Raw genomic sequence first — 57,671 nt, 5'->3', positions numbered from 1 at the left:
GCTTAAACTGTGCTGGAGTTTTTCCCGACAACAAAGCATCACGATTGATCTTGGTGATATTGTTCAAAGATAATTGAACACCCACATTCAAATCCGTATCTCCGCTATCCACAACGATGACTTTTTTCATCATCTGCTTGATCATAACTTCCAAGTGTTTATCAGAGATCTCGATACCTTGAGACTGGTATACTTTCTTAACTTCTTTCAAAATGTAATCTTGAACTTCGCGTACACCCGCCACACGCAACAATTCTTTCGGATCTAACGGACCTTCTGTCAAAGCTTCCCCAGCCTGGATCTGAGCACCTACCTGTACCCAAGGACGCATAGACTGGTTGGCATTGATCTTATGAGAAATGCTTTCGCTTTCGTTGGTGATAATGACTTCCTGACGCATTGTTCCTTCGATTCGTTCAATTGAAGTGATCTCTCCAGAGATTTGGGCAATCGCCGCAACCCCTTTCGGACAACGCGCTTCGAACAACTCTTCAACACGAGGAAGACCCTGTGTAATATCTCCGGTACCTGCGCCGGCAACCCCACCGGTGTGGAATGTACGCATGGTCAGCTGTGTACCTGGTTCCCCAATACTTTGAGCAGCCATGATACCGATTGCTTCTCCAACTTCTACATCTTTTCCGGTAGCCATGTTGCGGCCATAACATTTACGACACACACCATGAGTAGATTTACAAGTAAAGACAGAACGGATATACATACCAGTAATACCGGCATCTACGATTTGTTTTGCGATTTCTTCCGTAATAAACTCATCGCTGGCAATAATCAATTCACCTGTATTTGGATCTGTTACATCCTGTTTCGAATATCGACCTACCAAACGATCCATTAATGGTTCGATCACAGTGTTATTCTTGCGGTCAATCAAAGATTCTACCCAATACCCTTTGTCGGTACCACAATCGTCTTCTTTAATAATGACATCTTGTGCAACATCAACCAAACGACGAGTCAAATAACCAGATTCGGCAGTTTTCAAGGCTGTATCCGTCAACCCTTTACGAACACCGTGGGTACTGGTAAAGAATTCAGATACATTCAAACCTTCACGGAAACAAGAATAGATCGGCACCTCGATAATGGAAGAAACATAGCCGCCGCCAGCAGCTTTTCCATGCCCTGGTTTGGCCATCAATCCACGCATACCAGCCAGCTGTGTAAAGTTGGAGCGGTTACCACGAGCTCCTGAACGTGCCATCATATTGATCGGGTTTTTACGAGGCAAGTTCGCCAACAATTCATCGGCGATCTCATCTTTTACGTTTTCCCACAATTTATTCAAATGACGTTCCCACTCTTCCATCGTCAACATTCCTTTACGTTGCAGATGTTTGAGCTCTTCGGCCTTCTTACGTCCATATTCAACATGTTCTTCCTTATTTGGAGCAACCTCGATATCACTTAACGATACTGTGATACCGGCAACCGTCGAATATTTAAATCCCATCGATTTGATCTGGTCTAAGATTTCTGCTGTCTGATCCACCGAATAACGATTGAAGACTTCCGCAATGACTTTTCCCAGATCTTTTTTCTTTACCGCTGGTGTCACTTCCAGATCAGCGATATACTGTTTCACATTTTGGCCCGGTGAAACAAAATACTTATCTGGTGTTTTATTAAAGTTTTCTTTAGACACTTCATTCAAATATGGGAAATCACTAGGGAACATCGAGTTAAAGATGATCTTTCCAACAGTTGTAACCAAATAATCATTGACATGGATCGGGTCAAAGCTTGTCTTATTCATACCTTTTACAGGCAAAGCAATACGAGAGTGCAAATGCACCTGCCCCGTTTGATAAGCCATCATGACCTCTTTTTCATCTAAATAAACATGTCCTTCGTTAGCGGCATAAGTTGCCCACTGTTTTGCCTCTTTTGGACAATCTTTATCTAAGTAACGCTGTGCTTCTTCTTCCAATTCCTGTTTTGTCTCTTCCATTGTCAGATAGAAGTTTCCCATGACCATGTCCTGCCCAGGCGTAACGATTGGTTTTCCATCCTTTGGTCCTAAGATATTATGGCTTCCTAACATCATGACCAAAGCTTCTGCACGAGCTTCTTCGCTCAACGGAACATGGATTGCCATCTGGTCCCCGTCAAAGTCCGCATTGAAGGCCGTACATACCAATGGATGCAGACGCATAGCACGCCCTTCTACCAATTTTGGTAAGAAGGCCTGGATTCCTAAGCGGTGCAATGTTGGAGCACGGTTCATCAATACAGGATAGCCGTCAATAACTTTTTCGACAACATCCCAAATACGAGAATCGCGGCGTTCGATCAATTTCTCGGCATTTTTTGGGTTGGCGGCCAATCCTTCATTTACAATTTCATTGATTACGAAAGGCTTGAACAAATTAATAGCCATTTCACGAGGAATACCGCACTGATACATTTTCAGATCCGGTCCAACGGCAATAACGCTACGACCTGAGAAATCGACACGTTTTCCCAATAAGTTCTGACGGAAACGACCTTGTTTTCCCTTCAAAGAATGAGACAGTGATTTTAAAGCACGTCCACCTGCTCCTGTGATCGGCTTAGATCGACGCCCGTTATCTATCAAGGCATCCACAGCTTCTTGAAGCATACGTTTTTCGTTTTGAACAATAATATTTGGTGTGCCCAGATCCAACAATTTACGAAGACGATTGTTTCGTGTGATCACTCGACGATAAAGATCGTTCAGATCACTGGTCGCAAACCGGCCTCCATCCAGCTGTAACATTGGTCTCAGATCCGGCGGTATAACTGGAATATTCGTCAGAATCATCCATTCCGGTTTGTTTTCGCTATGACGGAAAGCATTGATCGTATCCAAACGTTTGATCAGCTTTTTGCGCTTTTCGCCTTGTGCCTTGTCTAAAGCATCTTGCACATCCTGGTATTCCTGTTCCAGATCCACATCTTGCAGAAGGCGAAGTACGGCTTCTGCACCAGTCTGGGCCGTAAACGAATTCGAACCATAAATGGCCATATTTTCACGGTATTCTCTTTCGGAAAGAATTTGTTTATAAGCCAGATCCGTTTCTTTTGGATCCGTTACGATATAGCTGACAAAATACACAACTTCTTCCAGCTGTTTTGGTGTGACATCCAATAACAGAGCCATTCTGGACGGGATCCCGCGCAAATACCAAATATGAGCGACAGGAGCAGCCAGATGAATGTGTCCCATACGTTCGCGGCGAACACTCGATTTTGTGATTTCGACACCGCAACGGTCACAAACTACACCTTTAAAACGTACTTTCTTATACTTTCCACAAGCACATTCCCAGTCTTTTGTAGGGCCGAATATACGCTCACAATACAATCCGTCACGTTCGGCTTTTTGAGAACGGTAATTGATCGTTTCTGGTTTCGTGACTTCTCCATGCGACCATTTTAAGATCGTTTCCGGAGAAGCCAGACGAACCTGGATCGAGGCAAATTTATTGATTGACATTCTTATTCAGCCTCCTCTTCTGTTTCTTTCTGTGCTTCTTCTAAATCGTTGACCAACTCTTGTTGAGGCATTGGAGCCACTTGAACGACACCTTCATCCTCATCATCAGGGTTTAAGTCAACTTCTTGATTGTTTTCATCTAACAAACGAACATCGATCGCCAGACCTTGTAATTCGTGAACCAAGACACGGAAAGATTCTGGTACACCTGGTTCTGGGATGTCCTTTCCTTTGATGATTGCTTCATAAGTCTTGATACGTCCCTGAATATCATCGGACTTGATTGTCAAGATCTCCTGCAGCGTATGAGCGGCTCCATAAGCTTCCAAAGCCCAAACTTCCATTTCTCCAAAACGCTGACCACCATTCTGAGCCTTACCACCCAACGGTTGCTGCGTAACTAAAGAATATGGACCAGTTGCACGGGCATGCAGTTTATCGTCAACCATGTGAGCCAACTTGATCATATACATGACACCCACGCTGATGCGTTCATCAAACGGCTGTCCAGTCTGTCCATCAAACAACACTTGTTTTCCGTCGCTTGTCATCTGGGCTTCTCTCATAATATCTGCCAATTCTTCATTGGAAACCCCGTCAAATACTGGTGTTGCGAATTTAACACCTAATTTCTTGGCCGCATATCCCAAATGGATCTCAAGAATCTGTCCGATATTCATACGAGAAGGTACACCAAACGGATTTAAGATGATATCGATTGGTGTTCCATCTGCTGTAAACGGCATATCTTCGATCGGCAGAATCTTGGAGATAACACCTTTGTTTCCATGACGGCCAGACATTTTATCTCCTTCTGAGATCTTACGCTTTTGGACAATATACACTTTGACACGCATATTGACTCCCGGAGGAAGCTCCGAACCGTCTCCGCGTTTAAAGACACGAATCGAATGTACGATACCGGCCCCTCCATGAGGCACTTTTAGCGAATTGTCGCGAACTTCACGTGATTTCTCACCAAAGATTGCCAACAACAGTTTTTCTTCCGGAGAAACTTCGCTCTGTCCTTTTGGTGTTACCTTACCAACCAGGATATCGCCCTCTTTTACTTCAGCACCCACCATGATGATTCCGTTCTCATCCAGTTTACGCACTGCACTTTCACCGACATTCGGAATATCACGTGTGATTTCTTCCGGACCTAATTTCGTATCGCGGCAGTCGATATCATATTCTTCAATATGGATTGAAGTATAAACGTCATCGCTGACCATACGTTCCGACATGATGATCGCATCCTCATAGTTGTAACCATACCATGTCATATAAGCGATCGTAACATTTTGTCCCAATGCCAGTTCTCCATTTTCCATGGAAGGTCCATCGGCCAAAATATCGCCTTTTTCTACTTTTTCTCCAGCTTCTACAATTGGACGCTGGTTAATGCATGTTGAAGCATTGCTTCGCGCGAATTTACGCAGCTGATATGTACGTTCCTGGCCCTCTTCGTTTTCCACAACAATACGAAGGCTGTCGACATATTTGACGGTTCCCGATTCTTTGGCAACGATTCCTACGCCAGAATCCTTCGCAATCTTGTATTCGATTCCGGTACCGACAAATGGTGAATGTGGTCTCAACAATGGCACGGCCTGACGCTGCATGTTGGCACCCATCAGGGCACGAGAAGCATCGTCATTTTCCAAGAACGGGATACAGGCAGTTGCGACCGAAACGATCTGTTTTGGACTAACGTCAGCCAATTCTACGTCTTCACGATTGGCAATGATCGTTTCTCCGCCTTTACGGACAACGACATGTTCATTGATCAATCGTCCGTCACGAACCTCGTTGGCCTGTGCGATCAAATAATCATTTTCTTCATCGGCACTCAGATAAATCGCCTCTTCCTGTACCGTACCATCTTTGTTGACGATACGATATGGCGTCTGAATAAATCCATATTCATTGATTTTGGCGTATGTAGTCAAGTTAGAAATCAAACCGATGTTTGGTCCTTCAGGCGTTTCAATCGGACAAATTCGACCATAGTGAGAAGTATGAACGTCACGCACTTCAAACCCGGCACGATCACGCGTCAAACCACCTGGCCCTAAAGCAGAGATACGACGTTTATTTGTCAATTCGGCTAATGGGTTTTGCTGGTCCATAAACTGAGACAGCTGAGAACTAGAGAAGAACTCTTTGATAGCGGCTGTCAAAGGACGAATATTTGTCAGTTTACGCGGCGTCAAATTTTCCAGTTCCTGAATCGACATACGCTCTTTTACTACACGTTCCATACGAGATAAACCAATACGGAACTGATTCTGGATCAATTCTCCGACAGAACGAATACGGCGATTGCCCAACATATCGATATCGTCTGTGGTTCCTACCCCTTCCATGACATTCAAATTGTATGAGAAGAAGGCATACATATCCGACATCGTGATTGTATGTTTTTGAGCGAACGGATCATTTCCGCAGATTTTGATCGTATCGCCTTCTTGATCGCTCACGTATACTTCCTGTACACACGCACCGATCAGCCATGCGGTGATTTCTTCATTTAAAGCACGCTGACGGACTGCCATCACCGTTTCTTCTTCCAAGCGATCCGGTTCTACACCGACCATATAACGTTCCTGAACCGGTTCCATATCTTCATCTACGACATCCAGCCCTTTCGCATTCGTTAAACGGCCTAATGCGAATAAACGTTGTCCATAGTTAAAGACAGCTTCACTATTCTCTGCCGTCAAGACAACTGGTTTGGCAATTAAACCGGCATAGACTGAAACTACTTCAACATTTTGGAGCAGATCCACATCCTGTGCTGTCAAAACCATTCCGCGATCTAAAAGAACACCTTGAACTTCCACATCTTCCGCTAAGATACGGCCAATCAATCCGGTATGATAAGATGTTGGGATCTTCACAATATCTTCTTCATGGAATTCGCTGCGGAATGGATAAGGAACACAATACGATCCTTTGGCCAATTCTTCACGTAAAGCATTTCTTTCATCGCGATGGATCAATGTGCCTTTTTCCATAAAGACATTGCCATTGACATCGACAATATCGTGAGCAAGCGTCATTCCATCCATACGTGCAATCGCATTCAATTTTTTGCGCAACTTATAGCGGCCGGCCTTCGTCAGATCATAACGGCGATGATCAAAGAATTTTGCTTGCATCAAAGTAATCGATCCATTCAACGTAGGGATCTCATCACTACGCTGATTTTCATAAAAAGACAACAAAGCTTCCTGCGTCGTCTTTACCTTATCATTGAGCAGAGTATTTTCGATTTCTTCATATTTCCCAAAGAAGGCTGTATATAAGAGCAAGTACAGATCCATATATTCACGGTTTTCCGGATCCGTAGCGACATCTTCCCAATTTCTGCCCAAAGCTTTTAAGAAGATCTCCATCTGTGTCGTGTCGGTTGTATTTTCATTGACTTCCAAATTCAATGACATTCCGATTGCCTTGAATAAGATCGTAAATAAAACCTTACGACGACGGTCGATTGACACATTGATCGTGCGCCCGTTTGAAGTCTTTTTCTGCTCTGTCATGAACTCCAGCCAGGTTCCACGGCTAGGAATCAATTCACAGGCATAGTTTTCCTTCCCTGTTTTTTCATCATAGTTCTCCGAGAAATAAGCACCCGGACTACGAACGATCTGACTGACGATCACTCGCTCAGCCCCGTTGATAATAAAAGTTCCTGTTTCCGTCATTAAAGGGAAGTCTCCTAAATAGACTTCTTCGCTTTTCAATACAACTTCACCAGTATCTGGATCGGTGATTTCCAGTTCCATCTTTGCGTAAAGGGGAGCTGCGTAGTTGCATTCTCTGTACATGGATTCTTCAGCATTATATTTTGGTTGCCCAAAATGATAGCTGACATAGTTTAATTTGATATTCTTCCCGTAGTTTTCAATCGGGTAGATCTCTTCGAATACTTCCTGGATTCCCTGCTTGATAAACCATTTAAATGAATTGGTCTGGATCTCAACAAGGTTTGGTAATTCCAATTTCCCACTAACTTTGGAATAATCTCGACGTGTGGATTTCTTTCCGCAATCGAGGATGTGATACGCTTTGTTTGTGCCCATGCATGCCATCCTTTCGTTGATTTTGTTCTGCGTTTCCAGCCCAAGGCGCACTTCCCCCTTAGACTATTATGCAATTTATAATACTAGCTTACAAAACGCAAGAAGTCAATTCTATTTTATCAAATTTTTACATAAAAATTCGGCTTTTCTTCTCTCTTTTTTCCTTTTGTGCACAGTAGAGAAAGATTCCCAGCAAAGTCGTCAAAAGTTCCGTTACCGGATATGTCAGCCAGATGCCGGTCATGCCTTGCCAAGCCGCCAGTAAAAAAGCCATGGGAAGAATCAGTATAAACCCGCGGCAAAGTGAAAGAATGTAAGAAGGGATAGCCTTTTCAATCGAAGCAAAGTATAAAGAAAGCCCAATATTCACGCCCATAAAAGGCAACGATAAAAAATAAATCCGTAATCCTGTTTCAGAAATCTGCTGAAGACTCTGATAATTTTCGCTGTTAAAAACAGCCGTGATCCATGGTGCAAATCCGCAGATAAGACCATAAAGCAGCATCGAACAGACTAAAGAGGCCGCTAACATATATCTCAGCATTTTTCGGGACTTTGCCAACTCTCCTGCTCCGTAAAAAGCACTTGTCAAAGGCTGAACACCCTGCGCGATCCCGGTAAAGATAGCCACGACCACAAAAGCGATATTGGCGGTGATTCCATAAGCGGCAACCCCTATATTCCCTGCCAATCCTAAGATCAGATAATTAAACACGATCATAACGATCCCGCCCGATAACTGAGTCACCAGCGATGGAAAGCCAATGACCAGCGTCTGTCTAAGAAATGGCAGCTGAATCGGCCCTTTCTCTAAATGAAAAGTATTCTTCTTTTGAATCCGGTGTCCCAGCAAGATACTGATACTGATCAAAGGAGACAAACCCGTTGCCAAGATAGCACCAAAGATTCCCATATCCAAAGGAAAAATAAAGACATAGTCCAAGACCACATTCGACAAGCTGCCAATGACCATCGCTATCATGGACAACTTAGGAGAGCCGTCATTTCGGACAAAGCATAAAAAGATATCATTCAAAATAAAAGCAGGCGCAAACAACAAAAGCCAATATAAATAAGTATTTGTCATCTCCAGCGTCTGCGCATCAGCACCTAGCCAAGATGCCAGCGGATACGATGCAAAAAGCCCAAGTCCTACAAAGAAGAGCGAAAAAACAAGAGCCAGGATCAGAGCATGTGTATAAATCACATTCCCTTCCTTTTTTTGTTTCTGGCTTTGATAAATGGAAAACTTGGTAGCAGCTCCCATCCCGATCATCAAACCTGTTCCGTGGATAAAGTTATAAAGCGGAACCGCCAGATTTAAAGCCGTTAAGCCATTGGCTCCGCACCCTAAAGAAATAAAGAATGTATCTGCCAATATATAACAAGATACCCCCAAGGATCCCAAAACACTTAAAAATGTATACTCCATAAACGTTTGAAAATTCGCTTTCAGTTTCATCTTATCTCCCCCAAAATAAAAGCGCCTTCTTTTTCTATCTTCTAAGGCCTACCGATAGAAAACAAGGCGCTGCATTTCTTACCCGGCGGCAAGAAAAACATAATTCAGTATTTATATACAGATCGATGATTCAAGCTTCTCTCTACGCTTGCGGTCGATCTCGATCCATTCATCCAAGGTCATCGGCTGATAGTCAGAATACATGCAAAAGCAGTTGATGAACTGGCAAGGCACATGCTCCATTTTTCCGCCAATCGTAGGACGAATCTGTTTTTGGATAAAATCTTGATAGGCGTCCAAATACACTTGATCTTGCGTGCTGTGGATATGCCCGTGCAACATATAGACTTTGGGATTCCCTGCTTCATCCCGGCGATACTGCCCATTGTAACAAGCAATCGGATAATGCGATAAAACAACTTTCCGACGGTTTTCATTTAATTCCGCATAATCTTTGATCCACACAAACCGTCCCGGATCAAAATTTTTGTCTTTAATAAAGCGGTCATGGTTTCCTTTGATCAAATACAATTTTCCTTTTAAGACCGAAAGAACTTCCATCGTTTCCTCTAAAGAACCCCAGCTGAAGTCCCCCAAGATTACGACCTCATCATTCTTTCTGACTTTTTCATTCCAGCGTTCGATCATATAGGCATTCATCTGTTCTACAGAATCAAATCCTCTTTGATCCATCTGCGTATTTAAAGCTTTATGAAAAAAATGACAGTCCGCAATATAATATCGCATAGAATCCCTCCTTTCTCTTTCAAAAAGAGCGGTCTTGCCGCTCTAGATCTGTTTATTCTATTGTGCAAGTATAGCCAGAATCCTCATAGCTTTCTTGCGTTTCTTCCAGAGAAATATATGCACTATCGACTTTCCCTGATTCTAAAAGGCCGGCTTCCATCAGCTGCTCATGATCTGGTGCGGTATAGTCGATCGTCACAGTAATCTCTACGTGATCTCCAACAATCTCTCCTACAGCCTGGACACCTTCCAAATCTTGATACATAGAATCCAAAGACTGATTTATTTTTTCCTTGATCGCATTCTGATCCAGATCTTCATTGATGCCAAGATCCGTAAAAGACATCGAAAAAGACTGCGTCATTTTTTGAATCTGATCCCCTTTAGATTCAAAAGTCAAAGACCCTTGCGTTTCAGAATCACACTTCATGACTACCGGTGTTTCATCTTTTTCGACCTCTGGTTCTTCTGTCTCCTTTAAAAAGCTCTCATCGACATCGCTCAGTCTGGCACATCCCGTCACCAGCAGACAAAGACACACAAAGCCCCATCTTTTTTTCATGATTCAATCAGCCCCTTAATGTCTTCAGTTTATCATAATGGTTTTACGCTTTTCAAGAAAATGGCCAGTTCCTTTAATCCTGCTTGAAACTTTTGTGGATCCTGACCAAGCCCCAAACGCATATACCCTTCCTGGTCAAAGCACGAGCCGGGGACAAAAAAGATTCCCTCTTGTTCCAAAAGCTGCTGAGCCATGGACTTTGAATCAGTCATGCCATGGATCTGTAAAAACGCAACCGTCCCTTCTGCGGGAATTACGCATGAAAAATCTGGATTTGTTTCCAGCCAAGAACGTAAAAACTCTTTATTGATCTGTAAGATCGAACGGGTTCTTTTTAAAATCTCTTCCTTATTCTGTAATGCGATCAACCCTAAAGTATCTCGCAGATCTCCCGTTGAGATCATTACATAATCTCTGCGGGCATTGACCTTTTTGATTACATCCCGCGGTCCTTTGATCCATCCCAAACGAAGGCCTGCGAGCCCATACAGTTTACTAAAAGAAGAGGTGGAGATTCCTTTTTCATAGAGATCGCTTATACTTTTTAAATGTTGCGGATCTCGATAGACCTCATCGCAAAGAATATAGATTCCATTTTTACGACACAAAACAACCAGCTCTTCCAAAAAAGGAAGTGTAAAAACCGTTCCTGTCGGATTGTTAGGGTTGTTCAAAATCACTAATTTTGTATGTTTGCCAATATGCTTAGAAAAGTCATCCACGCAGCAAGACCAGCCCTTTGCGGGATCCAGATGCACCAAAGAAACAGTACAACCCAAAGATTCAGGATAACTGACAAACTGTTGATAACCCGGCACGCAAGTTATGACATGGTCTTTGGGTTCCAGCAACGTATCCATGACTAAAGTGTTGGCCTCCAGACAGCCGTTAGTCGTTGTGATTTGCTCCAGATCTTTGTTTTGATACAGATTCAGAATCTCTTGACGTAAACTTTTTTTCCCTACGATTTCTCCATAATCTAAGAGAATGGATGAGGGGTCCAGATGCCCCATATTCAAGAGTTCCTGCAAAGAAAAAGAAGAAGCACAAGTATCGGTAAGATTATACTTCGCCTGTCCTTCGTTCTCATTCATCCATTGTTCGACTTTAAAATCTTTTAACTTCATTCGTAGAAAACCTTGCTGAGGAAATCCTTGGCACGTTCAGATTGTGGATGTGAGAAAAATTCCTCACTTGGAGAATCTTCCACGATCTCTCCGCGATCTAGAAAAATGACCCGATTCCCCACCTTGCGGGCAAACCCCATCTCATGAGTTACTACGATCATCGTCATTCCCTGATTTCCAAGATCTTTCATAACTTCCAATACTTCTTTGATCATTTCAGGATCCAAGGCACTGGTCGGTTCATCAAAGAGCATCAATTCCGGATTCATACACAAAGCACGGGCGATGGCCACACGCTGTTTTTGGCCGCCAGACAAATTGTTCGGGTAGGAATCGCGCTTATCTGCCAGTCCAACGCGTTTTAGATATTCCATCGAAGTTTTTTCTGCTTCCTCTTTGGTCTTTCCTCCCACCTGGATCTGAGCCAGATTGCAGTTTTCCAGAACGGTCATGTTTGGAAACAGATTGAAATGCTGGAATACAAACCCCATGCGATTTCTTTGTTCGCGATACTTTTTGGAATCTGAAGGGTCCATCACTTCGTCATTGATGTAGATCTTGCCGGAATCCGGCTTTTCCAAACCATGAATACAGCGCAAAAGCGTACTTTTTCCAGAACCCGAAGGCCCGATCAAAGAGACGATCTCCCCTTGATTCACTTCCAAAGAAACATCTTTTACCGCATGTAGGGAACCAAAATTCTTTGTCACATGTTCAACTTTAATCACTGACAGCCAACCTCTTTTCTACATGTTTTCCAATATAGGAAATACTGATCGTCATCACCAGGTAGAAGATTGCCGCCAAAAAATACGGCGACATGACTTCATAATATTCAGCTCCCACGATTTGAGCACTCTTCAATAATTCAATGGCTCCAATACAGCTGGTCAAAGAACTGTCTTTGATCAAGGTCACAAATTCACTGATAATGGGCGGCACGATCAACTTGAATGCCTGTGGTAAAACGACAAAGCGCATCGTCTGCCATTGACTCAGGCCCAGCGTTTCGCAAGCTTCCCATTGTCCTTTATCCACCCCGTTTATCCCGCTGCGAATCAATTCAGTCGAATAAGCACCTGAGTTGATGCTCATGGCAATAATACCAATCAAATAAACGTTGATTCGTAAAACCTCGCCGGTAATAGCGGTATAAATCGAAGGAATCACCGAGAAAATGATCAAGATCTGCAATAACATAGGCGTTCCCCGGATCACTTCAACATAGATATTTCCAATCCATCTTAAAAGCCTGTACTTGGAACGTTTGGCACTGGCCCCTAAAATCCCCAGGATCAAACCGAGAAACAGGGATAGTATGGCCATCCCCAATGAAATGAGCGCTCCTTTTCCAAAATACAGAGCAGTCTCAAATGTAAATACCTCATGAAAGGCAGAAAACATACTATCCCTCTTCTTTCGTTTTATTCAACGGCTGTCAAACCGTATTCTTCACACATTGCCTGATAGTCTTCACTGGCAATGAAAGCTTCAATACACTGATTGACCAAATCGATCATTTCTGTATTGCCTTCTTTGGCAATGATATAGTTCTTCTCATCCATCAATACACCATCAAGAACAGTAAAGTTTCCACTTTCTTCATAAGCTTTGGCAACACCGGAGTCAATCACAGCGGCATCATACTGATTGGCACTTAAAGCATTCATGATATCTTGAACATTCTTTAATCCGGTCACTTCTCCTCCAGCGTCAGCAGCTGCCTGTTCTCCGGTTGCTCCTGTCTGTGCCGCAATTGATTTTCCGGAAAGCTGGTCGATCGAAGTGATATCAGATCCTTTAGGCACAACAGCTACCTGAGCAGATCCTAGATAAGGTTCGCTCCATTCCACCTTACGACTTTCTTCATAAGTAAAGCCAGAGATACCTAGATCGATCTGATCCCCTTGAATCTGAGTGACAATATTGTCGAAATCCATCTGTTTAAATTCAAATTTATAAGATGTATCTTCGTTTTCATTTAAATAGTCTTCAAACCAGGCAACCATATCAATATCAAAGCCCACCATTTCATTATCGGTATTTAAGCTTTCATAAGGTTCATAATCTGGAGAGATACCGATCGTGATCACAGTCTGGTCTTCCGTTTCTTCGGCCGGAGCGCTGCTTGAGCATCCGACTACTCCCATTGCCATTGCGGCTGCTAATCCCATTTTCAAAAATTTACTTGTCATATTCTTTAACCTCTTCTTTCTCTTTTCCTTTTTTTGTTTAAAGCGATGCGAATGCCTCGCATCGTCGTCGATCTTCTTGATTCATTCGCATCACCCTCTCCATAAAAAAAATCGTCCTTCTTTTCAAAAGGACGATTGACTCGCGGTACCACCTTAATTCCATCCATGTCTCTGGATGACACCTCGTTCTTAACGCGAACACACGGACATTGCCTCCCGATTTCGACAACGCAACTCCAAGACACGTTCCAGATTCTTTCTTATCTGCTTGCACCATCCGCAGACTCTCTGTAAAGAAAAGCCTCTGTACTCCTTCTTTTCTTCGTCTTTATGAGATAATTATACACACGAAATCCGATTTTGCAACCAAAAGATGGAAAGGATTTTCTGAAAAGAAATGATTAGTTTTTCAATGACTGCAATGGTGCCGGAATTCTTCCGCCGCGATCGATCATCACATCATTTTTTGTTTGCCGAATCGGCATCACTGGACCCGATCCCAAAAGACCGCCAAAATCAAGTTCTTCTCCAACTTCTTTTCCAATCGCCGGAATGATTCGAACCGCCGTTGTTTTGGAATTAACCATGCCTATAGCAGCTTCATCGGCAATCACTCCGCTGATAATCGAAGCACTGGTATCACCAGGAATAACGATCATATCTAATCCGACGCTGCAGACCGCTGTCATCGCTTCCAATTTTTCTAAACTCAGTACACCCGCCTTAGCCGCATGGATCATACCCGCATCTTCACTGACTGGAATAAAAGCGCCCGAAAGACCGCCCACATTTGAAGTGGCCATAACCCCGCCTTTTTTTACAGCATCATTGAGCATCGCAAGACATGCCGTTGTTCCATAAGCTCCGCACGTTTCCAATCCCATTTCTTCCAGAATATACGCTACGCTGTCTCCAATTGCCGGCGTCGGCGCCAAACTCAGATCCACAATTCCAAAAGGAACACCCAATTTCTGAGAAGCAACGGTGCCAACCAACTGCCCCATTCGCGTGATCTTAAACGCCGTACGTTTGATCAGATCTGCCAGTTTGTCCATCGGCAAGTTTTTATCCGCCTTGGCCAATGTCGCACGTACGACACCTGGCCCGCTGACACCTACATTCAATACGCAGTCCGCTTCTCCCACGCCATGGAAAGCACCCGCCATAAACGGGTTGTCTTCAACAGCATTACAGAAAACAACCAATTTGGCAGCTCCCAAACAGTTATTCTCTTTCGTAGCCAGAGCACACTCTTTGACGATTCTTCCCATTTGTTTGACGGCATCCATGTTGATTCCGGCCTTGGTAGAGCCCACATTGACACTGGCACAAACATGTTGGGTCAAAGCTAAAGCACGAGGGATCGCTTCGATCAGTTCTTTATCCCCTTTAGCATACCCTTTTTGCACAAGAGCGCTAAAACCTCCGATAAAATCCACTCCTAATTCTTGCGCACAAGCTTCCAGCGTCAAAGCATATTCGACCGGATCTCCGCCCGAACAGGCGACTAACATAGAAATCGGGGTTACACTGATGCGCTTGTTGACAACGGGGATCCCGTATTCTTTTTCAAATTCATTGCCGACTTTGACAAGATCTTTGGCTAATGTACATATTTTATTCTTGATTTTTTCACAACTTTTGTGAATATCCGTATCCATACAATCCAACAAGGAGATTCCCATCGTGATCGTACGGATATCTAAATATTCTTCATCGATCATCTTGATCGTTTCCAATATTTCCTGTGTCTGCATCCTGTCCTCCTAGATCTTATGCATCGAATCAAAGATATCTTGATGCATAACACGGATCACCAAGCCCTTTTCTTTTCCAAGGCCATCCATCCGATCGCTGAAAATAGACAAAGCCGTATCCATCCCCTGGATATCCACACTCATCGTCATCGTGAAGAAACCATCAACGATCGTTTGCGACACATCTAAAATATTGATGTTTTCTTTGGCACATTCATTGGCGATCATCGCCAGAATTCCTACTTTATCTTTTCCGATTACTGTAATAATTGCTTTCATACGCATCCTCCTAAAACGCAAGCTCTACCACGGCATATTTTTCCAATTCAAAGGGTTCATAAGCACTTTGAAGTCCTTCCACATTAACATCGAATTCTCCAGGCGCAAAAGAAATTTGAGATTGACGGTGCAAGCATTCTAAAATCTTTTGTGTTTTCTCCTTATCCAATGTTTTTTTCTTTTTCCAACAGATTTGATTTTTTTGATTGACCAGCAGCACTTCGATATCCAGCTTTTGCGCATTCAAAAGCGCCTTTGCCTGATCGCATTCCTGGATATTAAAATAAAAATCACTGCTGTCGATATCGCCACCCTCAAAAACAAAGATCGCAATATCCATCGTATAACAAAACTGAAGTTTAGCTCCTTTATCCAACAAGCGTACTTCTTCGGATGACCACTCATTGTCTTTGATTACCAGCATGAATTTGTCATCCACATAATCCATAATGGCCCCTGGTTCTATTTCGTAAGGGAATATTTCTTTTTTTCTCATGCTCTCAGTATATAACAAAAAAACTGTCGTCTCAAAAAGAAACGACAGTGAAATGAATTTCTTTTAAATTCCCAGTGATTTTTGTGCGGCCGTAACAATAGCCATCTTATAGATTTCTTGCGATGTACATCCTCTGGACAAATCGTTGATCGGTGCATTCAATCCCTGCAATACCGGTCCAATGGCTTCCCATCCGCCTAAGCGGGCAGCAATCTTATATCCGATGTTTCCGCTGGACAAGTTCGGAAAGATGAATGTATTGGCATGCCCGGCAACAGTAGATCCAGGCGCTTTCAAAGAAGCTACTTCTTCACTCACGGCACAGTCGAACTGCATTTCTCCGTCAACCTCAAAGTCAATCGGCATACGTTTCAAACGTTTTACCGCTTCTGTCATCTTCGCAACGCATTCCCCTTTGGCACTTCCCATGCTGGAATAAGAAAGAAGAGCCACTTTTGGTTCTACACCAAACTGTTTAGCTGTATGTGCTGTCTGAACGGTGATCTCTACCAATTCATCCGGTGTCGGATTGATATTGATGGAACAGTCTCCCATGATATATTGTTCAGATCCTTTGACCAGCAAGAAACAAGAACTTACCAATGGCTGTCCTGGTGCAGTTTTGACCAGCTGTAAAGCAGGACGGATCGTATCTGCTGTAGAATATGTAGCCCCGCCTAACAGACCATCTGCATAACCCATTTCTACCAGCATCGTTCCAAAGTAATTAGAGGACTGAATTGCTTTACGGCACTGTTCCAAATCCATCTTACCACGACGAAGTTCTACCATTCTCATGGCCATTTCATCTAGCTTGTCGAAAGTTGCAGGATCGATTTGCTCAATCCCTGAAACATCCAATCCATTCTCTTCAGCGCATTCCGCAATCTGTCCTGGAGACCCCAACAAAATCGGGTTAACGACATCGTTCTTTTTCAAGTCAATGACCGCTTTTTGGACGCGGGCGTCCCATCCTTCTGTAAAGACGATTCGAATGCCTTTACCTTTGACTTTTCCTTCTAGTTCATTAATTATCATTTTTCACAACCTCTTTCGTGTTTAGTATAAATCAAATAAAGAGCTATTGCACGAAAAACGTTGTGAACTTTTTCGCAATTTTTTATCTCGATCTGGCTTCCTTTTTTATGTCCTAAAATCGAATCGGATTCATCCTGAACAGATTCCTTGTTCTATGTCGATACTTCACAGCGATTGAATGAACAGTTCGTTTCAAAGCAGCCTCGATAGACAAAGAAATTAAATTAACTATCTCTTTCTTTTCCTTTCTTTCTGGAGTATACTGCCCTTAGTAGCAGAGTAAAAATATGTGCGTTAAGTGTTCCAAACACGGGGAGTTGGTTTGGAAACGAAAAGGAATCTTGCGATACATATTTTGCATCCCGCTGTTGTAATGGCAAAACCGATCTCTTTTTCCATTGCACGAATGGGAAAGGAGGTCTTTTATTATGAAAAAATACTTTGCGATCTTTAAAGAAAACACGAAAGCCTTAAAAGATGTTCGTGTTTTAGTGGGAGTCAGCCTGTTTTGTGCCTTGAACGTGATTCTCAACTTGTTCTCCATTCAACTGACTCCAATGCTCAAAATCTCATTTGGATCCATTGCGGTTGCGGCCAGTTGTTATTTCTATGGGCCCTACCCCAATATGATTTCCGCCTTTATCTTAGATACAGTGAATTATATCTTGCGGCCTACGGGCCCTTATCAGCCCTGGTTTATGATCAACGCGGTCGTCATCGCCCTTCTCTATGCACTCTTCTTCTACAAGCAAGAAAAGATCGGTGTCCTTCGTTGTGCTCTTGCTCGCCTTTCAGTCGTCTTAATCGTTAATCTTTTCTTGAATCCTTTATGGTTATCGATGATGTACGGCGACAGTTTCTGGGTCCTATTAAGTGCCAGAGTTATCAAAAATATCGTGATGTATCCCATCGATGTCTTTGTGCTTTATTTGACCATGAAACTCTGTCTCCGTCTCAAAGACCAAATTCCTCATTAAAAAGTCCTTCTAATGCCGGCATCTAGGCAACGGGCACCAATTCTAAATTTTTGCCAAAGTCAGAGCCTCTTTCAATCGCTCCTGAATATTTCTACAAAATAATCCCGATGTCTGGACATTAAAAAACCTCTGGATTTTATTCATTCCAGAGGTTTCCCTTTTTTATTGAATAGGAATAAACTTTGTTTCTTCCTCTTCTTTTTTGGCCTGTGTTGGAACGCTGATCTTTAATTCTCCGTTGTCGAAGTTAGCCTTGATATCGCTTTGTTTGACATTGTTTCCCACATAGAAACTACGAGAACAAGAACCGCTGAAACGTTCCTGACGAATAATACGTCCCTGATCATCCTTTTCTTCATTCTTGCCTTGACGAGAAGCCGAAATCTTCAAATATCCATTTTTTAACTCTAACTGAATATCTTCTTTTTTAATGCCAGGCACTTCCATATTCAATTCATAGTAACCATCTTTTTCCGTAATATCGGTCTTCAAAAGATTAGATGAAGTGTTTGTTGTGTAATCATCATTGAATAAATCATCAAATAAATCAAAAGTTCTAAATCCTGGATAGAATTTCATAACTGTCACCTCCAAAATAGTTTTATGAATCTCTATCGAGTTAGCACTCTATTTCTAACTCTGCTAATATTATAACACTCTTTTTAGCACTGTAAAGCATAAAGTGCTAATTTTTTTTAATCTAATAAAAAAAAGGGCTGTGAAACCTCGATTGCATATCCGAAGTTTTTACACAGTCCCTTGATTGACTATGGTAGTGCGTACGGGGTTCGAACCCGTAAATGCAGCCTTGAGAGGGCTGTGAGTTAACCATTTCTCCAACGCACCATTTGACGTGACCTCATTTTATCACCAACTTAAAAAAAACGCTAGTGGAAAATCAAGCTCTATAAAAAAGAAGCCCAAGGACGCTGAATTTGATCAATTTGCCGGCTCCAGTAAAACAAGCGATCGATATAGAATGCTTTGCGATCTTCGATAGGAGATATACACTTGTCCCACCCGTAATGATAGACCAGCGATGTCAGATCATACATAGGATAACCAATCGCATGCCCCGGTGTATGAACAACGGAACATGCCTGGGCAATCGCATGACAGATAGCCTGATCTTCTAAAGAATCGATCTCCTTGGCAACGGCATGACAATCTAAGATCTTTCTTTGTGCTTCCCTCATTTTGATCTTGCCCATAGACCAGTTTTGCGCCGCTTGATAAGCTCGCATTGGGCGGAGCTCATCCGGATGCTTCTTATTCCATGCCTGCACACTTTCTTCAGCTAAATCCAAGGCCCATAACACAAGCACCCGATGATTTTGAGTCCCCAGCAAATCTCTGAGATCTTGAAGATACAAAGAATCTTTCGCAAATAAAATCCGATTCTGTCGTTTAATGCGTTTTTCTACCTCTTGAACCCAATTCATATTAGCCTCTTTTCACTCATCTTAAAATAAGTTATAATTTCACCCATGAAAACATATATAGAATTATTTTGGACATTTACCAAGATTGGCGCCTTTACCTTTGGCGGCGGATATGCCATGTTGCCACTGCTCCAAAAAGAAATCGTTGATACAAAACATTGGGCCACAGAAGAAGAGCTGATGGACTACTTTGCCGTGGGACAATGCACTCCGGGAATCATTGCCGTCAATACAGCCACTTTTGTCGGTTACTACAAGAAAGGAATCTTGGGCGGCATAATCGCCACTCTAGGAATCGTCTTCCCCAGCATCGTGATTATTCTTTTGATCGCAAGCATTCTTCAAAACTTTGCCGACCTTGCCATTGTACAACATGCGCTGGCCGGGATTCAGATCGCTGTCTGTGTACTGATCCTGAACGCAGTCATCAAACTTGCGAAAACCGGCATAAAGGATAAACTAGGACTTTTGATTTTCATTGTTGCTTTGATATTGACTTACTTTTCTATCGTTTCTACTGTTTGGATCGTGATTCTGGCAGGCGCTGCCGGATTATTGATTCAGACAATTCGCATGAAGAAAGGAGATAAATCATGAGTATTTGGATCTCTTTGATCGTTGAATTCTTTAAAACCGGTCTTTTTGCCTTAGGCGGCGGACTGGCAACGATTCCTTTTCTTTATGCGATGATCGATGCCTATGGCTGGTTTGACGAAACCATGTTGATGAATATGATCGCCATCAGCGAATCCACACCCGGAGCCATGGGTGTCAACATGGCCACTTATGTAGGCTATCATGCCACAGGCGGATCGATCCTGGGCGGTATCATCACTACATTGAGCCTGGTTGCTCCCAGCATCATCGTAATCTGCATTATCGCTCAATTCTTAAAAAAATTTAAGGACTCTGCCTATGTGCAGCACGTCTTCTACGGATTGCGCCCTGCGGTGGCTGCCATGATCGCCAGTGCAGGACTGGGGATCATCCTTCAAGTTATATTTGATGGAACTCTTTCTTTGTCGAGTTTTATTCCTTTGCACTTTGTTCTATTTTTGATTATTTTGGTGCTTTTACAAATCTTTAAAAAGCTGCACCCGATCGCTTTGATTTGCCTATGCGCCGTATTAGGAATCGTTCTGAGATTATAACTTCATCATGCGATATCCAACTCCAATGTGTGTTTGAATATAGTGAACATCGGTTCCCTTGGGTTCGATCTTGCGCCGAAGGGTTGCCATAAAGACACGCAAGGAAGCCATATCGCTTTCCCAGCACGTGCCCCAGATCGCCTGGGTCAAATATTTATGGGTCAGAACCCGGCCGACATTTTTGGCCAGCAGACATAAGATCTTATATTCGATCGGTGTCAAATGCAGTTCCTGCCCTTTCATGGTCACACTGGCAGCTCCATAGTCGATATGAAGATCGCCGTTGGTAAAACTGATCTCCTCTTGCGGAGAATGTTCGTTCAAATACGCCAGACGCCGTTGGATCACGCGCAGTCTGGCCAAGAGTTCATCCACCGAAAACGGTTTTGTCAAATAATCATCCGCTCCGGCATCCAACGCTTCGATTTTGTCCGCATCTTCACTGCGGGCACTGATCACAATAATCGGCATATTGGACCAGACGCGGATTTTTTTTATAACTTCGATACCATCCAGATCCGGCAATCCCAAGTCCAGCAAGATCACATCGGGTTCTTCCTGCGATGCCAGATCCAAACCTTCTTCAGCGTTTTTTGCACTCAGATATTCATAATCATGAGTATCCAATGTCGTTACGATCAAATGCCGAACGGTTGTATCATCTTCTATGACCAAGATTTTCATTTTCTGCTTCCTCCTTACTTTGCGGCAAACTAAAGGTAAATTTTGCCCCATGAGGTTGGTTATCTTCTAAGATCAGCTCCCCATGATGCGCTTCAATCACACTTTTACACAGTGCTAAACCTAATCCAAGACTGCGTTTCGTATCTGTCAGCTTGCCAGTTCCTGTATAAAACATTTCAAATACACGTTCTTTTTGTTCATCCGGGATCCCCGGTCCATCATCCATGATTGTCACATATGCAACCGAATCTTTTGATTCTGTCTGAATCGTGATCGTAGAGCCCGACGGTGTATATTTGATCGCATTGTTGATCAAGTTCACTACCACCTGCATGATCAGACGACTATCCATATATGCCAAAGAAAAGTCATCTTTACGTTCAAATACGATCTTATGTCCTTGTGTATGCCCTTCTACATGTTTCAAAGCTTCTTCGATCACATCTTCCACAACATCCTGGCTGCGGTGCAGATCAACTTGTTTTTGATCTAAACGCGTGATCGCCAGCAGGTTCTCCACCAGTTCGATCAACCAGCGTGAATCATCATAAATATCTTGATAGACCTGGTTTTTCACGGCTGGATCCATCTGTTCTTCCTGATGAAGCAGATTGGTCGCATTGCCATAGATCGAAGTCAGCGGCGTTCTTAGATCGTGAGAGATCATACGCAACAAATCGGCCCGCAAGCGTTCGTTTTCCGCTTCGATCCGCGCTTCCTGACGTTCCTTGATCACCCGCTGGTTTTCTAATGTCATGGCACACTCACCCAAGATCGACAAGAAAATATTTTCTTCAAATTCATCGATATTCTCTAAGACCTTCTCCAACCCGACAACAGCCAAAACTTCTTTTTCCAGATGCACCGGCGCATAAGAAGCCTGCCGGCCCGCTACAATGCCCGCATAACCGCCTTTTTTCAAAACCTTTTGAACCTCATGCATCTGTTCTTTTTCTAACATCTTCTGCGAGATCGTTCCCGCCGTGATCGTTTCCTGGATCTGGTCATCCTGGATGGGATACACGATCACGCCGCAGCCAAAGAGATCTTGAAGCTGTCTGGCCATACAAGAATACGCCTGATCGGGTCCTTTGGCTTTGGAAAGCTGCTGGGACGTATTGAACAGCACTTTGGCACTGTAAGCATCCTGCCGAAACGCCTTCGCATTGTTCTTGAGACGGACAGCCAGGGATCCTGCCAGAACCGAGGCCGCCAGCATGATCATAAAGGTCGCCAAATGATCACGGCCATAGGCATGAAACGTAAACCGCGGAATGGTGAACAAGTAGTTATAGATCAACACGCTGGCAATCGAAAAAAGCACGCCGGTCAAACGCGCCGTCGTCAAGATCGAAACGACCATGACCCCTAAAAGATATAAGAGAATGATCGTTGCCCCATCCAGATGCAAGCGATAAAACAAACTGCCTATGCCGCTCACCACCAGCAGCAACGCTCCGCACACCACAATATCCCACAAGATATTTTGATGGGATCGAAAAAACAGAACATTCTTCTTCAATGGATTTTTCATGCCTTTATTGTAGCGAAATTTTAAAAATATTTCAGAAAAATTCAAAAGACCTGCCGCTTTTGATAAAATAGGAAGTATGTTGAATCTACCACAAAAAGGGATCCTGATTGCTCCCGCATCTTTACATTTATCCCTCTACCAGGAAGTCTTGAAAACCCACGGAAATACCTTAGGTCTTGAGATCTTGAGCCTTCAAAGCTATATCCAGCGGTTTTTTAAAGCCGAACCCCAAATTTCGATCGATTTTTATTATCAGGTACGCGATTGTTGCCAGGCGATTCCGAAAGAAAATGCATTTTATGCCAGCCGTTCCAGTTTTGCCTTTATTCAGGAACTGGCCGACTTTGCGGGCTTGGCCAAAAGTTATGCACTGGACTTTGAAAAACTGCCCGAAAAGACACAAAAACAAAAAGATCTCAAAGTCCTGCTCAAACAAATCCAAGATCTTCCTTTCTGGCAACAAGAGATTCCGGAAATTCTTGACAAAGACTTAGATACCTCTGATGTATGGATCTTGCCTTATGAATATTCGGAATCCGAACAGCTCTGGATCCAAAAACTACTGGCAAGCCATGCCCAGATCTTAAAACTTGACGACCCTGGAAACCGTCATTACTGGTCAACCGGAAATCCCCGCAAACAAGCTCAGCAGATTGCCAAGACCATTCTGGACCAGGGCCTTGAAGCTTCCGACGTTTTTGTCAGCTGCAATGACAATGCGGAAAAACAAGTTTTGGCACAGATCTTTGATCAGCACCAGATCCCCTATACGATCCTGTCTTCAGACCATAAAAATCCGTTTGCGGATGCTTTTTTGAGTGCGCTTTCCTGGATTTTGGAATCCGATCTGGATCATTATCTGGCACTGATCAATCTGCTCTATCCCCAAACGCGGCAGATCATCCAAAGCACGCTTAGAAACTTTCCCGCTTTGTGGAAACAAGCCTATCCCTTCCCGGAAGTCTATGAAGAAAACGCATTGTTTGCGCAGGAAGAGTTTGAAAGTTTGAAACATCATCTCACACAAACACAAGCCTGGCTTCAGGAGCATGATGCGATCTTAAACTGGTCCATAGATACTTTAGATGCAATCTTGACGACGATCCAAAGCCAACTGCCTTGTACGGAAGATAATTTGAATGCTTTTTACTGGATCCAGGAACAGCTCAGACAGAGCTGGAAAAAGATCCGGACCGCTGAAGATCTTCAATTCTTCAAAGACTACATCGAAGCCAAGATGCCTTCAAAATCCATAAAGCACCATCAAGGCGTTTTGATCGGAAGCCGAAAGGAGATCACCCCTTTCTTTTCCACCGTCTTTTTGTGCGGGGCCCATGCGGCCCATTTCCCGGCCCTTGCCATGCATACCGGAATCTTTGATGAAGCTTATCTGGCATCTTGTGACTTCCCTGCACTTTCCACCCGGCTGCAAAAACAAAGAGAACAGCTTTGGACGGTCTTAGAGAACTGCCAGGATCTCTATGTTCTGGTTGCGGAATCGGATTATAACGGCAAAGATCACGCCTTAAGCCATGAACTGGAACAATGGTTTGGGCATGGCCCGGTTTTTCAAGAATTTCAAGATCCGATGCGCTGGATCCAGCCGCAGTTTACTTGCGGGCAAGAGACGGCACGTGCCCTGTTTTTTGATGCACACCAGTTTGTAGGTTCCGTATCGCGTTTAGAAAGTTTTGCCCGCTGCCCATTCCAGCACTTTTTGCGCTACGGCCTCCATCTTCAAGAACGAGAAGATCTAAAAGATATCCGGATCCGAGGATCGATCTATCATGCGATCTTAGAAAAGCTGATCCAAAAACATCAAAAAGCCTATACAGCGGTCGATCACAAAGAACTGCTCTCTTTGATCGAGCAGGAGTTTTCCTTTGCCCAAAAGATCCATCCGGAAAAACAAGCTTTCTTCCAGACTCAGATCCAGGAGATCTTCCGCAAGATGAAAAAGCTTCTTCAAAGCCTTGCGGCCTTTGAAAAAGAATGGCACATGACGACCCATGCCCAAGAATGTAAAGTTTCCATGTCTTTGATGTGGAACGATACCCCTGTCCTTTTGTATGGCTATATCGACCGGATCGATGCGTCGCAAACTTCGTTTATGATCTTTGATTACAAAACCGGAAAGCGCACCTTTGCCCTATCTGATTTTGAAAGCGGACAAGCCTTGCAGCTGATCACATATGCCGTCATGTACGAATCGATGCATCATCAGCTGCCGGTGGGCTGTTTCTACATTTCTTTGAATACTTCCCTGCAGGAAGCTTCGGCCTGTAAGATCAACTATCGCAAAAAATATCCGGAGATCGAGGAAACCGCTTTGGAAGAATTAAGCGAACAAGCTCTCGAATCGCGCTCGTTTGCCGGGATCCGGTTTCAAGATCTTTCGATCTATGCCGATGAGCCTTCCCGCTTTGGCGCAAAACGCGATAAAGCTCTTTCTTTTGAAACGATCCAGGCCCAGTGGCAAACCATCTTATTTGACCTTTTAAGGGATATTCAATCAGGAAATATCCAACCCGCACACGCCAAAGATGCCTGTACGTATTGTGCATATCGATCTATCTGTCGAAACAGCGCGCAGGAAGTCAAAAAATCAAGCCGTTTAGAAAAGGAGAATGTGCATGCGATTTAGCCCAGCTCAACAAAAAGCCATTCAGATCCGCGATAAAAACGTCCTTGTGTTTGCGAGTGCCGGCAGCGGAAAAACCAGCGTGCTGGTCCAGCGCCTTTGCGACCTGGTCTTAAAAGACAAGATCTCGATCGATTCGATCTTGGCCATGACCTTTACCAAGGATGCCGCCAATGAGATGAAGACCCGTCTGCAGATCGCTTTAGAAAACGAAGAACCCACCGACTATATCAAAGAACAGCTGGCACTTTTAGAAACCAGCAGCCTGTGTACGATCGACAGTTTCTGTTTGTCCATCGTTAAAAACTATTATTATCGGATCCCCATTTCTTTGAAGATGGCCAATACGACATTGGATCCCAGCTTGTCCTACGAGCTCTTTCAAAAAGCATACGAACAAGCCTGTGCCCAGATCGATCCGGATGCCATGGCTGATCTCCTGCACTATTTTGACGGCTTCGGCAAAAAAGAAGATGAGATCCTTCAAAGCATCAAAAAACTGATCCAGACGGCCTGGTCCAAACCCGATCCAGAAAAATGGATCCAGGAACTGACCCAACCGGAAAATCCTGAGATCGAGACCTGGTTCTATCAATCCTTTGAAACGAAGATCCAGTCCATGTTGATCGTATTGGAAGAGATCTTAGAGGAAATCGAAGAAACAGAGGATCTTTTATTAAAACAAGAAGATCTCAGTGCTTGCCTGGAAGCTTTGCGAGACCGCGATTATGCCGCCTTTCGGCAAACCTTTTTTCATGCGATCCAAGGCTCTCCGCGCCTAAAGAACAAATACGATGAAATCGATGTCAAAGCGCTTGCCGAGCATTTTAAAAAGATTGAAAAACAAGTGGCAGAAATGTGTTTTGAAGAAGATGTCTATTTTGAAACCAGCGACTTGCTTCAAAAGGAAAAAGAGACCTTCTGTACGCTTTCTTTAAAGACCAAAGCTTGTTTCCAGGCTTTAAAAAAAGCTCAAGAAGCACTGGATTTTGAAGATATGGAACACTTTGCGTACCAGCTGCTTTGTCAAAAAGATATTGCCGAAGAAGTGCGCCAGAAATATCAGATGATCCTGGTCGATGAATTCCAGGATACCAACGATCTTCAAGAAAGCATCGTCGCTTGTTTCGCCCGCGAAAACAATGTCTTCCGGGTCGGTGATATCAAGCAGAGCATCTATGGCTTTCGCTATGCCAAGCCCGAGATCATGGCCAGCCATATGCATAGCCGCGATGCGAATTCCTGCACGATCGTCCTGGATGAAAACTACCGGTCTTCGGACGCCATCATTCGCTTCAACAATGACTTTTATCAAAAGATCATGAATATCGAAGGAGTCTCGGAACAGTTTTCCACAATCGACCTGGCGAAATCCGGTACCGACCGCCAAAAACAAGAACCGCAATATCCAGTTCGTTTCCTTTACAGTGAATATAAACCTTATGCCCAAGAACACGATGTCGAACTCCTTCAGGCCAAAAGTGCCTTGAACCAAAATCGGCTCGACATCTTGGCACAAGATATCTTAAAACAAAAAGAAAACGGCAACCATTTTCGCGATATCTGTATCCTGACCCGCAGCCACGGCCCGCAGCAAGCCATCAAAGATGCCTTGGAAGCTTATGACATCCCCTGTCTGGCGGAGATCGATCACGGCTTTTATACCAATGCCGCCGTTTTGGTCATCCTCTCGGCCTTGCAGGCGATCCTGGATCCGGATGATGATATCCGTCTTTGTGCCTTTCTGTTTTCGGGACTATGTCAAGTTTCTGCAGACGACCTGGCCCAAGCGACGCTTCACAAAGAAAGAGGTCTTTCTTTATATCAAAAAATCAAAGACTGCTCCTTTATGCAGGATTATCATGAATTGGCATCGTATCGTAATTTGCCGTTATGCGATCTCATTCGAAAGCTCTATGCCCATCGCAATTTTTATCAAGACCAGACCAGTCCGCAAGATAAGACCAACCTCGATCTTTTCTTACGGATGGCCAGTGAGAAAGAAGACACTTGTTCGGTCGAAGAATTTATTCGCATCCACAAGCAGGCTTCGGATTTTGATGCGCTGGCGCAAGCTTCACCCTATTCAAAACATGCCGATGTGGTTTCGATCAAAACGATGCACCATTCCAAAGGACTGCAGTTTCCGATCGTCTATATTCTTTCGACGCATGAAGACCGGGAACGCGATGCCAGTCAGCCCGTCTTGATCGATGAAAAATTAGGATGTTCGTTTGCGGAAATCGACTCGCAGCACAATCTAAAATACAAAGGGAAAAGTCATTTGGCCTTCCTGGCCAAGAAACGCCAGGATGAACTGGAAGAAGAGATGCGTGTGTTCTATGTGGCGACCACGCGTGCCGAAAAAGAGCTGATCTTAGTGGATGCGATCTCGCAAGCCGAAGATTACGCAAGCCCCTTATCGCTTTATACCCTCACCCAAAAAGAGGGCCCTACCGGATGGTTTTTTCACACCTACTATGGTGCCCAGAATCCCCTGGTCCATTTTGAAAAGGTGCAAACGCTTTACGAAAGACCAGCCGCTCAAAAAAAATCGGCCCCTAATCAGCCGATCCCAATCTATACCAAGCCATGGACCTGTGTACAAGATCAAACGGCCAGCCAAGCCAAACAGTCCAGAACCTGGCCATCCGTGGATCTGCATCCTTCGCTGGGTTCGGTTCGTGGAACGCTGTTTCACGAGATGGCCGCCCAATTATCGTATCCGTATCAAGAATCTAAGATCAAAGAATTTGCGCAGAAGAAAGATTATGCGCTGCGGGAAATTGATAAAACTCAGTTCTTATCTTTAAATAAGGATGCTCGTTATCAAGTGTGGATGAAAGAGCCGCATGAATTTGAATGTTCTTATATCGTACAGATGGATGGTTCCATCGTCCATGGATTTATGGACCTGGTAGTTTGGGAAAGTGATCAAATCGTGATCCTGGATTTTAAGACCGATCATTTCGATCAGGAACAAGACTTTATCACGGCTTATAAAGGACAGTTAGACACCTATGAACAAGCCTTGTCTTTGATGGAAGACAAACCGATCCAAAAATGGATCTATTCTTTCCATCTCCAAAAGATGATTCAGATCCCATAAAAAAACGGAAGCGGTAATTTTCCCTTCCGTTTTAATTTTGCGCATCGTCCAAATCGGCAAATGAAACTTTCTTGTGTTCAAGATACTGGTCACTGAAGGCTCCTTTGAAGCTCTTCGTTCCCAATTTGATATCATAAAGCTCGGCAATCATGCCAACGATTTCATCCACTGACATATTCGAAGTGTTGATCATCAAATCATAATTGGAACTCGATCCCCATTTTTGTCCGGTGTAAAATTCATAGAATCCGGCACGTCGGTTATCTTTCTCATGAACGAACTTACGAGCTTTACGGCTCGGCACCTGATATTCCTGGATGCTCCAAGCCAGACGATCTTCAATGTTGCTGTAGCAGAAGATGCGGATCTTAGGGGTATGCTCTTTTAAAATATAGTCCGCACAGCGCCCTACGATCACCGCACTTTCGCGGCTGGCGATCCCTTTGATCAATTGACTGGCCTTTTCATACACTTCGGAATTGACCGAGAGCTCCGTGATCGTGGAAAGCTTATTGCGTCCCGGCAAGGAGTAGAGGCCTTGGGCGTTGCGATTTTCTTCGCGGAAAAAGTCCGCATCAATGCCCAGGTCCTTGGCAATGACTTCCATGATCTCTTTGTTGTAGTAGCCAATATCCAAGTATTCGGCCAAGCGGCGGCCAATCTCACGTCCGTTGGAACCGAATTGACGAGAAATGGTGATGATAACATTTTTTTCCATGATGTAAAGTCCTTTTATTAATATTTATTATACATGATTTACAAGGGGAAAGAAATCAAAGAAAAAAGGATCCGAAGATCCTTCTCATGTCTAATGCTATCTTAGTTATTAACTTCTGAATATTTTCTGCGTCCAGGATGCAGGTTATCCACATAATAACGAATTGTCAGAGTGCCAGCCACTTTTGTTTTGACTTTTGGCTCAACGATAAATCCGTCCCCTTCCAACATAGCATCCAACATAGCTTTGCAGCAAGTCGTAGTATTTCCCTTTACACCAGGTTCGCATTCATTCATGAACTCTTTGGCATTGACTTCGATATAGAGCCACATTTTGTCATGTGCTTCCTGTTTCATTTCTTGTAAACGGGCTGCATACTGTTCTTGTGTCCATTTTTCCATGCTGTATACTTCCTTTCCTTATGCGTTCATTTTACTCCTAATAGGGTTGGATGACAAGTTTATGAAAGGTTGTCTTGGTCAAGAAAGCATTTTTTTACATAATTTTTATAAAAATTTTCATAAAAAAGAACTGTAAGCCATTACAGTCCTGTCAATAAGCAATGATTTCTACGCCTTTCTCGGTGACATAAAGCGTGTGTTCCCATTGGGCCGACAATTTCCCATCACTAGTATACGCCGTCCAATTGTTCTTTTTATCAATATATAAAGTGCTGACTCCCTCATTGATCATCGGCTCGATCGTAAATACCATCCCCGGTGCGATGACCATACCCGTATTCTTGATGCCGACATGATGAACATAAGGGTCTTCATGGAACGCATTGCCGACTCCATGACCGCAGAAATCTGTCACTACACTGTATCCATGTTTATGTGCATGTTCCTGGATCGCGGCTCCAATATCTCCAAAATGCCCCCAAGGGCGAACCGCATCGATTCCAATCTGAAGGCATTCTTTGGTCACATCCACCAGTTTTTTGGCCTCAGGTGAAACTTCCCCGATACAGAACATCCGGCTGGCATCGGCATAATGGCGATGCACGATGGTCGTACAATCCACATTGACGATGTCCCCTTCTTTCAATACGACCTTAGAATCTGGAATCCCATGACAGATCTCATTATTGATTGAAGTACAGCAGCTCTTGGGAAATCCCATATACCCAAGACATGCCGGGATCCCGCCATGACTGGTAGTATAGTCATAGACCAGCTGGTCGATTTCTTCGGTCGTCATGCCCGCATGGATCTTTTCTTGAACCAGGTCCAAGACTTCATTGTTGATCTTGGCAGCTTTTTTGATCCAATGCATATCTTCTTCACTTTTGATCAGATCATGTCCGGGAACGATCTTCCCCTGCAGTTTCAGTACATTGATCGTATCATCCCATTTCTCATGGCAATGCTTATATTTTTTCCCCGAACCGCACCAGCATGGCGCATTTTTTGACATCATCCTAAAACCCTCTTTCAATCGTTAACATTCTGTCTTTGCCTGACATATCCTTATGGACCTGAATCTTGGCGTCCGGAAAATAACTCTTGGCCAAGGCACTCAGTGCTTCCCTTTGATCATAACCGATCTCAAAGGCCAAAAAAGACTGAGGACGTAAAACTTGATCGGCTTTTTCAAACAGTTCGCGATAAAATTTCAAACCGTCTTCTCCGCCAAACAAGGCTACATGCGGTTCATAGTCCACAACACTGTGTTCCATCGGTTCATGAGATGGAATATAGGGTGGATTGCATACGCAGATATCGCAATGCAGATCCCGATCAATAAACGGTTCTAACATATCTCCCACTATGAACTGAACATGGCCGTCTAATTTTTCATTATTTTGATAAGCCACATCGATCGCTTTCGAAGAGATGTCGCTGGCGATCACATCCATCTTTCGCTCTTCCAGATTCAAAGTGATCCCAATGGCACCAGATCCTGTTGCCACATCAAAGACATCGACATGGTCCCGATCACTGAAATGCTCATCATACAGTGAAAGAACCAATCCCACCAGCTCTTCCGTTTCTGGTCTGGGAATCAATACATCCTCATTTACCATAAAGTCATAGCCATAAAATGATTCATACCCCAAAACATAACTCAAGGGTTTTCCTTTTTCCATCTCATGGATGGCTTCCAGATAGTCCACACGAATTTCTTCATCGATTGGTTCTTCCATATCGAGATACAAGTTAATCCCTTTATGTTGGCAAAGCTCGACCATCAAAAGCTGGGCCGCCTGTTCGCCCTGTCCGGCTTTGTATAAGCGTTCTCTTCCTTCTTTGATATATTCGCGATAATTCACAGTTCTTCTCCTGCCAATTTAGCCTTTTGATCTGCCATCTGCAAAGCATTCATCAAATCATCCAAACGACCGTCAATAATACGATCCAGCTGATTGACCGTATAACCGATTCGATGATCTGTTACGCGATTTTGCGGATAATTATAGGTGCGGATCTTTTCTGCACGATCTCCCGTCCCAATCTTTGTCCGTCTTTCGGCTCCGGCTTTTTCATCAATCTCGCGCTGATGTTCTTCTTTTACACGAGCTGCAATCGTCGCCAAGGCAGTAGCACGATTTTCGTGCTGCGAGCGACCATCCTGACATTTGACTACGATTCCGGTCGGCTTATGGATGATACGAACAGCGGAGTCGGTTTTGTTGATGTGCTGCCCACCGGCCCCGGATGCACGCATGGTCTCGATTTCCAAATCATTCATATCGATATCAAAATCTTCTTCATCCAATTCCGGATAACACAATACGGTTGCTGTAGAAGTTTGGATACGTCCCTGGCTTTCCGTCTTAGGAACTCGCTGCACACGATGAGATCCCGATTCAAATTTCAAGATGCCATAAGCCCCTTGGCCAGTGATCTTGAAAGTGATGATGGAGAACCCTCCTGCTTCACTGTCTTCGGAATCGGTCACTTCCACTTTCCAGCCTTTGCTTTCAGCATATTTAGCATACATACGGAACAGATCTCCGGCAAAGATATTGGCTTCATCCCCGCCGGCAGCACCGCGGATCTCCATAAAAGCATTATGAGAATCATTAGGATCCTTTGGTACAAGCAATAATTCCAGCTTATCTAAATATTCCTGGATTGCCGGTTCTAAACGCTCAATTTCGGCATGCGCCAATTCACGAAGTTCCTTGTCATCTTCTTTCGCTAATTCTTTCGCATCCGCATATTCGTTTCTTGCCTGTTTGTATTCTTGATACGTCTCTACGATCGGCGTTAACTCATTTTGTTCTCTTCCCAATTTTGCCATCTGTTTACGATCAGATACGACATCCGGTTTCATCATCTCATCATTGATCGTATTATATCGTTCTACGATCGCATCCAATCTTTCTTCCATAGTGGCCATAATCTCAACATCCTTTCAACTTCAACAGTTTAACACAGAAGCCGTCTAAATGACAGTTTAATATCGATTGTGCTACACTGGATGCATGACAAGAAAAAGAAGAACGCGATCCCGAAGAAGGATCTCTAGACCTGTATTGATTTTAGGCCTGTTGATCGGCTTGATAGGTCTTGGTTTTCTAGGCTTGAAACTGACGGAAAACGGTGTCTTTACCGTCATGGCCGTCACAAAAGAAGGCGTCGAAGAACAAGGTGTCTACAAGCATTTTTTGTTTGCCCAGTTCAAGATGGATTCTCTAGATGAAGTAGCCTACATCCAAAGAGAAGATCAAAAAGTCGTGGCCTTGTCTGAAGGCTTTGTCAATCTCAACACCAAGTCAAGTTCGGAGAATACGCTCTATACGGTGGATGGCAGCGATGCCGCCGGCTATACCAACGGCGCTTATGGAGCCGATGCCTTATACTTAGACACTTCATCGGATGGAAGTCAGGCACTGATACAGATCAGCGGCGTCAAAGCGTGGGTATCTATCGAAGATATCCAGCTGTATCTTTTTGATGAAAGCCTTTCTTGTTCCTACTACTATGTCAGTGAAGATATTTTATATCATTTTATCTCCACGGATCTTCTGCAAGGAAACGGAAATACGCTTTCTTTGGAACAGGCACCGGATTTTATGGATGAGGGTGTGATCTATTATTCTTATGATGGAAACTACTTTTACACGGATCTTTCGAAAATGACAGATGATGTCCGACATAACTCTCACGAAAATGCCGTCAATCCGAAAGCGCATTATAATTTCTATCAGTATGTGCCGCATCGTTCATCGACTCATTTGACAAGTGCTGATTATGACGCTTTTTTGGCCGACTATGGCATCAACCAGCAAGCCGCAACTTTCCCATGTTCCGACAATCAAAGTGTATTAGTTCAATCTGGCGATCAATTTCTTTCCATACAAGAAGAGATCGGGATCAATGCCTCCATGATGTTTGCGACGGCCGTCAATGAAAGCGGCTATGGACGAAGTGAATATGCGATCGTAAACCACAACTTGTTTGGCCATGCCGCCTATGATGCCAGCCCGGATAGCGCTACCGTCTATTCTTCGATCCAAGATTGTATCTACGAACATGCTTACGGATTCCTTCAGAACGGCTATGCGAATCTGTTAGACTCGCGTTATCACGGTTCCTGGTTTGGCAATAAGGCCAGCGGGATCAATGTCCAATATGCCAGCGATCCATACTGGGGCGAAAAAGCCGCTCACTTTTATTATCTGTTGGATGCCCGCCAAGATTTTGCGGATGCTCAATCGATAGAGATCCAAACATTCTCGGTCGAAAAAAAGATCCCTGTCCTGGATGTCAATGACCCAAAGACGACGCTTTATGTTTATGAACCGGGCGATATTGCCAGCTTTGTGATCCAAGATCAAATCACGATCGATCATCAAGAGTATGTCGTGGTGGCCAGCGAGATGCCGGTAAACAACGGGCAAATCGATCCGCAAGCCGCTTATGATCATGCCCAGGGGCTCGTTTTAAAAAAAGACATGGTATACTGAGATAAAAAAGGAGTTGAGAAATATGTGTACATTCAGTGAAGGATTATGGAACCAGGCATGGGGCCAAGCGTTCAGTACAGGAATTAGCCAAGGCAAAAATATGGCGCTGCAGGAAAGTGTTCGCAATCTCATGAAGAATCTCCCGGATATGACATTGGAAAAAGCACTGGAAATTTTAGATATCCCGGCTGAACTGCGCGAATCACTCCAGAACGATCCAGAATTCAACAAAAACATTTCCTAACTCACGATCCTCTCCATGAGGATCTTTTTTTTGACAAAAGAAAAAGGCCCCAAGCGGAGCCTTAGGATCTAGATCCAGCCAAAATCTTTTAAAACTTCTTCGACATTTTCTTCAAAGGTGCCAAACGTAATGCCATAGCCTTTCAGTTTGGCCGCATCCAAACGATAATCGCGGAAGCGATCGGCATAACGTTTTGTATTCGGCAAGATCAATTCTTCAATGGCTTTAGGATCACAACCCAAACGGTTTGCGACATAAAGAGCCGATTCATACGTCGTCTTATCGTTTTCACAAGCCACATGATAGGTGCCGGCCGGCAATTCCGAGATCTGTTTGAACTGCTTAGCCAAGTATTTGGCATAGGTCATGCATCTTCTTTCGTTGCATGTGAACAAGGTCGGCTGATGATGGATCAGTGCATTCATGACATTTTTGACAATGCTCGGACTGGCCTTGATGCCATCAAAAGAAAGTCCCATCATCCAGGAATAGCGCAAGATCACGGCATCTTCCAGTTCCTGATGGATGTATTTTTCGCATTCGATCTTGTTTTGTCCATAAACAGTCACGGCACATGGTTCTTGATCTTCTTTGATCGGTCCTTCGTTGACCAAACCATTAAAGACTTGTTCCGTAGAACAGAAGATCAGACGAGCCTTTTTTTCTTTACACGCCCGGATGATCGACTGGGTCGATTCCACATTGATCTTATGCGCCAGATCCGGTTTTTCTTCACAAAGAGCCGTCGTCGCATTGGCTGCCGTATGGAAACAAATATCAAAATCTTGACGGGAAACAAAGTCATAAACTGCATGCGGATCGCTGAGATCGGCATCCTTGCGGGTCATCTTGATCCAGTGAAACTGGTCTTGATTCTCGCGCACGATATAACTGGCCAAGTATCCATTGGCTCCGGTTACTAAAATTGTTTTCATCTTAGTCCTTCTTTCTCGGTTGGCTGAATAAGACATGAGCCCCTTTTTTCAATGTCACTTCCTGCGCACTGTGAGGGATGAAAAGACTGTTATAGCGGGCCACTTCGATCGTTTGATCTTTCCAGATGACCTGGATCTTTTCTTCGCCTACATTCGAGAGAATGCCATAAGTATCCTGTACATCGATCACTTGATCCTGATCGGCATAGATTTCATCGACGGTTAAAACCGGCGTATCGCCTAAGCGATGCGTCTTGTGCTGGGCCGGTACAAAGTGCGGTTCTTTGGAAAAGTCAACCACATCAAAACTTTCCTTTAAATGCAGCGGGCGCGCATTTCCCTGCGCATCCGTGCGGCCATAATCATAAAAGCGATACGTCGTATTGGAATTGGTGCCCACTTCCAAGGCAACGATATCTTTTCCCAACGCATGAAGCATTCCGTCCGGGATCGTGATATAGTCGCCTTTTTTGACAGGCCAGTGTCGTAAATACTGATCTAACGTATGATCTTCCAGGGCTTTGCGGATCACTTCCGGATCCGAGACGGTCGTTCCTGCGACCAGGTTGGCGCCTGGTTTCGCATCCAAGATATACCAAGTCTCAAATTTTCCATTATCCTGTGCATGTTCCCAGGCATATTCATCATAAGGATGGACCTGGATGCTCAATCTGTCGATGGAATCCAGGTACGCCAAGCGAAGCATTTCATGAAGGCCGTAGCCTTTTCCCAGCATCCCTTCGGGATCGCGGTCGATCAATTCTTGAAGCGTGACACTTTCTTCCAGATTGGTCACTTCATTGGTGCAGTAAGGATGTGCGGAGACTTCCCACCACGTTCCATAATTTTGATCATACCCGCGGGCTTGACTTAATGTATTGCCGCCCCAGATCGTATAATCCGGGATAGGTTTTAATAAGAGGGGTTTCATGCGTTTGCCTCTTCAAATTCTTTTAAGATCTGGATACTGGAGCTGGTTCCGATGCGGGTAGCACCGGCATCGATCATTGCTTTACATGTCTGCCAGCTGCGGATGCCGCCGGCGGCTTTGACCTGAACTACGTCTCCTACGGTATCTTTCATCAGTTTTACATCTTCTGCCGTGGCCCCGCCGGTTCCAAATCCGGTGCTGGTCTTGATGAAATCAGGTTTTACTTCTTTGGCGATCTCGCTCAATTTCTGGATCTCTTCTTTTTCCAAATAACAGTTTTCAAAGATGACCTTGCTGAGGACATGATGTTCTTTACAGATGGCCACGATCTTTTCCATCTCGTCTTTGATGTAGTCCCAATGATGCATCTTCGCCTGTCCGATATTGATGACATAGTCGATCTCATCGGCTCCTTGTTCGATCGCATGACGACATTCAAATAATTTCGTTTCCAGCCCGCATTGGCCTAACGGGAATCCAATGGCAGCGCCGACATGCACATCGCTGTCTTTGAGCTGTTCTTTACAAAAAGCCGTCCATTCCGTATTGATGGCTACCATCGCCGTATTCATTGCCTTAGCTTCGTCACAAAGTTTCGCAAGATCGGCATCGGTCGCATACGCTTTTAAAAAGGTATGGTCAAACAGTTTCGCAAGTGATTCTTTTGTCAGATTGGATGAATTCATATCCAATACCTCCTTTTGTCAAGGACAATGTATCATTATGTAATGTTTATGTCAATATAAATTGACAGAAATAAATAAAATGTTACTATTATGTATAGAAGGTGGTGGCATTTATGTCCGCAATGTATCTAGATATCCGCAACGATCTGCTCGATAAGATCGATTCCGGCTTTTATCCGGTAGGTGAAACCATTCCCACAGAGATGGAACTGGCCAGCCAATACCACGTCAGCCGGCCGACGATCCGTCAGGCCATCAGTTTGCTGGTTGACCAAGGCATCTTGGAAAAGCGCCGGAAACGAGGAACCATCGTTTGCGCTCCTAAGATCGATCAGGGATTTACCCAAACCATCAGCAGCTTTGATTCCGAGATCCATCAAAAAGGACATTCGAGCCAAACCAAAGTGCTGACGTTTCAAAAAGAAGAAGCCTCGGACGAGATCAAAGAGATCTTGCGATGCGATGAAGTCTTGAAACTGGTCCGTTTGCGCTATATCGATCATACGCCCAATGTCTTTGTGACGACCTACATGCCCTATCCCTTGTTTGCGCATTTTCTGGATCTGGATTTCAGTAAAGAATCTTTCTATGATCAATGTGCCCGCTGCGATCATCCGATTGCCTCGATCACTCGTCATTTAGAGGTGGTCAGCGCCGATGAGACATTAGCCGACTTGCTGCAGATCAACCAGAAAGATCCGCTGTTTTATTTTCATTCTTACGGAAGGGATCCCCAAGGAATTCCGATCGAATACTCGATCTCAAAATATCGGGGCGATACCAATTCCTTTACCTTTACCCTAAAAAAATAAGAGGAGAATCAATCGTTCTCCTCTTCGTTTTGTTTTTGGGGTTTTGGTTTCAAGCGAACCACCGCTTCGTCTATGCGGTGTTCCGTTCCCATCTTCGCTTTGATGATCATTTCTTCCAGATCCAGCTCAAAGCTTTCGTTATCATCCGGCAAACTGCCGCCTAAGGCATCCAGTACATAACCGCTGAATGTATCGTATTCTTCATCGCTGAGCTGCAGCCCTAAAATCTTATTGACATCCTCCAGCATGGCATCTCCCTGGATTCGCCACATGTTTTCTTCTAGTAAGAGGATACCGTCAGATTCGCTGGACTGTCCTTCTTCATCCAGATCTTCCACTAATAAGACCAAAAGATCGCGCAACGTGACAACCCCGACAAATCCTCCATATTCATCCAAGACGACCGCAAAAGATTTTTTTGTCTGTTTCATCTTTAATAAAAGATGATCGGCTTTCATACCCTCTAAGACAAACAAGGGCTTCAATACCGCATTCAAGAGCACTTCTTCTTTGGTGCGGTTGGCCATACGAAGATACTTTTTGGCATCCAATACACCTACGATCTGATCCTGGTTTTCGCGATAAACCGGATAACAGTCAAAAGATGTCTGGTTGATTTCTTCGTCCCATACGCTCAATTCATCTTCGACATCCAATGCGACTACATCTTTTCGATGCGTACAGATTTCTTCCAAGGTCACATCATTGAAATCAAAGATGTTTTGGATCATCACATTCTCATCTTGTTCTATCTGTCCTTGGGAAAGGCTTTGATTGACCATCATACGAATCTCTTCTTCGGTCACTTCTTCTTCCTCGTCCGGATCGATGCCGCAAAGACGAAGAACCAAATTGGTACTGTTGGTCAATAACCATACCAAAGGGGCAAAGGCTTTAGAGATAAAAGATAGAGTCCCCGACAAAGCATAAGATACCTTTTCTTTATTCTGCATCGCGATTCGCTTCGGCACCAATTCCCCGAATACGATCGAGAAAAAGGACATGATCAAAGTGATCACCAATGGACAAAAAGAACGCAGTGTGGCCTCCGAGATCGGAATGTTCCAGGAATTCAAGAGTTTCACCAAAGGATCCGCAAAACTATCTGTCGCATAGGCACTACCTAAATATCCTGCCAACGTAATGGCTACCTGAATCGTTGCCAAAAACTTTGATGGATTCTCGACTAACTTCATCAAGATCTTGGCGCGACGATTCCCTTCTTCGGCACGTGCTTGTAACGTCGCTCCGTTCATGGAGACGACGGCGATCTCCGCGCCGGCAAAGATCGCATTCACGCAGATCAAGACGACCTGCAATCCTAACGCAAAAAACATAATATCCTCCAAAAATGCACAAAAAGACATAGCCTGATGGAATTCAGGTTATGTCTTTCTTTTTTATTGTTTCCCCGTGCAACTTCGACCGGGGTCTTCTGTGCTACTCATACTGACGAAAGTTTATCAAAACTTGTATCGGATGTCAATTCCCGCAAAATCACCGCGGTTTTTCAATCTTCTGCTTATATTTTTGGAACAGACGATATTGTCCCAGGATACAAAGGATCCCCAAAAGAATCAGGAAGAGAAACCCGGCCACCCCTCCTAATAAGAGATATACCCCGCTGTCCGCAAAAAGAAGAGCCCCAAAAATAATATCAAGCTTCCCTTGTTCCGTAATATATTCTGAAGTCCAAGATTGACTGCGAAAATCTTCACGCAAATTGATCATGCGCTTTCTGCAAATCATATAGATCCCATAGAGAATATAGAAGATTCCCGGAAAACACAAAGCGATCACCATAAAGAAAGCCTCCTCTGTTTTTATCGTATCATAGATATCTTGTCTTAATTCTTACATTTTTCATAAACCTTGTCTTTTTTTACATGGATTTCCTGATTTTCATTGAAATCCTTTTCATAATAGTATTTAATGAAAGATACGACTAGAAACCTTATCAAAGGAGGTCTCATATGGATAAGAAAACTTCTTCAAGTTCGCAAAATAGTCGAGGCAAGTTTTCAGGACGGATCGGTTATGTAATGGCCGTTGCCGGATCAGCTGTCGGCTTGGGAAATATTTGGCGTTTTCCCTATTTAGCCGCCAAATATGGCGGCGGGATCTTTTTGCTCGTGTATCTGATCCTGGTGGTTACATTAGGCTATGCCTTGATTGTATCAGAAACTGCTCTAGGGCGAATGACAAAAAAGAGTCCGGTAGGTGCCTTTCATGTTTTCGGCAAGACCTTGCCTTTTCGTTTAGGCGGCTGGTTCACTGCCATCATCCCCATGTTGATTTGCCCTTACTATTGTGTTATTGGCGGCTGGGTCCTGAAATATCTCTTTGATTATGCCTTGGGCAATGCGACCTTGTTAGCCCAGGACGGAACATTCTCTGCTTTTTTATCCTCTTCAGGCAGTGTAGAACTTTGGTTCATCCTGTTCTCTGTCCTAGTGTTTTCCGTCATCTTGGGCGGCGTCAATAAAGGTGTTGAACGAGTTTCCAAGATAATGATGCCGATCCTGATCGTATTGGCCATTATTGTTGCCATCTACTCGGTCACTCGTCCTGGTGCCTGGGAAGGAGTTAAATACTTCTTGATCCCTAACTTTGACAATTTCTCCCTAATGACTGTGGTTTCGGCAATGGGTCAAATGTTTTATTCCCTCTCTATCGCCATGGGAATCTTGATCACTTATGGTTCCTATATCGAAAAAGATGTCGATATAGAAAAGAGTACTTCACAAGTTGAATTTTTTGATACCGGCGTTGCCTTGTTGGCAGGTCTGATGATCATTCCGGCTGTCTTCGCTTTTTCCGGTGGCGATATGTCTACGTTGCAGGCTGGCCCATCTTTGACCTTTATCACTTTACCGAAGGTATTCTCCAGCATGGGAATCGGGACCTTTGTCGGAGTTGTCTTCTTCTTAATGTTCCTGTTCGCAGCCTTGACCAGCGCGATCTCTTTGTTGGAAACAAGCGTATCCACTTTGGGTGACGAACTCCACTGGAGCCGCAAAAAATCTTGTGTGTTCATGGCGGTTGTTATGATTATCTTGGGAACTTGTTCTTGTTTAGGATTTGGCGTCTGGGATTCGATTCGGATCTTCGGAATGCAGTTCTTAGATTTCTTTGATTTCTTAACGAACTCAGTCATGATGCCAATATCGGCCTTAGCAACTTGTTTCTTGGTTGTGAAAGTCGTAGGTTTAAAGAAAATCGACGAAGAGATTGAGATTTCTTCGCAGTTCAAGCGCAAAAAAATCTATCACTTCATCATCAAATATGTGGCGCCGATCTGTATCACGATTATCTTATTGAGCTCTGTCGCCAATGTTCTAGGCTGGATTACAATGTAGAAAGTGCAGAATTCCTGCACTTTTTCTTTGTCTGCGCTGTTATAATAAATAAGATCAGGAGGAATGAACAATGTATACAGACTCTCATGCTCATATCACTTGCGACCCCCTTTATGAAAGAATCGATGAAGTTTTAGAAAATATGGATTTAGTTTCCCGCTGCATGATCATGTGCACTACACTAGAAGAATTCCATAGAGCTCAAAAAGTCAAAGATAGAGACCCGCGATTTAAGGTAGCCTTGGGATGGTTTCCTTCCGATGCCAAAACAATAACATCAGAGGACTTAAAAGCTCTTTACGATCTGGCCGCCGCTAAACAAATCGACTGTTTAGGTGAAATCGGTCTAGATTATTATTGGGATACCAGTTTCAATGACCTGCAAAAAGAACTCTTTATTCAACAAATTGAAATAGCCAATCAAACACATCTGCCTATTTCGATCCATATGCGCGATTCCACTAAGGATTGCCTAGAGATATTAAAAAAACATGCCCGAACGCGAATCATCTTTCACTGTTTCAGCGGCAGCGTAGAGACCATGAAAGAATGCCTGAAGATGGATTCACTGATTTCTTTTGCGGGCCCTTTAACGTTTAAAAACGCCCGTCATGCACCCGATTGTGTATTGGCTTGTCCAATCGAACGCATTTTGACAGAGACAGATTCACCCTATTTGACACCAGTACCCTATCGAGGCAAACAAAATGAACCGAAGTATGTCGAATATGTCGCAAAAAAAATCTGTGAACTCAAAGGACTGAATGAGTCGCTTCTTTGTTCACAGATTGAATCTAATTTTTTAAGCCTTTTCCAATAATGCGTATTCTTTTTCTTTTTTTCCTACGATAATTGTATCCCCTTGGATCACAATGGGGCGTTTGACCAACATACCATCGCTCGCCAGCAGCTCTATCAACTCTTTTTGAGAAGCGCTCTGGCGTTTTTCTTTGACATTCAGTTCACGATATTTCATCCCGCTGGTGTTGAACAGTTTATCAAGAGACACTCCTTGATCGATCCAGCTTTGGATCTCTTCCTTGGTCGGATTGTCTTTGGTGATATCACGGTAGGTCGCATGGATCCCCAAATTTTCTAAAGCTTGATACGCTTTCTGGCAAGTAGAGCACTTGGGATATCCAATAAACAATGTCTCTTTCATGTTATCGTTCAAAAGCGTGCGACAAAGCCGTACTCAAAGAAGAGTTGGTTTCTACCGCTTGGATCAAGGCTGAAATCAATGGAGCTACGGAAAGAACGACTTCCTGCGGAAGATTTTTGACATTCTCACTTTGATCAATCGTATCGGTACAGACAAATTCTTTAACTTCGCTGTTGCGTAAGCGTTCTACAGCCGGTCCGGACAAAACGCCATGACTGCAAGCCGCATAAACATCTTTGGCTCCCTTTTTCTTTAACATTTCAATTCCTGATACCAAGGTGCCAGCCGTATCGACCATGTCATCGATCAAGATAGCCGTCTTGCCTTCTACATCCCCTAACAAATTCATAGCCACTGCGACATTTGGTCTTGGACGGCGCTTGTCGATAATCGCAACCGGAGCGCCCAAAATATCGGCCAAATTACGAGCACGGACGGTTCCGCCATGGTCCGGACTTACGACAACCGGATCTACGATATCGGCTTTATGTTTGAAATAATCACCGATCAAGCCCATGCTTGTGATGTCATCAGCCGGGATATCAAAGAATCCTTGGATCTGATTAGCGTGCAAATCCACTGTAACGACGCGGGTAGCTCCTGCTTTTTCTAATAAGCTGGCCACCAGTTTAGCGGTGATTGGCTGACGCGGTTTTGCTTTTCGATCTTGTCTGGCATATCCGAAATAAGGAATCACGCAGTTGATACTGGCAGCGGAGGCACGCTTGCAGGCATCAATTCCAATTAAGATCTCCATTAAGTTGTCATTGACAGGACGGTTTGTACTCTGAATGAAATAAACATGTTTTCCTCGAACACTTTCTCCCAGTTCAAAAAGAATCTCACCATCCGCAAAATGATTGGTTTTGGATTTCCCAAGCGGCATATTTAATTCTTCGCAAATTTTCTGAGCCAATTCCTGGCTGGATGATAAACCAAATACGATTGTGTTTTCCATGATTGTTCCTTCCCTTTCTCTACAGTCGTTTTTGTACTTCCTTAAAACCAGATCGTCGGTTATCCTGAATGGATAAACGCCATCGGTCCTACTTTTTCTTGACTTTTGACGCTCGTACCAACCACCTTGCTGGAATCAATCACAGCACCTTCTCCTATGATCGCATCCTCTATTATGGAACCCGGCAAAATCGTGACATAGTCATGGATGATCGTTTTCCCTAAGATTTCTACATTCGGTCCGATCAAGACATCGTGTCCAATCTGGACATCTTTGCCGATCACAGTTCTTTGTGGGTCAACGATTTGGACGCCTTGCCTCATCCATTCCAAGTTGATCTTGTCGCGCATCCAGGTATATGCTTTATATAATTCTATACAGTCATTGATTCCCATGACTTCATCACGGTCTTCAATGACCATCCCATTGACTTTCTTTCCTTGTGCAGCCAAGATCTTAACCATATCAGTCAAGTAATATTCCTTCTGAGCATTGTTTGGCTGCAACTCATGAATATGGTTAAAGAGATCCTCATTCTTGAAACAATACATTCCGGCATTGATTTCTTTGACTTTCAATTGCTCCGGCGTACAGTCTTTTGCTTCCACTATGGCTTGAACTTGCCCTGTTTCATCGCGAATGATACGGCCATAATGTGCCCCGTCATCCAGAATCGATGTCAACAAGGTCAAGGAAGCATCCTGGTTTGCTTGAAAGAGCTTCTCTAAAGTTTCCGGCTGAATACACGGCCCATCCCCATTGATTACCAAGGTATCCCCTGTGGCATCTTTGAGTTGCTGACATTGCATCACGGCATGTCCCGTCCCTAATTGCGGCTCCTGCAAGGCAAACTCACAATCGGGAAACGCTTCTTGGATCGTCTGGGCCTGGTAGCCGACCACGATCACGATTCGTTCGACTTGTACCGCCCGCAAGGCATCGATGATATATCCTAACATCGGCCGATCGATAATTGGATGCATCACTTTGCTTTGGAAAGACTTCATCCGCGTTCCTTTTCCCGCTGCCATTACGATGGCATTCCGCATGCGATCACCGTCCTTTACCATTCTTTAACTATTCACTTCTAACATCTTAACAAAATTTCCTGATTTATTAAAGAAAGAAAAAGGGTTTTTCAACCCTTATTCCAGCTCATTGATCTGCGATTGAATCTGCGAGATCTGAGAATTGATCTCATCGACCGCACTTTGTGCCTGATCGACTGCACTTTGTGCCTGACTGACAGCTTGGGAAGCACTATTCAACTGATCTTGCGATACTGATGGTGCATTATTCACTTCTCTTTGTGCCTGTTCAAGAGCATCGTTTAAAGAAGGCCAGTCGACTTTATAAATATTATCCAATTCAATCAGTTCTTCTTCGGTGATCGTGCCCGCACTCTGCTTGTTCAAGAGCTCTTGACGACGTGCTTCACACTCATCGACAGCCGCCTGTGCGCTTTCCAGATTCGCCTGGGCATTCGCGGCATTTTGCGATTGTTCCACTAAGGCATCATATTCCGATTGACGAGTCGTCAATGTGCTTTTGGCGGAATCCAAAGTAGACTGAGCGCTGCTAAGCTGCGTCTGCAAAGTAGAAAGTTTTGCGCGCAGTTCTGCGATTTCCGTATTGTTGTTAGAAGAATCTTTCTTTTCGTCCGATTTCGCCCGAGCCAACAATTCATCAAAAGTATAGCCTGTACGACTCTTCAACAAATCATCGATTTCTTCTTTTTGCTCATCGCTTAGACGGTTGTAATACTCTTCCATATCTTCAATGCCGGTAAAATCATCATCCACCGTATCCAGCCAGTCCATAATACGCTCATAGGCCACTGCCTGGCGATCATTTTCAGTTTCTGTATTTTCTCCAATACCATTCAACAAAACATACGCACCGGTTCCAATCACCGCTACGACTAAAAGCGATACTAAAACTGCCAAAACGATTTTTACCGTTTTATCGTTCTTTTTCCGCATCTTGGCCACTGGTTTTTTTGAATGTCCTTTGACTTCGCGTCTCAGTTTCGGCCCTTGTTCTTGTTCTAATAACGATTGGATCTCATCATCATTGATCACAACGGTCTTATTCGTAAGTTCTGTTTGTTCTTCGATCTGATCAGGATCGAACATCACAGTCTCGCCCGCTTCCGATTCTGCCTGCTGAGGGCGAGCAGGACGCAAAACTATGGTATCATTTGCAGTTGGAGTTTTTGTCTCCTGCGTATCATCCACATCGATCATGTTGATTTGTTGCGTATACTTATCTTGACGACGCTTTTTAGCCGCAAAACCTTCCATTTTTTCTTCCAAAGCTCCATCCGCTTCAAAAGAATCTAAAAGTTTTGAAATTTCATCGTTTTCTTTTCTTCCTGCCATATATTTCTCCTTGGCATCATTCTACCAAAAGGAACTCTTTTTTTCTATACCCATTGATGCATGAGCTTGCAGCCATTTTGGATGAGCAGCCAAAACAAAAACACACTGCGGATTCAAAAGTTGACAAGCCGCTTCCAAACTGGATCCGGTCGTACAAACATCATCCACTAACAAAATCTTTTTGTTCGATAAAGAATATAGCTCTTTTCGTTTTAAGATTGCCTGGATCTGTTTTCGCTTAGTCTTCGATTGCGCACTTTGTTTGACGGGCTTCGTCTTGTAAAGCGGAGAAAGCACTTCGATCCCATAGGGCTTAAAAAGTTCGATCAAAGGTTCAAAACCGCGATAGAGTCGATGCTGGTCACTTGAGCATAAACCACAGACCTGATACTTTTTCATTATTTTTAGACGCTCTTGGACTCTTTCCAAAAAGACCGGTGCCAGCAAAATATCTCTTTGTTCTTTATAGCGAAAGAACAGTCTCTCTAAAAAATCATCGTATTGATATAAAATATGCCATTCTCGGTTTTGAATCCGGAAGATCTTCCGGATAGGCTTAAACTGTTTTTGACAGTCCGTACAGATTTTTCGATGTTTCGCATAGAGATCCTCGAAAGAATGTATCTCATCTAAGGAGGCATTGCAGATGAGGCAGAATCGTTCATCCACTCTAAGAGTTTGATGCATTCGCGAACGGATTGACTCGCATACTGACATAGACAGACTCCTTTCCCTGCTGGGTCATCAAACGTTCTTCCGATACGGCCAAAGATCTGAATCAGACTGGCTGTGCTGAAAACGATATGTTGGGCTTGATAAACAGCAACCTGCACGCTGCCAATCGTGATGCCGCGTTCTAATAAGGTCGTGCACACTAAAACATCGTATTGTTTTTGACGGAAGGCTTCCAAGATCTTATCCTTATCGTGCGTTGCCGAATGGATTCCTACAGCTTTGCATACTAGGCGCAAAACCCAAGCCATCCAGAAACAATCTTGTCTTCTAGGAACAAAAACCAACACTTGTTTATGTTCTTTTTGACAACGGGCACAAAAGATCAAAAGATAGAGAACTTGCCTCCAAGGATCTCTTTGAATCACTTTAGGAATCACCAGAGGGTGTTTGTGCGGTCTTTCAAAAAGTTTGACAACCTCCATTTTTCCGGCCTCGATCTGAGCCAAAATTTCAGAAGAAGGTGTGGCACTCAAATAAAGTTTCTGCCCAATGCACGAAAGATCTACAATGGCTTCTAATAAGGTATTGCCGGCATATGGAAAAGCGTCTACTTCATCCAGGATAAGCAAATCAAAACCATATGGATAGCGATAGAGCTGGTGCATCGTACAAACGATCAAATCCGCATCCGTCACCTGGGTATAATCTTGAGCCACTTCTACAACACTGAGCTCACAAAAGGCTTTGCGTAAGCGCTCGGCAATCTCTAAGACGACTTGACGACGACTGATCGCAAAAGCCACTTTCTTCCCTTGGGATAAATAATAAGAAATGCTGGCGAAGGTAATCTCAGTCTTGCCGGCTCCTGTTGCGGCATAGACAAAAACATCTCTTCCTTGTTTTAGATAATTCAACGTTTTTGTCGAACATTGTTTCTGTTTTTCTGTCAGTGCATAGGTAAGCTTTGGTTTTCCTTTCCATATTCGATGCGATAAATGACACGGTTCAATGGTATCGCCAACTTGCACGCGGGAAAAGACGATGCATTTGCGGCAGTAATACACACCCTTGTCATAGGCAAAGAAGTTCGGATCTTCATTTTGGCAGCGAGGACATTTCATATTTCTAAATACGACAAAAAAGATGATTCGTGACAGCTTCATACGATTGTCCATTATAGAACCTCTTGGTGAATGATACACTTTGAAATAGAAACAGAGGATTGCATTATGAACAAAAAAAATTGCCTATTGCGGATTGAATTGCCAAACCTGTGATGCATACTTGGCAACCATCCACAACGATCAAAAGCTAAAGGAAGCCACCGCCAAAAAATGGGCCCGGCTCAACCAGGCTCCTATTTTGCCGGAACACATTCACTGTGAAGACTGCCGTATGCCCGGAGCGAAAACAATATTCTGTGAAACGATGTGTGAAATCCGAAAATGCGCCATAAAAAAAGAAGTCTCCACCTGCAAAGACTGTTCCAACTTAGAGACTTGTCGAACCATAGAAAGCATTCTGAAACATAATCCATCCATCATAAAGAATTTAAAACAATAAGATGCATCGGTTCACAGCTTCTCTTGAATCCAATCCACGATCTGCTCCAGCAAAGCATACAGCGTGGCATAGTTTCCCGTCTTGGCTAAAAAGGTATGGTCCGCATGTTCAATGATACATAAATCGGTCGATCGATCTTTTCGTTGTTGCACAAAATCATAACTGTTGGCTGGATCTACGGTAGGATCTTTTGCGCCTACACAGACCAATATCGGATTCTTATAATGATCAATTGTATCATTTTGAATAGACAGATCTTTTAAAAATGAAGAAAACACCAATTCTACACGCCCATCACTGGTGGACATGATGGTATACCCTTGAGATTGGATTTCCTTTTCTTTTTCAACGGGCAAAGAAAATGCCCCTGGTTGATTTATTTTTAAAGCCCCATTCAGTGTAATGATACAAAAACTGGGAAGATCTGCGCATAAGATGGCTATACGCCCTCCTAAGCTATGCCCTAATAATCCGATTCGGTCGGATAGAATATTTGGGTCATTTTGAAGCCACGCAAATGTCGCATGTGTTTCCTTGATACACATATCAACTCCATACATTTGGCGGGAGGCACGATTTTCTCCCATACTGCAGAAATCAATACGTGCACTGGCTATCCCGTGTTCAGCCAAGTACTGCGCACTCTTTTGGAGCAAATGCCCATCGCCTTCTTTGTAGGACAAGAATCCATGCAGACAAAGCATACAAGGATAAGGGCCCAAAGTATCCGGATAGGTGAGAATCATTGGAAGTTCATGATCCTCACAAGGAATAAACAATCTTTTTTCCATGGACTTTTCCTCCTTAGTCGATCAGCCGAAACTGCCGCAAGGTCAAAGCGATGCTGTCTTGATCGCTTGGACCACAAATAAAATCCGCATAGGCAAACAAATCAGGATCGCTGTTTTCCATGGCAACTCCAATTGTCGCTTCTTGGATCATTTCTTTATCATTTAAAGAATCTCCAAAGGCCATATAAGGGGCCTGTTCCATATGCCAATATTTTAACAGAGATTCAATTCCTTTGACTTTGCTTACTCCTTCTTTGATCAAATCGACAATGCAACCGGATGATTTTTGCGTTTTAACAGTTGGAATTTGTAAGAAATCAGAGTAGTCATAGTCATACCCTTTAAATAAAGAAATCATATCAACAACATCCTCTGGATCCCAATCTCGAATCTCGTTTGGAATCTGTACATGAAACTGTTCTAAAACACGCATAGCTGCTGGATCTTTTTGGGTTAAAAATGCAGAGCTTCCATTGACATACAAACACAGATTTTTTTCTTTGGCAATGGAGAAGATCCGTTTCAATTCCGCATTCGAAAAACCGTTTTTTTCGATCAATTGAATCTGTTCATCATAGACGGTATTCCCTGCACTTCCAATAAACCCGTCCCATTGTACACCATCAAAAATCGAAAGTTCCTGTGCCATTCGCAAAGGTCGTCCAGAACACAGGGCAATTTTATACCCTCTTTCTTTTAATTTTCGCATGGCTTTCATCGTCGAAGGAAGAACTTTGTTTTTTTCATGATCATAATACGTTCCATCAATATCTAAAAATACGGCTTGAATCTGTTCTTTGATCTTTTTTTTCATTGTTGCTCAACCTCTTTTGTCTTAAACATTATAATGTTTTGATCGAATAAAAGAAAGTCAAACTTCAGATACTTATATTGAGTTCATCAAAGAAAAAAACACAATACGCGGATTTTTATCCAAATATTGTGTTTTTTATTCAAACAGTTTGACGAATCAATAATTATCCACTTCTTGTTACTGGGTTTGAAAAATCTTAGATTTTTGAATGCGGTCAGCAGCCTCCTTGATCTTATCCGCATCTTGAACCAAGGCAATTCGAATATATCGCGATCCTTGTTTACCAAACGATTGTCCTGGAGTCACAACGATCCCGGTCTTCTCTAAAAGATCCGTGACAAAGGCCAAAGAATCAGGATAGTGATCCGGGATCCTTGCCCATGCGAACATCGTAGCTGGACTTTTGGGAATCTCCCATCCGACCTTTTTAAATTCTTCACAGATCAGATCGCGCCGGTCCTGATAGGCCTGGCAAGTGGAACGGATAGATTTTCCTCCGTGGCGTAAAGCTTCAATACCGGCATATTGTACAGGCAAAAAGATTCCATAATCCATATTGGATTTTAAAGTGTTATAAACTTTGATGATTTCACGATTTCCCACACAGACCCCAAGTCGTGCCCCGGCCATTCCAAAGGTCTTAGAAAAAGAATTCAATTCGATCCCGATTTCTTTCGCGCCTTCAAAAGACAAAAAGCTCTTTCCTATCTTGCCATCAAAGACCAGTTCGCTATAGGCATTGTCGTGCAATACGATGATGTCGTATTTTTTCGCAAAAGCGATCAGGTCTTCATAAAAAGAATCCGGAGCAATCGCACAAGTCGGATTGTTAGGATAAGAGACGATCATCATTTTGGCTTTTTGGGCAATCTTAGGATCGATCGCATCAAAATCAATCAGATAATCATTTTCTTCCAACAGCGGCATATATTCTACGCTGGCATTGGCAATCTTAGGGCCGTCATTGAAGATCGGATAGTAAGGATCTGGCACCAGAACGATGTCTCCGGCATCGCAAGTAGCCAAAAACAAAGTGCTTAAAGCTTCCTGGGACCCTTGAAGACAAATCATCTCATCATCTTCGAGCTGGACCCCATAGCGGTTTTGATACCAGTCATGAATTGCACTTTTCATTTCCGGCAATTCATTGATCGCATACTTATAGTTTTCCGGGACACAAACTGCATCCTGCAAAGCTTTCATAATAGATGGCTCTGGAGCAATATTGGGCGATCCAACAGAGAAATCAATGGTGTCTTTCCCTGTTCGTTTCGAATAATCTAATTTCATCTGTTTAAGTTCTGTAAAGATCGATGGAGCAAAAACCTCCATGCGTTTGGACGGAATATGCATATGTTCACCTCTATCTAAAGAAAAAACAGCGTGTTCTACGCTGTTTTTATTGTATCACTATTGACCGTTTTTCAGACCATATTTCTTGTTAAACTTCTCAATACGTCCTTGAGCAGCTGCGAAACGTTGACGACCAGTGAAGAATGGGTGACAGTTACTGCAAGTATCTACACGCAATTCGTCTTTTTTGATCGTACTTCCTGTTTCAAATTCAGCGCCGCAAGAGGTACAGATACATTTAACACGATGGTAATTCGGATGAATTCCCTGTTTCATGTGTATCCTCCTTCCGCCTTAAACTTCGGTTGAGTTTAAAGTAAGTGCGCAAGCATCATACCATGGACACGACAGGATTTCAAGCTATTCTTCCCAATTTTCACCCGTACGATAATCAATCTCAATGCCGGGCTGCACATTGTAAGCATAGACATTGAATGCCAAAGACGCGCAGTCATCTTCGACGGAACATGCCTGCATATGAACGCCGGAAGCGACCAGATCATCCGAATCCTCATAGATCGGCGTCACTTCATACAAAACATGTTGCCCAGTCGATTTTACATAGGCAGCCACTTCGTCTTCATATGGAAGCATACCTTCCACATTCATGTAACGTGTTCCCGTAATTAAATTCTGGGAATTCGCATTCTCTCCTGTCAATTGAAAACCAATCAGATGACAGCGATTATAGACCCATTCTCCGGATACGAAATCATATTTCTCGTTTTCCCAGCCCGAGGGTTTGACAGAACTGATGCTGGTGCGTTTTTTGGTCGGCATCGTATCCAGACTGACGCTGGCCTCGGCCTTGCCGCACCGCCCCAAGGCATCCAACTCACTGTATGATTCATAGGAAGTCTGAGCTTCTTCGATCTCATATTCTTCAAAATCTGGAACATTGTCATTGATCTCGATGGTTGCATGCCCGCTATACTCGGGCAAAGAATCCAGATCGATCTCTTCGGCAAGAACAGAAACATCGCCGCTCATCCCGCCCCTTGGTTTTTCGTGCGGAAAACTCAAATAAGCAATCCATACAATCAAACATAAGATCACTAAAAAGATGCCCCAGCTTTTTTTCATCGCACAACCTCCTGTTCTTTTATTATTTTACTGAAGAATGATTTGCTTGCCAACTGTCCCAAAAAAAGAACCTCGTAATGTTGTGGCGCAGGAACAGACGTGCTATTCTCGAGATAGGAGAAAACAACTATGGCAAATGTACGAAAAGGTGAAAATCAAAAACTAAAAATGTTGTATCTGGTCAAGATTTTATCGGAAGAAACCGATGACCTGCATGGCTTGACCATGCCTCAGATCTTAGAAAAACTGGCAGACTATGGTGTTAATGCAGACCGGAAAACGGTCTATGTAGATTTGGATGAATTAAGAAGATTTGGCTTCGATATTCTTTCCGGGAAACAAGGAAAACACTATTATTATCATTTAGGTTCCCGAGAATTTGAACTTCCGGAATTAAAACTCTTAGTGGACTCGGTACAATCTGCCAAATTCATCACCGATAAAAAATCCAAAGAACTGATCAAAAAGCTCGAATCTCTTGTCAGCAAGTATGAGGGCAAACAGCTTCAAAGACAGGTGGTGATCTCGGGCCGGGTCAAAACGATGAACGAAAGCATCTACTACAATGTCGATCAGATCCATGAAGCCATTGGAAAGGAATGTCAGATCCAATTTAAATACTTCCAGTGGAATATCAAAAAAGATATGCAGCTAAGAAAAAACGGATCGAACTACCAAGTCAGTCCCTGGGCCTTGATGTGGGACGATGAAAATTATTACTTGGTTGCCTACGATGAAAAAGAAGATAAGATCAAACACTACCGGGTCGATAAGATGTTGAAGGTGGAAGTGACGCCGGTGCCTCGAAAAGGAAAAAACAAGTTCAAGGAATTCAAATTGCCAAGATACACCAAGAGTCTATTCGGCATGTTCAGCGGCATCGAGACCAATGTGACCATTCAGGCCGAAAATGATAAAGTCGGCATCCTGATCGATCGCTTTGGCAAAGATATCCCCATCACCCCAATCGATGAAGATCATTTTAAGACCACGGTCCCCGTCTCCGTCAGCAATCAATTCTTAGGCTGGATCATGTCTTTGGGACAAGGAATCCAGATCACTGGCCCGGAATCGGTTGTCCAACAGATGAAAAATGAGATCAAACGGTTAAAAAATCAATATCCTATTTAGATAAGTCCAATTTTTAGTACATGTGACCTCCTATAATAAAGATACAAAGAAAGGAGGTTGTTCGTATGAGAAAACCGATCTATTTTACGATTGCTGGTACCAATCACTATTACGGATCTGATTTTATGAAGGTCGGTATGCCGGTTCGTTTGGTCAAAGATCGCAAAAACGACTATGACAACGAAGCCATAGCCGTCAAGATGGATGGTCTTGATACTGTGGGATATGTAGCGAACAGCCGTTATACCGTTCTGGGTGAAAGCTACAGTGCCGGACGTCTTTACGATAAGATTCACAAGAATGCCAGGGGTACGATCCTCTATGTTTTACCGCAAGGTGTTGTCTGCCGTTTAGACGAAAGAAGCTTACGATAAGATGTTGGATCTAGAAGATATCCATCGATTCACATCCATTTGTTTTAAGAGAACTGCTTATGGACAAGATGCAAACCCCCTTATCTCTCCTTTGTCCATCTTGTCAGTTCTCTTTCTTTTAGCAGAAGCAACCCAAGGTAAAACTAAAAATGAGATCTTAAATTCCATCCACTGTAACTTATCAAATCAAGACATACAAAAACTATTCGAAACAAGCAAGGCCTGTCGCACATCCAATGAGATCCATATACAAAAAGATATCTTTGATACATTGGTTCCTAATTTTATTCAACGCTTTACGGGCAAGATCTGTAAAACAGATGATTTAACGGGACTCATCAATTTTATCAACACCATCTCTTTTGAAAGTACTTGGTCAAAACCATTCAAAGATATCGATAGAGACTGGTTTACCAATCAAGATGGTTCCAAAAGCCGATGTCAAATGATGCGCAGAATTGAAAGAATGTATATCGAGAATCAATCTTTTACAGGGTTCATCAAAAGCTATACATCAGCAGATGCGTTTATGGCTTTATTGCCCAAAGAAAAGAATTATGACTCTTTATTAAGAAGTATAGAAGAGTGCAATTTCACACAACTTTTTAATTCTGCTTATCCGGCAGATGTCGAAATTGCCATGCCCCAATTTGAATCCCAATACGAAACAGATCTTACGAATTTCTTACGAGACCTGGGTATCCATGAATTGTTTACAGAGGCAGCTGATTTTTCAGGAATGACTTCAGTGCATTTACGAATTGAAAAAATACTCCATGAATCTCAGATCAAATTTTCTCAAATAAAGACCGTGGCATTCGCGAAAACCATTGCGACCATGGATTACGGAATTGATTTTGAATATGATTCAAGAAGTGTAATTTTAAATCGACCCTTTATTTATGCAATCATGCATTTTGATTCTGTCACCCAACAATTTATCCCTGTCTTCGTAGGAGTTTTAAACCAGCTATGAAAACACTATTATTCCCTTCATCCTTTTTCGATAGAAATCAAGTCGATGAAGACCTTAAAACTGAATACGATGCAGCTCTTCAAACAAAAGAATTCGACATTCTTTTATTTGACTATGATGCCTGGTTCAACAACAGAAAACTAAAGCTTTCTTCTATTCCTGAAAACGAAACATCTGCGGTCTATCGGGAATGGATGATGACTCCAGAACATTATTCTGCGTTTTATCAACAGTTACGCAAACAAAACATAAGCTTAATCACAACGCCAGAAATGTATGAAGAGTTTCATCTGTTCCCTCATATCTATCCAAAGATCAAAGAGGATACACTCGCATTTTAACAGTTCCTCTTTATCAGAGAATCTATATTCAGGATGTTCTCAAAAAATTTCCTAAGTTTATCGTCAAAGACTTTGTGAAATCTGTTAAAGATTCTCGTTTCCCTAAGTATTTTGACGCAAGCTTTGATCAAAACCAATTTGATCGGTATATGAAAGAGTTCTATCAATACCGGGGAAATCTTCTGACTGGAGGCATCTGTATCAAGGAATATGTGGATTTGAAAAAATATGAAAACCATACAAACGAAGTCCGAGTCTTCTATTTTGATCAAAACATCATCAGTGTTTGTCAAAACTCAGACCAGCCAGAAAACGCTCCTATGCCTCCTGTTGAGCTGATCCAGAAATATCAATTTCTAGACAGCCGCTTTTACACCATTGATTACGCAGAGCTTAAAGATGGTTCCTGGATCATCATAGAGACTGGAGATGGATCTGTATCGGGAATTCCGCCTAAACAAGATCTAGAAGAATTCTATAAATCATTGTGTCGAATCATTCAAAAAAGAAAGGATGTATTACGGTGAAAGTATTGGAACAAATAGACTGTATAATATATATGGCGGGATTATTATTGTTTATCTAAAAAGGATCTTCATTATGTTAAAAAAGAAATCGCTCATTTTTATCATTATTCTTATTCTATGTTTTGTTGGATATCAGTATGTTTATCCAAACTATCAGAAAAGTCTTATTGATGGAAAAGTAAAAGAACAAATCCAATCAGACTTCATCTCTCCTCTCCAACAAGATCTGAAAACTTGCGGGATGGATGATGTTACAGTATCCCTAGGTTCATTAGAAAAAAATCTTGATTTTGAAGAATACAAAAGTTATTACTTTTCAATTATTGTTTCTTCTGACTCTTTAGAAGACTATGAAAATATAGAAACAAACGAAGATCTTGCCAGAGAATTGTTCTTTACTATGAAAGAAATGGATCACATTTATCAAAGTAAGTATAGTGACTATAGAAATCGATTAAGCCTAGATGATGAAAGTACTGTCCAAATCAGTTTTAAAAGTGATACGGGATACTTTTCAATCTCTGGCAATGATCACTCTTATGGATTTGATGATCATAGTTCTTGTTTTAGTTCATTAAGCGTTGATAAAGAACCGTTTTACATTTATTGGAAAGATACTAACGAATACGAATATTTTGATGCGCCAGATCCTAGCCATTGTGATATCTCCACACCATCTCAAAAAGAAGATAAACCAAAACAAGAAAACAGTCCTGATTCTTCAAACAAAGGTTTTTCCTGGAGCACTTATAACGACGGTTATAATGCCGTGATTGAAGATGGAGATTATGACTATGACTTATACAGTGAAGACAGTGATTATAGAAATGGTGTAGATGATGCTCTGGATGAGCTAGGAGAAGATTATTAATCGAAAATTATGCCAATAAGATAACCATCTCATAAAAATCAACCATTAAGCTCATTAAGCATATCGATAAAATATATATTTTAAAGTGAAATCAATTTATTATAAAAATTGGGACTTTTGATTGATAATCTGCATCGATGTGATACAATGTATTACACAAGAGGGAGAAAAAGGGCGATACATATGAGTACATCTATAAGAATGACGGAAAGGGAACAAGAATTAGTAAAGAGTTATGCTAAAATTCATGGCATTTCTGTAGGAGAAGCATTTAAAAGAGCACTTTTTGAAAAAATAGAAGATGAATTTGATATTGCAGAAGCAGAACTGGCTTACGATGAATTTTCAAAAGATTCCAAAACATATTCTTTGGATGAGGTAAAGGAGATGTTAAAAATTGGATAAAAAATATCACGTTGAATTTTCTAAAAGAGCGCTTAAAGATTTAAAAAAAATGGACGGTTACACCGGAACAATGCTCGTTAATTGGATTAACAAAAATTTAGAAAATTGTGAAAATCCTTTTTTTACAGGGAAAGCTTTAAAAGGAAATCTCATTAATTTCTGGCGATATCGTGTAGGAGATTATCGAATTATCGCAAATATTGAAGATGAAAAACTCATCATTTTATTAGTGAAAATTGGGCATCGCCGGGATGTCTATAAAAAGTGACAAACCCGCCATGGGACTCTTAGAGAGCCCCATGGTTTAATGATTTGTTCTAATTTAACCCAGGATAAAGAAGTTAAAGAGATCCTCGAAAACCTCGACTAGAAAAGAGCTAACATAGATTACATATGTCGACTCTTATTGGATATCCACAAAGTTTAAAGGGTCTAGTTAACTGGGTTCTGACAAATCATCAATCAAAATTTAATAGAATCGTTCATAAGATAGCGCTCAATCCAATAGAATATCAAACTTTCACTTTAATCGAAATAGGATCCTATGAGCACGTAGAGATGACGCTTTCACACGAGAGATTCCTCGTCCGGATAAAGAGATTCGCAAACCAAAAAAAAAGAGGCAACTATAAAAAACTAAAAAGAGTCGGCAATTGCATGCAATAAAAAAGCTCCTGGAAGATATCAAGATTTTCTCGCTGCATCTCTTGATATTTTAAGAGCAGCTGAAATCTGTCACTGACTATGGTTTTGAGATCTCATTTCCAAAACCCTTTTAATATCTCGCATAAAAAAAACACCTGGGTATCCAAAATAATTAGGGGTCTTCAATTTGGGGGTCTATTTAGGGGTCAATCTAGGGGACCATTTTAGGGGTCTGTGAATTGACCCCTTTT

Annotated in this window: 58 protein-coding genes, 1 tRNA gene, 1 riboswitch and 1 other annotated feature (1 of these 61 running past the window's edge); of the genes, 19 read left to right on the top strand and 40 right to left on the bottom strand. The window is 42.9% G+C overall.

From position 1 onward, the window contains the following. The 14 genes from rpoC to pta all read right to left on the bottom strand — a co-directional run. Positions 1-3,478, bottom strand: partial view of a DNA-directed RNA polymerase subunit beta' gene (rpoC, locus tag HNQ43_RS06555; protein ID WP_183376026.1) — the 5' portion only. It extends 413 nt beyond the left edge of the window; 3,478 of the gene's 3,891 nt are visible here — the first part of the coding sequence; it begins with the start codon at positions 3,476-3,478; its stop codon lies off the left edge, out of view. A 2-nt stretch (positions 3,479-3,480) separates the two neighbouring features. Further along, positions 3,481-7,569, bottom strand: a complete 4,089-nt coding sequence (gene rpoB / locus HNQ43_RS06550) for a DNA-directed RNA polymerase subunit beta (protein ID WP_183376023.1) — start codon at positions 7,567-7,569, stop codon at positions 3,481-3,483. A gap of 127 nt (positions 7,570-7,696) precedes the next feature. After that, complete coding sequence (locus tag HNQ43_RS06545; protein ID WP_183376021.1) at positions 7,697-9,031, bottom strand: MATE family efflux transporter; 1,335 nt, start codon at positions 9,029-9,031, stop codon at positions 7,697-7,699. 111 nt (positions 9,032-9,142) lie between these two features. Continuing rightward, positions 9,143-9,778, bottom strand: a complete 636-nt coding sequence (locus tag HNQ43_RS06540; protein ID WP_183376019.1) for a metallophosphoesterase — start codon at positions 9,776-9,778, stop codon at positions 9,143-9,145. Between the two features lie 52 nt (positions 9,779-9,830). Next, positions 9,831-10,340, bottom strand: coding sequence for a DUF1307 domain-containing protein (locus tag HNQ43_RS06535; protein WP_183376017.1), 510 nt, complete (start codon positions 10,338-10,340; stop codon positions 9,831-9,833). Between the two features lie 32 nt (positions 10,341-10,372). Next, positions 10,373-11,467, bottom strand: a complete 1,095-nt coding sequence (locus tag HNQ43_RS06530) for an aminotransferase class I/II-fold pyridoxal phosphate-dependent enzyme (protein ID WP_183376015.1) — start codon at positions 11,465-11,467, stop codon at positions 10,373-10,375. After that, complete coding sequence (locus HNQ43_RS06525) at positions 11,464-12,195, bottom strand: ATP-binding cassette domain-containing protein (protein ID WP_183376012.1); 732 nt, start codon at positions 12,193-12,195, stop codon at positions 11,464-11,466. Before HNQ43_RS06525 ends, HNQ43_RS06530 begins: the two co-directional genes overlap by 4 nt. Further along, entirely contained in the window at positions 12,188-12,871 is a 684-nt protein-coding gene (locus HNQ43_RS06520) for an amino acid ABC transporter permease (protein WP_183376009.1), read from the bottom strand. Before HNQ43_RS06520 ends, HNQ43_RS06525 begins: the two co-directional genes overlap by 8 nt. A gap of 20 nt (positions 12,872-12,891) precedes the next feature. Further along, positions 12,892-13,662 carry a substrate-binding periplasmic protein gene (locus HNQ43_RS06515; protein WP_183376006.1) on the bottom strand — a complete coding sequence of 257 codons (771 nt, stop codon included), beginning with the start codon at positions 13,660-13,662 and terminating at the stop codon, positions 12,892-12,894. A 5-nt stretch (positions 13,663-13,667) separates the two neighbouring features. Next, entirely contained in the window at positions 13,668-13,829 is a 162-nt protein-coding gene (locus tag HNQ43_RS06510) for a hypothetical protein (protein WP_183376004.1), read from the bottom strand. Beyond that, positions 13,787-13,994 (bottom strand) — a binding site (T-box leader). It overlaps the preceding gene by 43 nt. Before the next feature lie 69 nt (positions 13,995-14,063). Next, entirely contained in the window at positions 14,064-15,419 is a 1,356-nt protein-coding gene (locus HNQ43_RS06505; protein WP_183376001.1) for a PFL family protein, read from the bottom strand. A gap of 9 nt (positions 15,420-15,428) precedes the next feature. Further along, positions 15,429-15,698 (bottom strand): ACT domain-containing protein, encoded by a 270-nt coding sequence (locus tag HNQ43_RS06500; protein ID WP_183375998.1) that lies wholly within the window; start codon positions 15,696-15,698, stop codon positions 15,429-15,431. 10 nt (positions 15,699-15,708) lie between these two features. Beyond that, positions 15,709-16,194 (bottom strand): hypothetical protein, encoded by a 486-nt coding sequence (locus HNQ43_RS06495; protein ID WP_183375996.1) that lies wholly within the window; start codon positions 16,192-16,194, stop codon positions 15,709-15,711. Positions 16,195-16,257: 63 nt separating this feature from the next. Then, positions 16,258-17,232 carry a phosphate acetyltransferase gene (pta, locus tag HNQ43_RS06490; RefSeq protein ID WP_183375994.1) on the bottom strand — a complete coding sequence of 325 codons (975 nt, stop codon included), beginning with the start codon at positions 17,230-17,232 and terminating at the stop codon, positions 16,258-16,260. 273 nt (positions 17,233-17,505) lie between these two features. Next, positions 17,506-17,602: riboswitch (THF riboswitch) on the top strand. Positions 17,603-17,660: 58 nt separating this feature from the next. On the opposite strand from pta, the gene HNQ43_RS06485 reads away from it, so the two are divergent. Next, complete coding sequence (locus HNQ43_RS06485) at positions 17,661-18,209, top strand: folate family ECF transporter S component (protein WP_183375992.1); 549 nt, start codon at positions 17,661-17,663, stop codon at positions 18,207-18,209. A gap of 162 nt (positions 18,210-18,371) precedes the next feature. On the opposite strand, the gene HNQ43_RS06480 is transcribed toward HNQ43_RS06485, so the two are convergent. The 3 genes from HNQ43_RS06480 to HNQ43_RS06470 form a co-directional block, all read right to left on the bottom strand. Then, a complete protein-coding gene (locus HNQ43_RS06480) occupies positions 18,372-18,788 on the bottom strand; it encodes an Hsp20/alpha crystallin family protein (RefSeq protein WP_183375989.1) in 417 nt (138 codons plus the stop codon). A gap of 191 nt (positions 18,789-18,979) precedes the next feature. After that, positions 18,980-19,055 (bottom strand) — tRNA-Glu (locus HNQ43_RS06475). A 59-nt stretch (positions 19,056-19,114) separates the two neighbouring features. After that, positions 19,115-19,651: a putative immunity protein gene (locus tag HNQ43_RS06470; protein ID WP_183375987.1), complete on the bottom strand. Its 537-nt coding sequence runs from the start codon at positions 19,649-19,651 to the stop codon at positions 19,115-19,117. A 45-nt stretch (positions 19,652-19,696) separates the two neighbouring features. Here HNQ43_RS06470 and HNQ43_RS06465 point away from each other — a divergent pair, with 45 nt between their 5' ends. Together HNQ43_RS06465 and HNQ43_RS06460 are read left to right on the top strand one after the other, a co-directional pair. Then, a complete protein-coding gene (locus HNQ43_RS06465) occupies positions 19,697-20,248 on the top strand; it encodes a chromate transporter (protein ID WP_183375984.1) in 552 nt (183 codons plus the stop codon). Next, positions 20,245-20,802, top strand: coding sequence for a chromate transporter (locus HNQ43_RS06460; protein WP_183375982.1), 558 nt, complete (start codon positions 20,245-20,247; stop codon positions 20,800-20,802). The genes HNQ43_RS06465 and HNQ43_RS06460 overlap by 4 nt, the downstream gene beginning before the upstream one ends. Here the strand turns inward: HNQ43_RS06460 and HNQ43_RS06455 are convergent. Further along, entirely contained in the window at positions 20,797-21,486 is a 690-nt protein-coding gene (locus tag HNQ43_RS06455) for a response regulator (protein WP_183375980.1), read from the bottom strand. The genes HNQ43_RS06460 and HNQ43_RS06455 overlap by 6 nt on opposite strands. Beyond that, the gene (locus HNQ43_RS06450; protein WP_183375977.1) at positions 21,461-23,020 is read right to left on the bottom strand and encodes an ATP-binding protein; all 1,560 of its coding nucleotides are present in this window, start codon (positions 23,018-23,020) and stop codon (positions 21,461-21,463) included. The genes HNQ43_RS06455 and HNQ43_RS06450 overlap by 26 nt, the downstream gene beginning before the upstream one ends. Before the next feature lie 76 nt (positions 23,021-23,096). Here HNQ43_RS06450 and HNQ43_RS06445 point away from each other — a divergent pair, with 76 nt between their 5' ends. Further along, the gene (locus tag HNQ43_RS06445) at positions 23,097-25,664 is read left to right on the top strand and encodes a PD-(D/E)XK nuclease family protein (RefSeq protein WP_183375975.1); all 2,568 of its coding nucleotides are present in this window, start codon (positions 23,097-23,099) and stop codon (positions 25,662-25,664) included. Next, positions 25,654-28,770, top strand: coding sequence for a UvrD-helicase domain-containing protein (locus HNQ43_RS06440; RefSeq protein WP_183375972.1), 3,117 nt, complete (start codon positions 25,654-25,656; stop codon positions 28,768-28,770). The genes HNQ43_RS06445 and HNQ43_RS06440 overlap by 11 nt, the downstream gene beginning before the upstream one ends. A 31-nt stretch (positions 28,771-28,801) precedes the next feature. Here the strand turns inward: HNQ43_RS06440 and HNQ43_RS06435 are convergent, their stop codons facing one another. From HNQ43_RS06435 to prfA, 5 genes are all read right to left on the bottom strand, one after another. Then, positions 28,802-29,488, bottom strand: coding sequence for a cytidylate kinase-like family protein (locus HNQ43_RS06435; protein ID WP_183375970.1), 687 nt, complete (start codon positions 29,486-29,488; stop codon positions 28,802-28,804). A 101-nt stretch (positions 29,489-29,589) separates the two neighbouring features. Beyond that, complete coding sequence (locus HNQ43_RS06430; RefSeq protein ID WP_022789509.1) at positions 29,590-29,889, bottom strand: hypothetical protein; 300 nt, start codon at positions 29,887-29,889, stop codon at positions 29,590-29,592. Between the two features lie 151 nt (positions 29,890-30,040). Beyond that, complete coding sequence (locus HNQ43_RS06425) at positions 30,041-30,907, bottom strand: methionyl aminopeptidase (RefSeq protein WP_183375967.1); 867 nt, start codon at positions 30,905-30,907, stop codon at positions 30,041-30,043. A gap of 1 nt (position 30,908) precedes the next feature. Further along, entirely contained in the window at positions 30,909-31,760 is an 852-nt protein-coding gene (prmC, locus tag HNQ43_RS06420) for a peptide chain release factor N(5)-glutamine methyltransferase (RefSeq protein ID WP_183375964.1), read from the bottom strand. After that, positions 31,757-32,833: a peptide chain release factor 1 gene (prfA, locus tag HNQ43_RS06415; RefSeq protein WP_183375962.1), complete on the bottom strand. Its 1,077-nt coding sequence runs from the start codon at positions 32,831-32,833 to the stop codon at positions 31,757-31,759. The genes prmC and prfA overlap by 4 nt, the downstream gene beginning before the upstream one ends. An 85-nt stretch (positions 32,834-32,918) precedes the next feature. Here prfA and HNQ43_RS06410 point away from each other — a divergent pair, with 85 nt between their 5' ends. Both HNQ43_RS06410 and HNQ43_RS06405 read left to right on the top strand, forming a co-directional pair. Continuing rightward, entirely contained in the window at positions 32,919-34,403 is a 1,485-nt protein-coding gene (locus tag HNQ43_RS06410) for a glucosaminidase domain-containing protein (RefSeq protein WP_183375959.1), read from the top strand. Positions 34,404-34,425: 22 nt separating this feature from the next. Further along, positions 34,426-34,647 carry a hypothetical protein gene (locus tag HNQ43_RS06405; RefSeq protein WP_183375956.1) on the top strand — a complete coding sequence of 74 codons (222 nt, stop codon included), beginning with the start codon at positions 34,426-34,428 and terminating at the stop codon, positions 34,645-34,647. Between the two features lie 68 nt (positions 34,648-34,715). Here the strand turns inward: HNQ43_RS06405 and HNQ43_RS06400 are convergent, their stop codons facing one another. From HNQ43_RS06400 to deoC, 3 genes are read right to left on the bottom strand one after another with little or no spacing between them, the layout of a single operon-like run. Beyond that, the gene (locus tag HNQ43_RS06400; RefSeq protein WP_183375953.1) at positions 34,716-35,582 is read right to left on the bottom strand and encodes an SDR family oxidoreductase; all 867 of its coding nucleotides are present in this window, start codon (positions 35,580-35,582) and stop codon (positions 34,716-34,718) included. A gap of 1 nt (position 35,583) precedes the next feature. Beyond that, entirely contained in the window at positions 35,584-36,513 is a 930-nt protein-coding gene (locus tag HNQ43_RS06395) for a class I mannose-6-phosphate isomerase (RefSeq protein ID WP_183375950.1), read from the bottom strand. Then, on the bottom strand, positions 36,510-37,199 hold the full coding sequence (gene deoC / locus HNQ43_RS06390) for a deoxyribose-phosphate aldolase (RefSeq protein ID WP_183375949.1): 690 nt from the start codon (positions 37,197-37,199) through the stop codon (positions 36,510-36,512). Before deoC ends, HNQ43_RS06395 begins: the two co-directional genes overlap by 4 nt. A 113-nt stretch (positions 37,200-37,312) precedes the next feature. On the opposite strand from deoC, the gene HNQ43_RS06385 reads away from it, so the two are divergent. After that, a complete protein-coding gene (locus tag HNQ43_RS06385; protein ID WP_183375946.1) occupies positions 37,313-38,011 on the top strand; it encodes a GntR family transcriptional regulator in 699 nt (232 codons plus the stop codon). Positions 38,012-38,019: 8 nt separating this feature from the next. Here the strand turns inward: HNQ43_RS06385 and HNQ43_RS06380 are convergent, their stop codons facing one another. Next, the gene (locus HNQ43_RS06380; RefSeq protein ID WP_183375944.1) at positions 38,020-39,348 is read right to left on the bottom strand and encodes a hemolysin family protein; all 1,329 of its coding nucleotides are present in this window, start codon (positions 39,346-39,348) and stop codon (positions 38,020-38,022) included. 160 nt (positions 39,349-39,508) lie between these two features. After that, on the bottom strand, positions 39,509-39,814 hold the full coding sequence (locus HNQ43_RS06375) for a hypothetical protein (protein WP_183375942.1): 306 nt from the start codon (positions 39,812-39,814) through the stop codon (positions 39,509-39,511). Positions 39,815-39,984: 170 nt separating this feature from the next. On the opposite strand from HNQ43_RS06375, the gene HNQ43_RS06370 reads away from it, so the two are divergent. Further along, positions 39,985-41,370, top strand: coding sequence for a sodium-dependent transporter (locus HNQ43_RS06370; protein ID WP_183375939.1), 1,386 nt, complete (start codon positions 39,985-39,987; stop codon positions 41,368-41,370). Positions 41,371-41,440: 70 nt separating this feature from the next. Continuing rightward, on the top strand, positions 41,441-42,190 hold the full coding sequence (locus tag HNQ43_RS06365; protein ID WP_183375936.1) for a TatD family hydrolase: 750 nt from the start codon (positions 41,441-41,443) through the stop codon (positions 42,188-42,190). Here the strand turns inward: HNQ43_RS06365 and HNQ43_RS06360 are convergent. The 6 genes from HNQ43_RS06360 to HNQ43_RS06335 all read right to left on the bottom strand — a co-directional run bounded on the left by HNQ43_RS06360 (position 42,173) and on the right by HNQ43_RS06335 (position 47,721). After that, the gene (locus tag HNQ43_RS06360; protein ID WP_183375933.1) at positions 42,173-42,532 is read right to left on the bottom strand and encodes a Spx/MgsR family RNA polymerase-binding regulatory protein; all 360 of its coding nucleotides are present in this window, start codon (positions 42,530-42,532) and stop codon (positions 42,173-42,175) included. The genes HNQ43_RS06365 and HNQ43_RS06360 overlap by 18 nt on opposite strands. Position 42,533: 1 nt before the next feature. After that, entirely contained in the window at positions 42,534-43,490 is a 957-nt protein-coding gene (locus HNQ43_RS06355; protein WP_183375930.1) for a ribose-phosphate diphosphokinase, read from the bottom strand. A 59-nt stretch (positions 43,491-43,549) separates the two neighbouring features. Further along, positions 43,550-44,539 carry a bifunctional UDP-N-acetylglucosamine diphosphorylase/glucosamine-1-phosphate N-acetyltransferase GlmU gene (locus HNQ43_RS06350; RefSeq protein ID WP_183375927.1) on the bottom strand — a complete coding sequence of 330 codons (990 nt, stop codon included), beginning with the start codon at positions 44,537-44,539 and terminating at the stop codon, positions 43,550-43,552. Between the two features lie 96 nt (positions 44,540-44,635). Next, the gene (locus tag HNQ43_RS06345; protein WP_183375925.1) at positions 44,636-45,871 is read right to left on the bottom strand and encodes an HlyD family secretion protein; all 1,236 of its coding nucleotides are present in this window, start codon (positions 45,869-45,871) and stop codon (positions 44,636-44,638) included. A 21-nt stretch (positions 45,872-45,892) separates the two neighbouring features. Continuing rightward, on the bottom strand, positions 45,893-46,588 hold the full coding sequence (locus HNQ43_RS06340) for a ComF family protein (RefSeq protein WP_183375923.1): 696 nt from the start codon (positions 46,586-46,588) through the stop codon (positions 45,893-45,895). Then, on the bottom strand, positions 46,501-47,721 hold the full coding sequence (locus HNQ43_RS06335; RefSeq protein WP_244957049.1) for a DEAD/DEAH box helicase: 1,221 nt from the start codon (positions 47,719-47,721) through the stop codon (positions 46,501-46,503). The genes HNQ43_RS06340 and HNQ43_RS06335 overlap by 88 nt, the downstream gene beginning before the upstream one ends. A gap of 67 nt (positions 47,722-47,788) precedes the next feature. Between HNQ43_RS06335 and HNQ43_RS06330 the strand changes: the two genes are divergently transcribed. After that, on the top strand, positions 47,789-48,109 hold the full coding sequence (locus HNQ43_RS06330; protein ID WP_183376049.1) for a DUF3795 domain-containing protein: 321 nt from the start codon (positions 47,789-47,791) through the stop codon (positions 48,107-48,109). Positions 48,110-48,120: 11 nt separating this feature from the next. Here the strand turns inward: HNQ43_RS06330 and HNQ43_RS06325 are convergent, their stop codons facing one another. From HNQ43_RS06325 to HNQ43_RS06305, 5 genes are all read right to left on the bottom strand, one after another. Further along, on the bottom strand, positions 48,121-48,900 hold the full coding sequence (locus tag HNQ43_RS06325) for an alpha/beta hydrolase family protein (protein WP_183375920.1): 780 nt from the start codon (positions 48,898-48,900) through the stop codon (positions 48,121-48,123). A gap of 13 nt (positions 48,901-48,913) precedes the next feature. After that, the gene (locus HNQ43_RS06320) at positions 48,914-49,714 is read right to left on the bottom strand and encodes a Cof-type HAD-IIB family hydrolase (RefSeq protein WP_183375917.1); all 801 of its coding nucleotides are present in this window, start codon (positions 49,712-49,714) and stop codon (positions 48,914-48,916) included. A 177-nt stretch (positions 49,715-49,891) separates the two neighbouring features. Next, positions 49,892-51,067, bottom strand: a complete 1,176-nt coding sequence (locus HNQ43_RS06315; RefSeq protein ID WP_183375914.1) for an aminotransferase class I/II-fold pyridoxal phosphate-dependent enzyme — start codon at positions 51,065-51,067, stop codon at positions 49,892-49,894. 57 nt (positions 51,068-51,124) lie between these two features. After that, entirely contained in the window at positions 51,125-51,343 is a 219-nt protein-coding gene (gene rpmE / locus HNQ43_RS06310) for a 50S ribosomal protein L31 (RefSeq protein ID WP_183375912.1), read from the bottom strand. 84 nt (positions 51,344-51,427) lie between these two features. Next, positions 51,428-52,150, bottom strand: a complete 723-nt coding sequence (locus HNQ43_RS06305; protein WP_183375910.1) for a DNA/RNA non-specific endonuclease — start codon at positions 52,148-52,150, stop codon at positions 51,428-51,430. Between the two features lie 129 nt (positions 52,151-52,279). On the opposite strand from HNQ43_RS06305, the gene HNQ43_RS06300 reads away from it, so the two are divergent. The 8 genes from HNQ43_RS06300 to HNQ43_RS06265 all read left to right on the top strand — a co-directional run bounded on the left by HNQ43_RS06300 (position 52,280) and on the right by HNQ43_RS06265 (position 57,043). Beyond that, positions 52,280-53,281, top strand: a complete 1,002-nt coding sequence (locus HNQ43_RS06300; RefSeq protein WP_183375907.1) for a helix-turn-helix transcriptional regulator — start codon at positions 52,280-52,282, stop codon at positions 53,279-53,281. Positions 53,282-53,346: 65 nt separating this feature from the next. Further along, the gene (locus HNQ43_RS06295; protein WP_183375905.1) at positions 53,347-53,655 is read left to right on the top strand and encodes an HIRAN domain-containing protein; all 309 of its coding nucleotides are present in this window, start codon (positions 53,347-53,349) and stop codon (positions 53,653-53,655) included. A gap of 1 nt (position 53,656) precedes the next feature. Beyond that, complete coding sequence (locus tag HNQ43_RS06290; protein WP_183375903.1) at positions 53,657-54,631, top strand: serpin family protein; 975 nt, start codon at positions 53,657-53,659, stop codon at positions 54,629-54,631. Further along, positions 54,628-54,972: a hypothetical protein gene (locus tag HNQ43_RS06285; RefSeq protein ID WP_183375901.1), complete on the top strand. Its 345-nt coding sequence runs from the start codon at positions 54,628-54,630 to the stop codon at positions 54,970-54,972. The genes HNQ43_RS06290 and HNQ43_RS06285 overlap by 4 nt, the downstream gene beginning before the upstream one ends. After that, positions 54,966-55,499, top strand: a complete 534-nt coding sequence (locus tag HNQ43_RS06280) for an ATP-grasp domain-containing protein (RefSeq protein ID WP_342353966.1) — start codon at positions 54,966-54,968, stop codon at positions 55,497-55,499. The genes HNQ43_RS06285 and HNQ43_RS06280 overlap by 7 nt, the downstream gene beginning before the upstream one ends. A 73-nt stretch (positions 55,500-55,572) precedes the next feature. Continuing rightward, positions 55,573-56,370 carry a hypothetical protein gene (locus HNQ43_RS06275; RefSeq protein ID WP_183375897.1) on the top strand — a complete coding sequence of 266 codons (798 nt, stop codon included), beginning with the start codon at positions 55,573-55,575 and terminating at the stop codon, positions 56,368-56,370. A 183-nt stretch (positions 56,371-56,553) separates the two neighbouring features. Beyond that, complete coding sequence (gene relB / locus HNQ43_RS06270) at positions 56,554-56,775, top strand: type II toxin-antitoxin system RelB family antitoxin (RefSeq protein WP_183375895.1); 222 nt, start codon at positions 56,554-56,556, stop codon at positions 56,773-56,775. Continuing rightward, positions 56,768-57,043 (top strand): type II toxin-antitoxin system RelE family toxin, encoded by a 276-nt coding sequence (locus HNQ43_RS06265; protein ID WP_280525463.1) that lies wholly within the window; start codon positions 56,768-56,770, stop codon positions 57,041-57,043. Before relB ends, HNQ43_RS06265 begins: the two co-directional genes overlap by 8 nt. Positions 57,044-57,671 lie beyond the last annotated feature (628 nt).

The organism is Faecalicoccus acidiformans, from assembly GCF_014202635.1.
GTDB lineage: Bacteria > Bacillota_I > Bacilli_A > Erysipelotrichales > Erysipelotrichaceae > Faecalicoccus > Faecalicoccus acidiformans.
The sequence above is the reverse complement of the archived record's forward strand: the minus strand, read 5'-3'. Positions and strand labels throughout refer to the sequence as shown.

Excerpts from the sequence above, each read along its gene's own strand:
- rpoB (WP_183376023.1), bottom strand. The coding sequence starts at position 7,569 with ATGGGCACAAACAAAGCGTATCACATCCTCGATTGCGGAAAGAAATCC.
- HNQ43_RS06545 (WP_183376021.1), bottom strand. The coding sequence starts at position 9,031 with ATGAAACTGAAAGCGAATTTTCAAACGTTTATGGAGTATACATTTTTA.
- HNQ43_RS06540 (WP_183376019.1), bottom strand. The coding sequence starts at position 9,778 with ATGCGATATTATATTGCGGACTGTCATTTTTTTCATAAAGCTTTAAAT.
- HNQ43_RS06535 (WP_183376017.1), bottom strand. The coding sequence starts at position 10,340 with ATGAAAAAAAGATGGGGCTTTGTGTGTCTTTGTCTGCTGGTGACGGGA.
- HNQ43_RS06530 (WP_183376015.1), bottom strand. The coding sequence starts at position 11,467 with ATGAAGTTAAAAGATTTTAAAGTCGAACAATGGATGAATGAGAACGAA.
- HNQ43_RS06520 (WP_183376009.1), bottom strand. The coding sequence starts at position 12,871 with ATGTTTTCTGCCTTTCATGAGGTATTTACATTTGAGACTGCTCTGTAT.
- HNQ43_RS06515 (WP_183376006.1), bottom strand. The coding sequence starts at position 13,662 with ATGACAAGTAAATTTTTGAAAATGGGATTAGCAGCCGCAATGGCAATG.
- HNQ43_RS06510 (WP_183376004.1), bottom strand. The coding sequence starts at position 13,829 with ATGGATGGAATTAAGGTGGTACCGCGAGTCAATCGTCCTTTTGAAAAG.
- HNQ43_RS06505 (WP_183376001.1), bottom strand. The coding sequence starts at position 15,419 with ATGCAGACACAGGAAATATTGGAAACGATCAAGATGATCGATGAAGAA.
- HNQ43_RS06500 (WP_183375998.1), bottom strand. The coding sequence starts at position 15,698 with ATGAAAGCAATTATTACAGTAATCGGAAAAGATAAAGTAGGAATTCTG.
- HNQ43_RS06495 (WP_183375996.1), bottom strand. The coding sequence starts at position 16,194 with ATGAGAAAAAAAGAAATATTCCCTTACGAAATAGAACCAGGGGCCATT.
- pta (WP_183375994.1), bottom strand. The coding sequence starts at position 17,232 with ATGATAATTAATGAACTAGAAGGAAAAGTCAAAGGTAAAGGCATTCGA.
- HNQ43_RS06485 (WP_183375992.1), top strand. The coding sequence starts at position 17,661 with ATGAAAAAATACTTTGCGATCTTTAAAGAAAACACGAAAGCCTTAAAA.
- HNQ43_RS06480 (WP_183375989.1), bottom strand. The coding sequence starts at position 18,788 with ATGAAATTCTATCCAGGATTTAGAACTTTTGATTTATTTGATGATTTA.
- HNQ43_RS06470 (WP_183375987.1), bottom strand. The coding sequence starts at position 19,651 with ATGAATTGGGTTCAAGAGGTAGAAAAACGCATTAAACGACAGAATCGG.
- HNQ43_RS06465 (WP_183375984.1), top strand. The coding sequence starts at position 19,697 with ATGAAAACATATATAGAATTATTTTGGACATTTACCAAGATTGGCGCC.
- HNQ43_RS06460 (WP_183375982.1), top strand. The coding sequence starts at position 20,245 with ATGAGTATTTGGATCTCTTTGATCGTTGAATTCTTTAAAACCGGTCTT.
- HNQ43_RS06455 (WP_183375980.1), bottom strand. The coding sequence starts at position 21,486 with ATGAAAATCTTGGTCATAGAAGATGATACAACCGTTCGGCATTTGATC.
- HNQ43_RS06450 (WP_183375977.1), bottom strand. The coding sequence starts at position 23,020 with ATGAAAAATCCATTGAAGAAGAATGTTCTGTTTTTTCGATCCCATCAA.
- HNQ43_RS06445 (WP_183375975.1), top strand. The coding sequence starts at position 23,097 with ATGTTGAATCTACCACAAAAAGGGATCCTGATTGCTCCCGCATCTTTA.
- HNQ43_RS06440 (WP_183375972.1), top strand. The coding sequence starts at position 25,654 with ATGCGATTTAGCCCAGCTCAACAAAAAGCCATTCAGATCCGCGATAAA.
- HNQ43_RS06435 (WP_183375970.1), bottom strand. The coding sequence starts at position 29,488 with ATGGAAAAAAATGTTATCATCACCATTTCTCGTCAATTCGGTTCCAAC.
- HNQ43_RS06430 (WP_022789509.1), bottom strand. The coding sequence starts at position 29,889 with ATGGAAAAATGGACACAAGAACAGTATGCAGCCCGTTTACAAGAAATG.
- HNQ43_RS06425 (WP_183375967.1), bottom strand. The coding sequence starts at position 30,907 with ATGATGTCAAAAAATGCGCCATGCTGGTGCGGTTCGGGGAAAAAATAT.
- prfA (WP_183375962.1), bottom strand. The coding sequence starts at position 32,833 with ATGGCCACTATGGAAGAAAGATTGGATGCGATCGTAGAACGATATAAT.
- HNQ43_RS06410 (WP_183375959.1), top strand. The coding sequence starts at position 32,919 with ATGACAAGAAAAAGAAGAACGCGATCCCGAAGAAGGATCTCTAGACCT.
- HNQ43_RS06405 (WP_183375956.1), top strand. The coding sequence starts at position 34,426 with ATGTGTACATTCAGTGAAGGATTATGGAACCAGGCATGGGGCCAAGCG.
- HNQ43_RS06400 (WP_183375953.1), bottom strand. The coding sequence starts at position 35,582 with ATGAAAACAATTTTAGTAACCGGAGCCAATGGATACTTGGCCAGTTAT.
- HNQ43_RS06395 (WP_183375950.1), bottom strand. The coding sequence starts at position 36,513 with ATGAAACCCCTCTTATTAAAACCTATCCCGGATTATACGATCTGGGGC.
- deoC (WP_183375949.1), bottom strand. The coding sequence starts at position 37,199 with ATGAATTCATCCAATCTGACAAAAGAATCACTTGCGAAACTGTTTGAC.
- HNQ43_RS06385 (WP_183375946.1), top strand. The coding sequence starts at position 37,313 with ATGTCCGCAATGTATCTAGATATCCGCAACGATCTGCTCGATAAGATC.
- HNQ43_RS06380 (WP_183375944.1), bottom strand. The coding sequence starts at position 39,348 with ATGTTTTTTGCGTTAGGATTGCAGGTCGTCTTGATCTGCGTGAATGCG.
- HNQ43_RS06375 (WP_183375942.1), bottom strand. The coding sequence starts at position 39,814 with ATGGTGATCGCTTTGTGTTTTCCGGGAATCTTCTATATTCTCTATGGG.
- HNQ43_RS06370 (WP_183375939.1), top strand. The coding sequence starts at position 39,985 with ATGGATAAGAAAACTTCTTCAAGTTCGCAAAATAGTCGAGGCAAGTTT.
- HNQ43_RS06365 (WP_183375936.1), top strand. The coding sequence starts at position 41,441 with ATGTATACAGACTCTCATGCTCATATCACTTGCGACCCCCTTTATGAA.
- HNQ43_RS06360 (WP_183375933.1), bottom strand. The coding sequence starts at position 42,532 with ATGAAAGAGACATTGTTTATTGGATATCCCAAGTGCTCTACTTGCCAG.
- HNQ43_RS06355 (WP_183375930.1), bottom strand. The coding sequence starts at position 43,490 with ATGGAAAACACAATCGTATTTGGTTTATCATCCAGCCAGGAATTGGCT.
- HNQ43_RS06350 (WP_183375927.1), bottom strand. The coding sequence starts at position 44,539 with ATGCGGAATGCCATCGTAATGGCAGCGGGAAAAGGAACGCGGATGAAG.
- HNQ43_RS06345 (WP_183375925.1), bottom strand. The coding sequence starts at position 45,871 with ATGGCAGGAAGAAAAGAAAACGATGAAATTTCAAAACTTTTAGATTCT.
- HNQ43_RS06340 (WP_183375923.1), bottom strand. The coding sequence starts at position 46,588 with ATGTCAGTATGCGAGTCAATCCGTTCGCGAATGCATCAAACTCTTAGA.
- HNQ43_RS06335 (WP_244957049.1), bottom strand. The coding sequence starts at position 47,721 with ATGGACAATCGTATGAAGCTGTCACGAATCATCTTTTTTGTCGTATTT.
- HNQ43_RS06325 (WP_183375920.1), bottom strand. The coding sequence starts at position 48,900 with ATGGAAAAAAGATTGTTTATTCCTTGTGAGGATCATGAACTTCCAATG.
- HNQ43_RS06320 (WP_183375917.1), bottom strand. The coding sequence starts at position 49,714 with ATGAAAAAAAAGATCAAAGAACAGATTCAAGCCGTATTTTTAGATATT.
- HNQ43_RS06315 (WP_183375914.1), bottom strand. The coding sequence starts at position 51,067 with ATGCATATTCCGTCCAAACGCATGGAGGTTTTTGCTCCATCGATCTTT.
- rpmE (WP_183375912.1), bottom strand. The coding sequence starts at position 51,343 with ATGAAACAGGGAATTCATCCGAATTACCATCGTGTTAAATGTATCTGT.
- HNQ43_RS06305 (WP_183375910.1), bottom strand. The coding sequence starts at position 52,150 with ATGAAAAAAAGCTGGGGCATCTTTTTAGTGATCTTATGTTTGATTGTA.
- HNQ43_RS06300 (WP_183375907.1), top strand. The coding sequence starts at position 52,280 with ATGGCAAATGTACGAAAAGGTGAAAATCAAAAACTAAAAATGTTGTAT.
- HNQ43_RS06295 (WP_183375905.1), top strand. The coding sequence starts at position 53,347 with ATGAGAAAACCGATCTATTTTACGATTGCTGGTACCAATCACTATTAC.
- HNQ43_RS06290 (WP_183375903.1), top strand. The coding sequence starts at position 53,657 with ATGTTGGATCTAGAAGATATCCATCGATTCACATCCATTTGTTTTAAG.
- HNQ43_RS06285 (WP_183375901.1), top strand. The coding sequence starts at position 54,628 with ATGAAAACACTATTATTCCCTTCATCCTTTTTCGATAGAAATCAAGTC.
- HNQ43_RS06275 (WP_183375897.1), top strand. The coding sequence starts at position 55,573 with ATGTTAAAAAAGAAATCGCTCATTTTTATCATTATTCTTATTCTATGT.
- relB (WP_183375895.1), top strand. The coding sequence starts at position 56,554 with ATGAGTACATCTATAAGAATGACGGAAAGGGAACAAGAATTAGTAAAG.